This window comes from Breoghania corrubedonensis, assembly GCF_003053845.1.
GTDB classification, from domain to species: domain Bacteria; phylum Pseudomonadota; class Alphaproteobacteria; order Rhizobiales; family Stappiaceae; genus Breoghania; species Breoghania corrubedonensis.
The window spans coordinates 173,015-228,603 of sequence record NZ_QAYG01000008.1; the positions used below are offsets into that span (position 1 = coordinate 173,015).

Annotated in this window: 54 protein-coding genes (2 of these 54 running past the window's edge); 31 read left to right on the top strand and 23 right to left on the bottom strand. The window is 63.6% G+C overall.

Annotated elements, in window-relative coordinates:
* The 6 genes from rpoD to C8N35_RS18335 form a co-directional block, all read left to right on the top strand.
* A protein-coding gene (rpoD, locus tag C8N35_RS18310) for an RNA polymerase sigma factor RpoD (RefSeq protein WP_107991165.1) crosses the window boundary here: on the top strand, positions 1-1,172 show its 3' portion. The gene continues 877 nt to the left of window position 1, outside the view; 1,172 of the gene's 2,049 nt are visible here — the last part of the coding sequence; its start codon lies beyond the left edge, outside the window; the stop codon is at positions 1,170-1,172.
* A gap of 146 nt (positions 1,173-1,318) precedes the next feature.
* The gene (locus tag C8N35_RS18315; RefSeq protein ID WP_146177428.1) at positions 1,319-1,891 is read left to right on the top strand and encodes a hypothetical protein; all 573 of its coding nucleotides are present in this window, start codon (positions 1,319-1,321) and stop codon (positions 1,889-1,891) included.
* 200 nt (positions 1,892-2,091) lie between these two features.
* Positions 2,092-3,483, top strand: coding sequence for a DUF6311 domain-containing protein (locus C8N35_RS18320; RefSeq protein WP_107991167.1), 1,392 nt, complete (start codon positions 2,092-2,094; stop codon positions 3,481-3,483).
* A 64-nt stretch (positions 3,484-3,547) separates the two neighbouring features.
* Positions 3,548-4,072 carry a DUF1499 domain-containing protein gene (locus C8N35_RS18325; protein WP_170122159.1) on the top strand — a complete coding sequence of 175 codons (525 nt, stop codon included), beginning with the start codon at positions 3,548-3,550 and terminating at the stop codon, positions 4,070-4,072.
* Between the two features lie 168 nt (positions 4,073-4,240).
* Positions 4,241-4,768, top strand: a complete 528-nt coding sequence (locus C8N35_RS18330) for a hypothetical protein (RefSeq protein ID WP_107991169.1) — start codon at positions 4,241-4,243, stop codon at positions 4,766-4,768.
* 173 nt (positions 4,769-4,941) lie between these two features.
* Positions 4,942-5,352, top strand: a complete 411-nt coding sequence (locus C8N35_RS18335) for a DUF3775 domain-containing protein (protein ID WP_107991170.1) — start codon at positions 4,942-4,944, stop codon at positions 5,350-5,352.
* A gap of 109 nt (positions 5,353-5,461) precedes the next feature.
* On the opposite strand, the gene C8N35_RS18340 is transcribed toward C8N35_RS18335, so the two are convergent.
* Positions 5,462-5,815 (bottom strand): DMT family protein, encoded by a 354-nt coding sequence (locus C8N35_RS18340; protein WP_107991171.1) that lies wholly within the window; start codon positions 5,813-5,815, stop codon positions 5,462-5,464.
* A 169-nt stretch (positions 5,816-5,984) separates the two neighbouring features.
* Between C8N35_RS18340 and C8N35_RS18345 the strand changes: the two genes are divergently transcribed.
* The gene (locus tag C8N35_RS18345; RefSeq protein ID WP_107991172.1) at positions 5,985-6,887 is read left to right on the top strand and encodes a DMT family transporter; all 903 of its coding nucleotides are present in this window, start codon (positions 5,985-5,987) and stop codon (positions 6,885-6,887) included.
* A 55-nt stretch (positions 6,888-6,942) separates the two neighbouring features.
* Here the strand turns inward: C8N35_RS18345 and C8N35_RS18350 are convergent, their stop codons facing one another.
* Together C8N35_RS18350 and C8N35_RS18355 are read right to left on the bottom strand one after the other, a co-directional pair.
* Positions 6,943-8,553: a bifunctional metallophosphatase/5'-nucleotidase gene (locus C8N35_RS18350; RefSeq protein ID WP_107991173.1), complete on the bottom strand. Its 1,611-nt coding sequence runs from the start codon at positions 8,551-8,553 to the stop codon at positions 6,943-6,945.
* Between the two features lie 95 nt (positions 8,554-8,648).
* The gene (locus tag C8N35_RS18355) at positions 8,649-9,038 is read right to left on the bottom strand and encodes a DUF423 domain-containing protein (RefSeq protein ID WP_107991174.1); all 390 of its coding nucleotides are present in this window, start codon (positions 9,036-9,038) and stop codon (positions 8,649-8,651) included.
* Positions 9,039-9,184: 146 nt separating this feature from the next.
* Here C8N35_RS18355 and C8N35_RS18360 point away from each other — a divergent pair, with 146 nt between their 5' ends.
* Positions 9,185-9,709: a GNAT family N-acetyltransferase gene (locus tag C8N35_RS18360; RefSeq protein ID WP_107991175.1), complete on the top strand. Its 525-nt coding sequence runs from the start codon at positions 9,185-9,187 to the stop codon at positions 9,707-9,709.
* A 344-nt stretch (positions 9,710-10,053) separates the two neighbouring features.
* Positions 10,054-10,590, top strand: coding sequence for an inorganic diphosphatase (gene ppa, locus C8N35_RS18365; RefSeq protein ID WP_107991176.1), 537 nt, complete (start codon positions 10,054-10,056; stop codon positions 10,588-10,590).
* Positions 10,591-10,714: 124 nt separating this feature from the next.
* Here ppa and C8N35_RS23720 read toward each other — a convergent pair whose 3' ends face one another.
* The 3 genes from C8N35_RS23720 to C8N35_RS18380 form a co-directional block, all read right to left on the bottom strand.
* Positions 10,715-11,062, bottom strand: a complete 348-nt coding sequence (locus tag C8N35_RS23720; protein ID WP_146177429.1) for a hypothetical protein — start codon at positions 11,060-11,062, stop codon at positions 10,715-10,717.
* A 230-nt stretch (positions 11,063-11,292) separates the two neighbouring features.
* Positions 11,293-11,601 (bottom strand): putative quinol monooxygenase, encoded by a 309-nt coding sequence (locus C8N35_RS18375; protein ID WP_107991178.1) that lies wholly within the window; start codon positions 11,599-11,601, stop codon positions 11,293-11,295.
* Positions 11,602-11,680: 79 nt separating this feature from the next.
* Positions 11,681-11,989 carry a putative quinol monooxygenase gene (locus C8N35_RS18380; RefSeq protein ID WP_170122160.1) on the bottom strand — a complete coding sequence of 103 codons (309 nt, stop codon included), beginning with the start codon at positions 11,987-11,989 and terminating at the stop codon, positions 11,681-11,683.
* A 351-nt stretch (positions 11,990-12,340) separates the two neighbouring features.
* Here C8N35_RS18380 and C8N35_RS18385 point away from each other — a divergent pair, with 351 nt between their 5' ends.
* From C8N35_RS18385 to C8N35_RS24405, 4 genes are all read left to right on the top strand, one after another.
* A complete protein-coding gene (locus C8N35_RS18385) occupies positions 12,341-13,543 on the top strand; it encodes a pyridoxal phosphate-dependent aminotransferase (protein ID WP_107991180.1) in 1,203 nt (400 codons plus the stop codon).
* A gap of 173 nt (positions 13,544-13,716) precedes the next feature.
* The gene (locus tag C8N35_RS18390; RefSeq protein ID WP_107991181.1) at positions 13,717-14,202 is read left to right on the top strand and encodes a DUF992 domain-containing protein; all 486 of its coding nucleotides are present in this window, start codon (positions 13,717-13,719) and stop codon (positions 14,200-14,202) included.
* Between the two features lie 256 nt (positions 14,203-14,458).
* Entirely contained in the window at positions 14,459-15,034 is a 576-nt protein-coding gene (locus C8N35_RS18395) for a DUF992 domain-containing protein (protein WP_170122161.1), read from the top strand.
* A 705-nt stretch (positions 15,035-15,739) separates the two neighbouring features.
* Positions 15,740-15,874 (top strand): hypothetical protein, encoded by a 135-nt coding sequence (locus C8N35_RS24405; protein WP_281261781.1) that lies wholly within the window; start codon positions 15,740-15,742, stop codon positions 15,872-15,874.
* Positions 15,875-16,134: 260 nt separating this feature from the next.
* On the opposite strand, the gene C8N35_RS18400 is transcribed toward C8N35_RS24405, so the two are convergent.
* Positions 16,135-16,506: a rhodanese-like domain-containing protein gene (locus C8N35_RS18400; RefSeq protein WP_107991183.1), complete on the bottom strand. Its 372-nt coding sequence runs from the start codon at positions 16,504-16,506 to the stop codon at positions 16,135-16,137.
* A 370-nt stretch (positions 16,507-16,876) separates the two neighbouring features.
* On the opposite strand from C8N35_RS18400, the gene C8N35_RS18405 reads away from it, so the two are divergent.
* Both C8N35_RS18405 and msrP read left to right on the top strand, forming a co-directional pair.
* Positions 16,877-18,928 carry an elongation factor G gene (locus tag C8N35_RS18405; RefSeq protein WP_107991184.1) on the top strand — a complete coding sequence of 684 codons (2,052 nt, stop codon included), beginning with the start codon at positions 16,877-16,879 and terminating at the stop codon, positions 18,926-18,928.
* Positions 18,929-19,092: 164 nt separating this feature from the next.
* Positions 19,093-20,052, top strand: coding sequence for a protein-methionine-sulfoxide reductase catalytic subunit MsrP (gene msrP, locus C8N35_RS18410; protein WP_107991185.1), 960 nt, complete (start codon positions 19,093-19,095; stop codon positions 20,050-20,052).
* A gap of 678 nt (positions 20,053-20,730) precedes the next feature.
* Here msrP and C8N35_RS18415 read toward each other — a convergent pair.
* From C8N35_RS18415 to C8N35_RS18425, 3 genes are all read right to left on the bottom strand, one after another.
* Positions 20,731-21,621 (bottom strand): LysR family transcriptional regulator, encoded by an 891-nt coding sequence (locus C8N35_RS18415; protein ID WP_107991186.1) that lies wholly within the window; start codon positions 21,619-21,621, stop codon positions 20,731-20,733.
* Between the two features lie 150 nt (positions 21,622-21,771).
* Positions 21,772-22,737 (bottom strand): thioredoxin-disulfide reductase, encoded by a 966-nt coding sequence (gene trxB, locus C8N35_RS18420; RefSeq protein WP_107991236.1) that lies wholly within the window; start codon positions 22,735-22,737, stop codon positions 21,772-21,774.
* A gap of 25 nt (positions 22,738-22,762) precedes the next feature.
* Positions 22,763-23,761, bottom strand: a complete 999-nt coding sequence (locus C8N35_RS18425; RefSeq protein ID WP_245926855.1) for a mitochondrial fission ELM1 family protein — start codon at positions 23,759-23,761, stop codon at positions 22,763-22,765.
* A gap of 171 nt (positions 23,762-23,932) precedes the next feature.
* On the opposite strand from C8N35_RS18425, the gene C8N35_RS18430 reads away from it, so the two are divergent.
* A complete protein-coding gene (locus C8N35_RS18430) occupies positions 23,933-24,400 on the top strand; it encodes an Lrp/AsnC family transcriptional regulator (RefSeq protein ID WP_107991188.1) in 468 nt (155 codons plus the stop codon).
* A 106-nt stretch (positions 24,401-24,506) separates the two neighbouring features.
* On the opposite strand, the gene C8N35_RS18435 is transcribed toward C8N35_RS18430, so the two are convergent.
* Together C8N35_RS18435 and C8N35_RS18440 are read right to left on the bottom strand one after the other, a co-directional pair.
* Positions 24,507-24,716, bottom strand: coding sequence for a cold-shock protein (locus tag C8N35_RS18435; protein ID WP_107991189.1), 210 nt, complete (start codon positions 24,714-24,716; stop codon positions 24,507-24,509).
* Between the two features lie 333 nt (positions 24,717-25,049).
* Entirely contained in the window at positions 25,050-26,735 is a 1,686-nt protein-coding gene (locus C8N35_RS18440) for an acyl-CoA dehydrogenase family protein (RefSeq protein WP_107991190.1), read from the bottom strand.
* A 564-nt stretch (positions 26,736-27,299) separates the two neighbouring features.
* Here C8N35_RS18440 and C8N35_RS18445 point away from each other — a divergent pair.
* Positions 27,300-29,306, top strand: a complete 2,007-nt coding sequence (locus C8N35_RS18445) for a methyl-accepting chemotaxis protein (protein WP_146177430.1) — start codon at positions 27,300-27,302, stop codon at positions 29,304-29,306.
* Between the two features lie 37 nt (positions 29,307-29,343).
* Here the strand turns inward: C8N35_RS18445 and C8N35_RS18450 are convergent, their stop codons facing one another.
* Positions 29,344-30,237: a DMT family transporter gene (locus tag C8N35_RS18450; protein ID WP_107991192.1), complete on the bottom strand. Its 894-nt coding sequence runs from the start codon at positions 30,235-30,237 to the stop codon at positions 29,344-29,346.
* Positions 30,238-30,618: 381 nt separating this feature from the next.
* On the opposite strand from C8N35_RS18450, the gene C8N35_RS18455 reads away from it, so the two are divergent.
* Positions 30,619-32,562: a methyl-accepting chemotaxis protein gene (locus C8N35_RS18455; RefSeq protein WP_170122162.1), complete on the top strand. Its 1,944-nt coding sequence runs from the start codon at positions 30,619-30,621 to the stop codon at positions 32,560-32,562.
* 137 nt (positions 32,563-32,699) lie between these two features.
* Positions 32,700-33,884, top strand: coding sequence for an NAD(P)/FAD-dependent oxidoreductase (locus C8N35_RS18460; protein WP_107991194.1), 1,185 nt, complete (start codon positions 32,700-32,702; stop codon positions 33,882-33,884).
* Positions 33,885-33,906: 22 nt separating this feature from the next.
* Here C8N35_RS18460 and C8N35_RS18465 read toward each other — a convergent pair whose 3' ends face one another.
* Complete coding sequence (locus C8N35_RS18465) at positions 33,907-34,704, bottom strand: alpha/beta fold hydrolase (RefSeq protein WP_107991195.1); 798 nt, start codon at positions 34,702-34,704, stop codon at positions 33,907-33,909.
* Between the two features lie 381 nt (positions 34,705-35,085).
* On the opposite strand from C8N35_RS18465, the gene C8N35_RS18475 reads away from it, so the two are divergent.
* A complete protein-coding gene (locus C8N35_RS18475; RefSeq protein ID WP_107991197.1) occupies positions 35,086-35,691 on the top strand; it encodes a L,D-transpeptidase in 606 nt (201 codons plus the stop codon).
* Between the two features lie 25 nt (positions 35,692-35,716).
* Here C8N35_RS18475 and C8N35_RS18480 read toward each other — a convergent pair whose 3' ends face one another.
* The 3 genes from C8N35_RS18480 to C8N35_RS18490 form a co-directional block, all read right to left on the bottom strand.
* Positions 35,717-36,946 (bottom strand): adenylate/guanylate cyclase domain-containing protein, encoded by a 1,230-nt coding sequence (locus tag C8N35_RS18480; protein WP_107991198.1) that lies wholly within the window; start codon positions 36,944-36,946, stop codon positions 35,717-35,719.
* A 132-nt stretch (positions 36,947-37,078) separates the two neighbouring features.
* Positions 37,079-37,543, bottom strand: a complete 465-nt coding sequence (locus C8N35_RS18485) for a GtrA family protein (protein WP_107991237.1) — start codon at positions 37,541-37,543, stop codon at positions 37,079-37,081.
* Positions 37,536-38,573 (bottom strand): glycosyltransferase family 2 protein, encoded by a 1,038-nt coding sequence (locus C8N35_RS18490; protein WP_107991199.1) that lies wholly within the window; start codon positions 38,571-38,573, stop codon positions 37,536-37,538. The genes C8N35_RS18485 and C8N35_RS18490 overlap by 8 nt, the downstream gene beginning before the upstream one ends.
* Positions 38,574-38,779: 206 nt before the next feature.
* On the opposite strand from C8N35_RS18490, the gene C8N35_RS18495 reads away from it, so the two are divergent.
* Entirely contained in the window at positions 38,780-39,439 is a 660-nt protein-coding gene (locus tag C8N35_RS18495) for a hypothetical protein (protein WP_107991200.1), read from the top strand.
* 13 nt (positions 39,440-39,452) lie between these two features.
* On the opposite strand, the gene C8N35_RS18500 is transcribed toward C8N35_RS18495, so the two are convergent.
* A complete protein-coding gene (locus tag C8N35_RS18500) occupies positions 39,453-40,190 on the bottom strand; it encodes a class I SAM-dependent methyltransferase (protein ID WP_107991201.1) in 738 nt (245 codons plus the stop codon).
* A gap of 545 nt (positions 40,191-40,735) precedes the next feature.
* Entirely contained in the window at positions 40,736-43,531 is a 2,796-nt protein-coding gene (gene secA / locus C8N35_RS18505; RefSeq protein ID WP_107991202.1) for a preprotein translocase subunit SecA, read from the bottom strand.
* A gap of 271 nt (positions 43,532-43,802) precedes the next feature.
* Here secA and C8N35_RS18510 point away from each other — a divergent pair, with 271 nt between their 5' ends.
* The 5 genes from C8N35_RS18510 to C8N35_RS18530 all read left to right on the top strand — a co-directional run bounded on the left by C8N35_RS18510 (position 43,803) and on the right by C8N35_RS18530 (position 47,774).
* The gene (locus C8N35_RS18510; protein WP_107991203.1) at positions 43,803-44,720 is read left to right on the top strand and encodes a peptidylprolyl isomerase; all 918 of its coding nucleotides are present in this window, start codon (positions 43,803-43,805) and stop codon (positions 44,718-44,720) included.
* A 263-nt stretch (positions 44,721-44,983) separates the two neighbouring features.
* Positions 44,984-46,225, top strand: a complete 1,242-nt coding sequence (argJ, locus tag C8N35_RS18515) for a bifunctional glutamate N-acetyltransferase/amino-acid acetyltransferase ArgJ (RefSeq protein ID WP_107991204.1) — start codon at positions 44,984-44,986, stop codon at positions 46,223-46,225.
* Positions 46,206-47,042: a GNAT family N-acetyltransferase gene (locus C8N35_RS18520; protein WP_170122163.1), complete on the top strand. Its 837-nt coding sequence runs from the start codon at positions 46,206-46,208 to the stop codon at positions 47,040-47,042. Before argJ ends, C8N35_RS18520 begins: the two co-directional genes overlap by 20 nt.
* Before the next feature lie 76 nt (positions 47,043-47,118).
* Positions 47,119-47,520 (top strand): 8-oxo-dGTP diphosphatase MutT, encoded by a 402-nt coding sequence (gene mutT, locus C8N35_RS18525; protein ID WP_107991206.1) that lies wholly within the window; start codon positions 47,119-47,121, stop codon positions 47,518-47,520.
* 35 nt (positions 47,521-47,555) lie between these two features.
* On the top strand, positions 47,556-47,774 hold the full coding sequence (locus C8N35_RS18530) for a Flp family type IVb pilin (RefSeq protein ID WP_107991207.1): 219 nt from the start codon (positions 47,556-47,558) through the stop codon (positions 47,772-47,774).
* A 54-nt stretch (positions 47,775-47,828) separates the two neighbouring features.
* On the opposite strand, the gene C8N35_RS18535 is transcribed toward C8N35_RS18530, so the two are convergent.
* Positions 47,829-48,731, bottom strand: a complete 903-nt coding sequence (locus C8N35_RS18535) for a methyltransferase domain-containing protein (RefSeq protein WP_107991208.1) — start codon at positions 48,729-48,731, stop codon at positions 47,829-47,831.
* Positions 48,732-48,801: 70 nt separating this feature from the next.
* Here C8N35_RS18535 and C8N35_RS18540 point away from each other — a divergent pair, with 70 nt between their 5' ends.
* The 4 genes from C8N35_RS18540 to C8N35_RS18555 all read left to right on the top strand — a co-directional run bounded on the left by C8N35_RS18540 (position 48,802) and on the right by C8N35_RS18555 (position 51,605).
* Positions 48,802-49,674 (top strand): ComF family protein, encoded by an 873-nt coding sequence (locus C8N35_RS18540; protein ID WP_245926856.1) that lies wholly within the window; start codon positions 48,802-48,804, stop codon positions 49,672-49,674.
* Between the two features lie 138 nt (positions 49,675-49,812).
* Positions 49,813-50,067, top strand: coding sequence for a glutaredoxin 3 (gene grxC / locus C8N35_RS18545; protein ID WP_107991209.1), 255 nt, complete (start codon positions 49,813-49,815; stop codon positions 50,065-50,067).
* Positions 50,068-50,247: 180 nt separating this feature from the next.
* Positions 50,248-51,105 carry a carbon-nitrogen hydrolase family protein gene (locus tag C8N35_RS18550; RefSeq protein WP_107991210.1) on the top strand — a complete coding sequence of 286 codons (858 nt, stop codon included), beginning with the start codon at positions 50,248-50,250 and terminating at the stop codon, positions 51,103-51,105.
* Complete coding sequence (locus C8N35_RS18555) at positions 51,102-51,605, top strand: DUF1178 family protein (RefSeq protein WP_107991211.1); 504 nt, start codon at positions 51,102-51,104, stop codon at positions 51,603-51,605. The genes C8N35_RS18550 and C8N35_RS18555 overlap by 4 nt, the downstream gene beginning before the upstream one ends.
* 108 nt (positions 51,606-51,713) lie before the next feature.
* Here C8N35_RS18555 and C8N35_RS18560 read toward each other — a convergent pair whose 3' ends face one another.
* Positions 51,714-52,160 carry a phasin family protein gene (locus tag C8N35_RS18560; protein WP_107991212.1) on the bottom strand — a complete coding sequence of 149 codons (447 nt, stop codon included), beginning with the start codon at positions 52,158-52,160 and terminating at the stop codon, positions 51,714-51,716.
* A gap of 265 nt (positions 52,161-52,425) precedes the next feature.
* On the opposite strand from C8N35_RS18560, the gene C8N35_RS18565 reads away from it, so the two are divergent.
* A complete protein-coding gene (locus C8N35_RS18565; protein WP_428977121.1) occupies positions 52,426-54,306 on the top strand; it encodes a PHA/PHB synthase family protein in 1,881 nt (626 codons plus the stop codon).
* A 45-nt stretch (positions 54,307-54,351) separates the two neighbouring features.
* On the opposite strand, the gene C8N35_RS18570 is transcribed toward C8N35_RS18565, so the two are convergent.
* Together C8N35_RS18570 and ubiG are read right to left on the bottom strand one after the other, a co-directional pair.
* Positions 54,352-55,041 (bottom strand): alpha/beta fold hydrolase, encoded by a 690-nt coding sequence (locus tag C8N35_RS18570; RefSeq protein ID WP_107991213.1) that lies wholly within the window; start codon positions 55,039-55,041, stop codon positions 54,352-54,354.
* 107 nt (positions 55,042-55,148) lie between these two features.
* On the bottom strand, positions 55,149-55,589 hold the 3' portion of the coding sequence (gene ubiG / locus C8N35_RS18575) for a bifunctional 2-polyprenyl-6-hydroxyphenol methylase/3-demethylubiquinol 3-O-methyltransferase UbiG (RefSeq protein ID WP_107991214.1). The gene runs 300 nt beyond the window's last position; only the last 441 of its 741 coding nucleotides appear in the window; the start codon falls outside the window, past its right edge; the stop codon is at positions 55,149-55,151.

The following is a 55,589-nucleotide window of genomic DNA, read 5'->3' on the forward strand; positions in this document are numbered from 1 at the left end:
AGGACCAGCATGTCGAGAACCGTCTGCAGAACAAGACGCTGTCGCCCTCCCAGGAGCGGCGTCACAAGAAGCTGCGCGACGACGTCATCGAGGACGTGAAGAGCCTGTCGCTCAACCAGAACCGAATCGATTCGCTGGTCGAGCAGCTCTACGACATCAACAAGCGACTGATGGGCTATGAGGGCCGGCTGCTGCGGCTCGCCGACAGCTACCACGTCAGCCGCGTCGACTTCCTCAAGCAGTACCAGGGTGCCGAGCTAGATCCGAACTGGATCCGTCGGGTCGCCAACCTGTCCTCGCGCGGCTGGAAGGATTTCGTTGCCAAGGAAAAGGACACGATCCGCGAGCTGCGTCAGGAGATCCAGAACCTCGCCACCGAGACGGGGCTGGAGATCACCGAGTACCGCAAGATCGTGAACATGGTGCAGAAGGGCGAGAAGGAAGCCCGGATCGCCAAGAAGGAGATGGTGGAGGCCAACCTGCGCCTCGTGATCTCCATCGCCAAGAAGTACACGAACCGTGGCCTGCAGTTCCTCGATCTCATTCAGGAAGGCAATATCGGCCTGATGAAGGCGGTCGACAAGTTCGAGTATCGCCGCGGCTACAAGTTCTCCACCTATGCGACGTGGTGGATCCGCCAGGCGATAACGCGGTCCATCGCCGACCAGGCCCGCACGATCCGTATTCCGGTGCACATGATCGAGACGATCAACAAGATCGTCAGGACCTCGCGCCAGATGCTGCACGAGATCGGCCGCGAGCCGACGCCGGAAGAGCTGGCCGAAAAGCTGCAGATGCCGCTCGAGAAGGTGCGCAAGGTCCTCAAGATCGCCAAGGAACCGATTTCTCTGGAGACGCCGATCGGCGACGAGGAGGATTCGCACCTGGGCGATTTCATCGAGGACAAGAACGCGGTGCTGCCGATCGATGCGGCGATCCAGTCGAACCTGCGCGAGACGACGACCCGCGTGCTGGCGTCGCTCACCCCGCGCGAGGAACGCGTGCTGCGCATGCGTTTCGGCATCGGCATGAACACCGACCACACGCTGGAAGAGGTCGGCCAGCAGTTCTCGGTCACCCGCGAGCGTATCCGCCAGATCGAGGCCAAGGCGCTCAGGAAGCTGAAGCACCCGAGCCGCAGCCGGAAGCTGAGGAGCTTCCTGGACAGCTGAGTTCAGACAATATCCGAACCGCATGGAAAGCCGGGGCATTCGCTCCGGCTTTTTTGTCGACTGTCGGTTTGTTCGCCGCGTCGAATTCGCGCAGGACCAGTCTGAGTGAACATGATCGCGCCAAATCCGTCTGTCGTGAACTTGTCTTGAATCGCGATAGCGTTTATCCGCCATTCTTCAAATGGTTCGGGCGGGAGAAAACCTCAGGGGCAAGCGTCGGCTTGTTCATCGCAGGACCACCCAAAGCGAGAGAAGAGACGATGTCGACGCGGTTCGTTATGCTTGCAATCCTGATCTCCACGGGCCTCGCGGCTTGCGTAAGCAACGGGGCAGGCGTCAACGGACGGCTCGCCACGCCGCAGCAGAGTTCTTATCCGGAGATCGTCGCCGCATTCGTCGACCAGTGCGTGAAAGCGGACGGGGCGAGCAATGCTTCAGCCGGTAGCACCCTTTACCGGATCAAGACGTTCGATGAATCCTGTGAGATGACGGTCAACACCGACAGCGATGATGATACGGTCATTGCCGATCTCCTGACGAAAGAGCTGAAACGAGCCGATCCGCGGTTCGCGAGGCTTCCCAACGGTATGCTCGGCGCCGCCTGGACAATCGGCAAGGTCGCGAAGTGGTCGTCGAAGACAGGCACGCCCCTTGTTGCGCTGGGGCGCAGCTCAGCCCGGGATCCGCTCCTCATCCGTCGGTTCGGAAAGAGCCTGTAATTGCGAAGGAGTGTTCGTTCCCGGGGGCGCCAAGTTCTTTCAGTCCGGGGCTTTGCCGTGATCACGATGCCCGAAGGCTCAAAGGCCTTGCAAATGCCGTGGCGTTAATCATTCCCTTGTGGAGATTGGCGATAGTTCAGCCGGGCCGAGAGGGCCGGCTTTTCGCATTCGACTTTCCGTTTCCCGAGGCAGGCAGGGCGATGACGATCGCAAGGACGTTTTTTCGCGCTCTGCCGCCGCTGCTTCTCGGTCTCGCCGCCTTTCTCGCCGTTGTCGGGCCTCGTGTCCTCGATCCGACCAATATCGCCTGGCTTGAGAGTGCGGATACTGCCCAGCATTACCTCGGCTGGCTGTTCTTTCGTCAGGGGAGCTGGACGTTGTCGCCGGTGATGATCTGGCGACTGCACCCCGCTATAGGCCACGATACGCTGGCCGGGCATTTCATCATCCTTGCCGCACTTTACCTGGCCTTGCGGCCCGATGGCGATCACCGAAGAATCGCATGGGGCTTGCTGATCGTTGTCGCTTCGCTGGTGCACGCCTACCTGCTCGCGGTCGTGGTGCTCATTTGGCTGTGCGACATCGATCGGCATGCGGACGTTGTGCCATTTGTCGACTTCGCCGCAATCATCCCCGCGATGCTGGCGGCCTGCTGGGCCGCCGGCTATTTCGAGACTTCGGCCATCGCGGCGCCAGGCTATGGTCTCTACCGCTTCGATCTCGCCGGTTTTCTTGACCCCGGCAAGCCGTCCTATGGCCTGTGGTCACGCTTCATGCCGGATCTTGCCGGAGACGCGGGGCAGCACGAGGGGTTCGCGTATCTCGGCATGGGTGTCCTCGCCCTGCTGGCATTTGCTTTGGCGGCGATCGCGCTGGGGCGTGTCTCTGTCATCGGGCCGATCCGCACGTATCGCCCACTCGCCGTTCTCCTCGTTCTGCTCTTTCTGTTTGCGGCGACCAATCAGGTTCGTATGGCGGGCATGGGCTTCGATTATCCGTTGCCGGACTTCATCCTGCGCATCGCACAGATTTTTCGCGCCTCCGCCCGGATGATCTGGCCCGTCTATTACATGGTTGTCCTGTTGGCCGTCTTCGCCGTGGCGCGTGGTTATGGCCCCAGGTCGGCAAGCCTCATTCTGGTGGCCGTGCTCGCGGTGCAGATCGCCGATACAAGCTCCGGCTGGGTGCCGATCCGCGCACACTACATGCAGCCCACTTCCACCCGGTGGCACACGCCGCTTCAAAGTTCGTTCTGGCAGGAGGCGGCGCAGGTCTACGACAAGGTCCGCGCGATTTCGGACGAGCCGGTGAACCGACGCTGGAGAGCACTCTCCTATTATGCCGGAACCCATGGCATGACCACGGATGCGGTCTATCTCGCGCGCCTCGACGCGCAGAAACGGGATGATCTTCGTCGGCGCAACGAAGCGGTGCTTGAAAGCGGCCGCTACGATGCCGACACGCTTTATATCCTTGCCGCGGACAAGGGCGCGGAGGCGCGGGCATCGCTCGATACGGCCCACGATGCGCTGATGTGGGTCGATGGCATTCTTGTTGTGGCTCCGGGCTGGAGGGCTGCGGGCAGACATTGAATCTCCGGGGTCGGGCACCGTCCGGCCCATTGCATTTTTTCCGGTCGCAGCGGATGGTGTGGCCATGAAAACAGCCCTCATCGCAATCGTCGTCATCATCCTGGCCTGCGTCGCCGTCTTCTTCGGCTTCGGCAGGGAGCGGACCTGGGAAATCCTCTTCGGGCCGGCCGATCTCGGGCCGGTCAACGATTTCGCCGACCTGAAACGGCCGAAGACGCCGAACACGTTTCTCGCCTGTCCACGCGAGGTGTGCGTGCGCGAAGAGCCGGATCTGGTGCCGCCGGTTTTCGCCGCGGATCCGCATGAGTTGCGCCAGGCGTTGCGCCAAATCATCGAGGCGGAACCGCGGGTCGAACATGTGGCGGGCGACGCGGACGGACTGGGCGATCGCTACATCCAGCGCACGCGGTTTATGCGCTTTCCCGATACCATCGTCATCCGTTACCTGCCCGTCGATGTGGGGCGCACGACACTGGTGATCTATTCGCGCTCCAAGATCGGCAGCAGCGATTACGGCGTCAACGAGGAGCGCGTTCGGCGCTGGCTCAGGGCGCTGGAACTGGCCGTGCCCCCCATCGCGGCGGCCTGAACGTGGATTTACGCAAGTAAAATACCGCAACGGTATGCCGTTTCTTGTGCCAAATCGTAGTCAAAAACCGCGATTTGGTCGCATTGTCTCGACGTCTCCCAAGTAGCACGATAGAAGCCAGGTGGCTTGCCACCGCCTTCGTGGCAGGCGAGGGAATGGTCGGGTCTAATGAATTCTCTTCTGATATTCGCAGCTCTCATTACCATAGCGATCGCGATGGTGACCTGGTTCGGTGACGGACGCGAAAGACTCTGGGAGGCGGTCTTCGGGCCGCCGGATGAGGGCCCGGTGGATTTCGCCGCTCTGAAACCGCCAGCCACCTCGCATTTCTTTCTGGCCGCGCCCGATGAGGAGTGTCCGCAGACCAAACCGCAGATGCACGCGCCGGTGTTCGCCGTGGATTGCGCCCGCCTGCGCCAGGAAGTGATCCGCATCGTCCGCACCGAGCCGCTGACCGAACGCGTCGGCATGGATCCGGACTGGCTCGGTGACCGGTTCATCCAGCGCACGAGATGGCTCCGGGTGCCGGATCTCATTCAGGTGCGCTACATTCCGCTCGATACCGGCCACGCGACGCTGGCCATCTATTCGCGCTGTCTCATCCCCGAACACGGGGCCGGTCACAACGAGGAGCGCGTCAAGCGCTGGATCGCGGAACTGGAGCATTCGCTGAGCAACGCACCGCACACTGCCTGAGGTGCGCGGTACTCGACGCAGCGTCCAAAACACGTTTCTATATGCAGCGAATAGAATCGTGCCGGTGGCAAGTGCCTCCGGTGCATGCGGTCGCGACCGGTCAAGGATTTGACCGGCGAAAGCTGGCCGCATGGGCGGAAACATGTGGCTCAACAAGGGCGTGAGAACAGGCAATGGCGGTCGAGTTGGCTCTCAATCCGGATACGGTGCGGATGATCGTGGAAAAGGCGCGGGCCGTCAGCGGCACGATGCAGGACACGTTCGAAGGCGGCCATGAAGGCGAGGTGGAGTTCGATGCGGAAAACCTCGCCGAGGCCCACCGCCACGAAGGCCTCGCGGAAGAGGAAAGCGACGATCTGACCGAGGACGAGCTCGTCTCGCTGCTGAACGACCTGAACGTCGACGAGGCGGCGGAACTGGTCGCCATCACATGGATCGGGCGCGGCGATTACGAGCCTGCCGACCTGGAGGGCGCGATCGAGGATGCGCGCAACCGGGCGCTGGGGCCCACCGCCCGCTATCTCGCGCGCATGTCGTTTCTCGCCGATTACCTGGAAGCCGGGCTCGACGCGCTGGATCTGTAGCAATCGCAAACGTCGATCGCGAAGACGGTGTCCGACGCGACGGCGTTTTCGCACGCAAGACCCGAGATCCCTTTTTGATTTGAACGCGGGATGCTTCGGGAGGCCCCTCCTATCCGCGGAAGATGAAGGCCGCGCCGGCCGCGATGAGGGCGAAACCGATCAGGTGGTTCAGCGTGATCGGCTCCTTCAGGTAGACGACCGAAAAACCCGTGAACACCGTCAGTGTCACCACTTCCTGGATCGTTTTGAGCTGGGCGGCGGAATAGACCGTGTGGCCGATGCGATTGGCAGGAACCGCGAGCCAGTACTCGAAGAAGGCGATTCCCCAGCTTGCCAGCACGATCAGCACCAGCGACGCGCTCTTGACCTTCAGGTGGCCGTACCACGCGATCGTCATGAACAGGTTCGACCCGATCAGCATGATGACGGGCAGGATATGGGCGAGCTTTGGTGAAAGCGGCATTTGGAGGCACCAGTGCGACGGGAGCACGTGTTCTATTGCCAGCCCGGCCGGCGGGCAATCGTCTTTGTGAAAACACCGGCGGCGTGTTTCGGTTGCGAAGGCCCATGGATGGGCGCGTGATGAGCTTCCGCCACTTGCAAGAACCCCTTTCCTGGGATACCGGGGCGACATGAGCCGTCTTACAGCAAACCTTATCCTCCTTCTTACCGCCTTCATCTGGGGTTCGGCCTTCGTGGCCCAGTCCACGGCGATGTCGAGCGTCGGGCCGCTTTCCTTCACCGGGATGCGGTTTCTGATCGCCGCCGCCTGTCTCGCGCCTTTTGCTTTGCGCGAGGCGCGAAGGTATCGCCACGCGCCGGTGTCACGGGCGCACGTGCAGATGTTCATCGTCGTGGGGCTGGTTTTCTTTTTCGCCATCTCCTTGCAGCAATCGGCACTGGTGCTCACCAGCGTGACGAATGCCGGCTTCCTGACCGGGCTTTATGTCGTGATGGTGCCGATGCTGGGGGCGATCGCTTTTCACGACATGCCGCATCCGATCGTCTGGCCGGCGTCCGTCGCCTCTCTGGTCGGGATCTTCCTGCTTGGCGGAGGGGGACTTTCCGGGCTCAACTGGGGCGATGGCCTGGTGATCGTCTGCGCCGTCTTCTGGGCGGTGCATGTGCTGCTGGTGGGGCGCGTGGGCATGGCCAGCGGCCGGCCGCTGGCGCTCTCCTTTGTCCAGTTCGCCGTCGTTGGGGTCTGCGCCTTCGTGCCGGGGGTCCTGCTTGAGGACCTGACCTGGACCGGGGTGAAGGATGTCTCGTTCGAGCTCCTCTACACGGCCGTTCTGTCGGGCGGGCTGGCCTTTACGCTTCAGGTTATCGGCCAGCGCTGGACCAAGGCCGCGGACGCGGCGATCATCCTGTCGTCGGAGGCGCTGTTCGCCGCCATTTGCGGCGCCCTGTTCCTTGGCGAAAGGCTGACGCCGATGGGGCTTGCGGGCTGCGCGCTGATCTTCGCGTCTATCGTGGCGGTACAGGTGCTACCGCTTTTCGGCCGCCGTCGGCTGGTCCCGCCGCCCGGGTTGTGACTGGCCCAGGCGGCGATGTGCGGGATGTCTCGTGCCTTCGTGTAGGCGTGCGGCGTCAGTTCATCCGCCTGATCCTGCCATCTGTCGCCGGCTCGTAGCCGTTCGCCTTGTCGATATGGTCGGCGACCACGTCCTCCAGATTGGGGCCGTAGTCGTAGGCGTCGCGCCCCGCCTTGGCGAAGACCGAATAGCCGTCGCCACCCTGGCGCATGTAGTTGTTCGAGACCACGCCATAGAGCTTTTCGCGATCAAGCGCGACATAGCCGTCGCCGGAGATGACCTCGACCGAAACCACGCGGCTGCCCGCCGGCCTTGCCGCGTCCCACACGACCTTCATGCCGGCCACCTGCGGGAACCGGCCGGCGACATCCTCGACCTGGGAGAAGCCGTTTTCCAGTGCGACAAGCACGTCGGATCCCTTGAGGCGGAAGGTCGCCAGCGTGTTCTGGAAGGGCAGCACAGACAGCACTTCGCCCATAGTGACGTCGCCGGCATCGATGGAGGCGCGCAGGCCGCCGCCATTCTGGATGGCGATATCGATGCCCTGGTCCCTGACGCGGGCAAGCATGGCATCGGCGACGAGATCGCCCATTTCGCATTCCTGCTTGCGGCAGACGTCGCGCGAACCATCGATGGGCGCGCTGGTCCGGCCGACGATCTGGTTGCGGAGCTCGTCAAGGGGGGCGGCCAGTTCCGCGACGCGTTTGCTCGTGCCCTCGTCTTGCGCGATGCCGGCATCCATCAGGACCGGTGCGCCAGCGGCTGAAACCAGCTCGCCTGCATCATTCCACACGACATTCACCTCGCCCAGGAACTTGCCGTAGGCATAGGCCTGGACGATGGCCGTCTTGCCGCCTTCGGGGGTGTCGATGAAGGTCGGGTAGGGTCCCTCGGCCTTGTCGTCGGAATTGGCGAGATAGGTGTGGCTGTGGCCGCCGACGATGACGTCGATGCCCGGAACCAGGGCGGCCAGCTGCTTGTCGCGCTGGTAGCCGGAATGGGACAGCACGACGATCCGGTCGATGCCTGCGGCCTCGAAGGCCTGAACGGCGCCTTTCAGGGTCGCCACCGCGTCAAGGAAACGGACATCTTTGCCGGGCGAGGATAGCTCGCCGGTATCCTCCGCGGTCACGCCGATCAGGCCGATCTTCTCGCCGCCGACGTCAATGACGACGGCTCCCTTGAGTTTGTCCTTCAGGGCCGCCTCTCCTGAAAAATCGGCATTGGCGAGGAGTATCGGGAAGTGGATCGCGTTGATGAAGTCGGAGAGGACCTTCGGGCCGTCATCGAATTCGTGGTTGCCGACGACCATGGCGTCGTAGCCGATGCGGTTCATCAGTTCGGCCGCGACCTTGCCCTTGTATCGGGTGTAGAAAAGCGAGCCCTGGAACTGGTCGCCGCCGTCGAGCAGGATCACGTTGCCGCCGGAGGTGCGGATCGCGTCGCGGCGCTGGGTGATCGCGGTCATGAAGCGGGCGGACCCGCCGAAGCACTTGCCGGCCTGGTCGTCCTTGGCGCTGCAGGTGGAATCGTACTTGTTGATCGGCTCGATGCGCGAATGGAAATCGTTCGTATGCAGGATGGTCAATGCATAGTCGGCACGTGCCGCGCCGCCAACGACAAGGCCCGCGACGATCGCCGCGGAAAAAACAAGTGCAGTCTTCATGTCAGACCTCGTTCCGACCCAGGGTAAGGGGAGGGATACGGTGCCTTGAACCACTGCCGGTCGCAACACAAACCTGTCGCTGCGCAGTGCGACCCTTAGCTGACTTTCCTGCGGGCGAACAAGGCCGGCAGGGCAAGGGCGGCGGTCGTCAGCCAGCCCAGGATGAGCAGGCTTCCGCCGGTGGGGGCGGCATAGTGGAAGAGCGAGAAATCGAAGAAGGCGCGGGCGACCATGTCGCCGCAAAACAGCACGAGCCCGATCGTGACCATCAGCGCGGGCAGCACCGGCCGGCGGATGACCCGCCGTATGCCGGGAACGGCGAGGAGGATCAGAAGCGGCGCGTGACCAAGCGCCATGGCGGCGGCGGAGCGGACGAAATCGGAGGCATCGACATGGGCCGCGGCAGCGGAAAGTGCGACGCCGGCGGCGCCGGCGAGGCCGCCGCCGATGGCGGGCCAGACGAGGGGAGGCGTGTTGTCTGTCATGTGTCCCTTCCGGAGCGCTTTGAACGGGGCCTTTGCGATAGCATTTATCGCGCTCCCGGGGGAGAGACGGGGGAGATGTTTCTCCAAGTGAACGTGGTGGCGCGAAGGGGCTTCCAAGCCTTTCGGCAAACGCCTAGAGTAAAGTCATGAAGATCGAGGCCGTCACCATTCGTCCGGCTCGAGCAGAGGATGCCGACACGCTCGCCGACATCCACGATGCGGCGTGGCAGGGGACCTATCGGGGCATTCTCCCGGGTATAGAGCTGGAACGGCTTCTGTCCCGGCGCGGTGTCTCGTGGTGGCATGCCGCGATCCGTTACAAGACGCGCATTCTGGTTCTGGAAGTCTGCGGCACGCCCGCCGGCTACGCCACGTTCGGCCATAGCCGGCTCAAGCACCTGCCGTTTCCCGGCGAGATCTACGAGTTGTATCTCCAGCCCGATCATCAAGGTCTTGGTTTCGGCAGGCAGCTGTTCCTGGCGACGCGCGGTGCCTTGCGTTCGGCCGGAATGGCCGGCTTTGCGGTGCGGGTGCTCAAGGACAACCTGCCGGCTCGGTCGTTCTACGAGGCGATGGGCGGCGTGCTTTGCGACGAGAATATCGAGCGTATCGGCAGATCAGACCTTTCGGTAAGGATCTACGGCTGGGCGGAGCGCTCCAAACCCGGCTGACGGTGGGGGCGTACCGCCGGACTGGTTGCCGGCGTCCATGAAATCACTGGCGAAATTCGCTGCGGCGTGTTCCGCATCGACCGGTCGGGTCCGGTGCGGGGGTCGCGTGCGACGGACATCCCGCGCGACCTGACGTTGCTGCAACGCACACAAGGGGCTTGCACTTTGTCGCAGTCCCCGGCACAAAGCCGGCGAACAGCGGCGGATGGGACGTGCTTTCTCCCGCTGCCCATGACCTGCATCCCGTGGATGCCGGGTCCAGATCATTTTCACGATCTATCGCAAGCTTGGCCGGTCCGCAGGGCCGTTCAGCCTGCTCAAAATAAAGCGAAGGAACTCGCATAATGCGTATCGATGCCGTGCCGATCGGAAAGAACCCGCCCGAGGATATCAACGTGATCATCGAGGTTCCGGTTGGCGGCGAGCCGGTCAAATACGAGATGGACAAGGCGGCCGGCGCCATGTTCGTGGATCGTTTCCTCTACACCCCGATGCGCTATCCGGGCAATTACGGCTTCGTGCCGCACACCCTGTCCGACGATGGCGATCCGATCGACGTGATCGTGTGCAACCAGCGCCCCGTCGTTCCCGGCGCCATCCTCAACTGCCGTCCGATCGGCGTCCTGATGATGGAAGACGAGTCCGGCATGGACGAGAAGGTGCTTGCGGTTCCCTCCCCCAAGCTCACCCGGCGCTATGACCGCATTCACAGCTACACGGACCTGCCCGATATCACCATCAAGCAGTTCGAGCACTTCTTCGAGCACTACAAGGATCTCGAAGACGGCAAGTGGGTGAAGGTGAAGGGCTGGGAAGGCGTCGATATCGCCAAGCAGCTGATCATGGAATCGATCGAGCGGGCGAAGAACGAAAAGGCCTGACGAATATCGCAACAGGCCCGCTTCCCTGTCTGCCGGTGGACGGCAAGGGGGCGGACCCGTTCGCGTATTTTCAAGCGGGGGCAATGCCTCCGCTTTTTTTGCTTATCGGCCACACCCCAGGTGTTTAGCCCCAGTCTTCCCAGCGCGGGTGAAGATTGGCCAGCATGCGGCGGGCGAAATGGCGCCACATGGCCACGACCACCACGACCATTGCGACAAAGACGAGCCACGCCACACCGAAAGCGAAGCTGGTTTTTGTCGACTGCGTGGCGGCAGAGGCCAACACTGGCGTGAGGGCAACCATGGTGCCGATGCCCGCGGCGGCGGGCCAGTGACGCGTCGCGCCTGCAAGCCTGCCTCGAGAGGTGGGTCGAGCCTGCGATGCGTTCTGTGTTTCGCGCCGGGCCCCCACCCGATGCGTCGTCAAGTCGATGTCGTCTGCCCCGAAGGGCCTTCCACGATGGTACTGCATGGGGACCGTCCCCTTTGGTCCGTTACACTGACACGATCAATTATCGTGGTGAATGGGCCTCGACCGTGCCGGGATTCCGGCTGTCGCGGTGTGTTTTGGGGACGAAATTGTGGCGCCGGTGAACAGTGTGGCGCAAACGGGGCAAGGTTAACAACGGAACGCCAGCGTTCCTGCGGTTTCCGTCCGGCTCGCGCTCATGCCGCCCAGGGCAATCGTTAACCGGCGCCCCGTCAAAGAGAGGCGGTCTCGTTGATCGGAGCAAGGATCGTGCGGCGCGCAGGCTCAAGCAGATCGGGCTCGAAGCGCTCGAACAGGCTGCTGACATAGGCACGCCGGTTATGGGCCTCGTAGGCTTCCATCGTCTCCCAGTCCTGGACCACGAGGATGTCGGTTTCGGAACTGTCGGTGACATAGGAATCATAGCCGAGACACAGATCTTCCTCCCGGCTAAGCCGGGCCACGTCGACAAGAGCGCTCATGAGGTCGTCGCGCCGGTCCCGGCGCACGCGCACGTGAAACAGGATTGTCACGCTCGACATGCGAACCTCCGCGGTTGGACCGCCGCAGGCGGGCTGGCTGGCTTGGTCATGATTTCTGCCTCGCTTTCGGCGTCGCGGTTCACAGCAGGGTCTGTTCCTTTTCGATCGAGTACGTCCGCATGATGCTCGGGCGGGCGACAAAGGGTGCCGTTTCTTTCAAAAAGGTCTTCAGGCTTTGTGAATCGCAATGAGCTTTGAGCGCATGTGCATCCCGCCAAGCGATGGTGATGATGCAATGGCCGGGGTCTGTCGGCGATACATGTATCGCCTGAGCAATAAGCCCCGGATCGGCGCGGTGGGCGTCGATCATGGCGCGAGCCGCCTCGAGATAGACCTCGCGATACTGTGGCTTCAGATCGACTTCGACGATGGAGAACAGCTCTTTCACGACGCCTTCCGTCTGCATTCCTGCGGATGTTTGCCCTGGAGCGCGATTCTGGCGCGGTCCCATACCATCGCTGCGACTGACCGGTACGCCGTTTCATGGATCAACTTTCAGGTTGATATACGTCCGGGCGGGGTCGCATGCACATTTCTACGTATCCTAACGTATCAGTGTATCCTTGCCGGTGAAAATGCGCAGGTGAGGTTAATGCCAGGGCGAACGCGATACCGAGGCGGGCTTTGCATCAAAGGTGAGCCCACAGCCGTTCAGGCGGTTGCGCAAGGGCGCTAGGCGGCATAGGGTCCGTGCGCCGTTTTTCCATCAATGGCGCCACTTCTCACGGAGAACAGAATTATGGCCTTCCTTGCCGACTCGCTTGCCCGGGTGAAACCGTCCGCGACCATCGCGGTCACCAACAAGGCCCGGGAACTGAAAGCGGCCGGACGCGATGTCATCGGCCTGGGGGCCGGTGAACCGGATTTCGACACCCCGGACAACATCAAGCAGGCGGCGATCAAGGCCATCACGGACGGCAAGACGAAATACACGGCCGTCGACGGTCTGCCGGAACTCAAGCAGGCGATCGCCGACAAGTTCTCCCGCGAGAACGGGCTGACCTACAAGACCTCCGAGATCACCGTCGGTACCGGCGGCAAGCAGGTTCTCTACAACGCCTTGATGGCGACCCTGAACCCCGGCGACGAAGTACTGGTGCCCGCACCCTACTGGGTGAGCTACCCGGACATGGTGCTGCTGGGCGGCGGGACACCGGTTCCCGTCGACACGACCATCGAGAGCGGCTTCAAGGTCACCCCGCAGGCGCTGGAAGCCGCGATCACGCCCAAGACGAAATGGCTGATCTTCAACTCGCCCTCCAACCCTTCGGGCGCGGCCTACACGCGCGCGGAGCTGGAGGCGATCGCCAAGGTGCTGATGAAGCACCCCCACGTCTGGGTGATGACCGACGACATGTATGAGCACCTCGTCTATGACGACTTCGCATTCACCACGATCGCTCAGGTCGAACCCGGTCTGAAGGACCGCACGCTGACGGTCAACGGTGTTTCCAAGGCCTATGCGATGACCGGTTGGCGTATCGGCTATGCCGGCGGGCCGACCGATCTGATCAAGGCGATGGCCAAGATCCAGTCGCAGTCGACCTCCAACCCCTGCTCGATCTCGCAGTGGGCGGCAGTCGAGGCGCTGACGGGCCCGCAGGACTTCATCCCGAAGAATGCGGAGATCTTCAAGGGTCGGCGCGATCTGGTCGTCTCCATGCTGAATCAGGCGCAGGGCCTTTCCTGTCCGATGCCGGAGGGCGCCTTCTACGTCTATCCCTCCTGCGCCGGCCTGATTGGCAAGACCGCCGCCTCGGGCAAGAAGCTGGAGACGGACGAGGACTTCGTCACCGCGTTGCTTGAGGATGAGGGCGTCGCCGTGGTGCAGGGGTCAGCCTTTGGTCTTGGCCCCAACTTCCGCATCTCCTACGCGACCTCCACCGAAGCTCTGGAAGAGGCGTGCACGCGCATCCAGCGTTTCTGCGGAAATGTGCGCTGACGCGAACGACGTAAGCGCAATTTACGGAACCCTCTACCGGACCTTGCGTTGATGTGTCGAAACGGACGCAGTTGCGCTGCAGGCTCAAAAGCCTGTGACGCGACTGCGGAAAGTCAGGCTTCGGCCGGGTCCCGACGCAATCGGCGGGACCTCGACACTCAAGAGGGATTTCGATGACCAGATACATCACCACGCTTTTCGCCACGGCCGCCGTCGCCGGTACGCTTGCTGCCATGCCGGCCATGGCCGCGGATGATCCCGGCATCAAGGTCGGCGTGCTGAACTGCACCGTCGCGGGCGGGTCGGGTTTCATCTTCGGTTCTTCCAAGGAAATGACCTGCGTCTACAACCCGGTCAAGGGCACGAAGGAAACCTATGTCGGCCGTATCACCAAATACGGCATTGATGTCGGAGAGACCGGCGTCAGCAAGATTGCCTGGGGCGTGCTCGCACCATCGGCGGACATGAAATCCGGCGCGCTTGAAGGCGATTATGTCGGTCTTTCTGCGGAAGCGACCGTAGGGGGCGGTGTCGGCGCCAACGCGCTGGTCGGCGGCCTCGACAAGTCCATCACGCTCAACCCGGTTTCCGTTCAGGTACAGAACGGCCTCAACGTTGCGGCAGGCATCGCCCAGCTGAAGCTGACCGCAACGAACTGAGCGCATCGACCCGAGCTTCGGCCCGAAACCCGAAGGTCAGTCGTGACCTTTGGCGTGTCCTTCAGGGTATGCGCCGCGTCTGCGTGATGTAAGGTAACCCGCTTCCAGGCCCGCTTTGCGTGGAAGCGGGTGTTCCATGTCCGGCTTTTATCACAAGGGCACGGCCGGAAATGGCGGGACACGGGACGGGAGCGGAGTGCGGTCGGATCGGGTCGAGCTGGTCGATACGCGCTGCGGATATGCAAGAGGTGTCGTGATGTCATCGAAGAGGGCTGCCATCCTGTTTCTCGCGGGCCTGCTGGTCTTTCCCGCCGGAGCGGTCATGGCCGATGAGGACGGAGCCCAGGCGGGAGCCAAGGCCGGAAACGGGGCAGAGAACGGAAAGGTCAAGATCGGGCTGCTCGACTGTGCCATCAAGAGTGGCGATGACGGTGTCCTGCAATCGGCGAAGGACCTTTCCTGCACCTTTCAGCGCGACGGGGACCAGCCGCCGGATGTCTATTTCGGACAGATTCGCCGGGTTGGCCTCGATCTCGGCAAGACGGAGGGCGGCGTGATACGCTGGCTCGTGTTCGCCAAGACCGAGGGACAGTCCGCGACCGGGAGCGGGGCCAGGACGAGCCCGGAACCGGGAGATGCAGAATCAGGTGTGCTTGCGGGCGATTATGTGGGTATCTCTGCCGAGGCGACGCTCGGCGTCGGCATTGGGGCCAATGCGCTCATCGGCGGAGGCGATCACTCCATCGTGCTGCAACCGATGAGCCTGAAGAGCCAGATTGGCCTCAATCTCGCTGCCGGGATCACCGAACTGGAGCTGCGCTCGCTGAATTAAGGGGGGGCATAAAGCGTCTCCCCGCAGGCCTCAATGAGTCCCGTGGCTTGTTTGCAATTTCGCCACGCATTCGTACTTTGCGGTGTTTGAAGTCACATCATCATTTGAATCGACTGTCTCGCGTGACATGGGATCGGGCACATGAAGTGAGAGGCTCGATTTATGTCTGCGTGTCGACGTTTTCTTTTCGCCACAGCCCTTTGTGGTGTCGCAACGTCCGCTTTTGCCGGTTCCGCTGGCGCCGCTGATTTGGGGGCGCCTGGACTTTCCCTGTCCGGGGCGCCTGCCGTCTCCGGCGTGAACGGCAAGATCGCCACCAGCTTCGGCGCCGTCAACGATACCGGGACCGCGACGATCTCCGGTTCCTTCGTGATGCTGCTCGGCCATTCCTTCGGCCTTCAAGCTCGATGGTTCGGTCGGGTCCACCGATGGCGATGCCAGCTACGGCGTCGGCGCCCATGCGTTCTGGCGTGATCCGTCCGCCGGTCTTCTGGGTGTCTATGCTTCCTATTCGGGCTTCGACGGCGATCGCGATGTCAACCTGGGCATCGTGGCGGGCGCCTGTCTCTGGAGGGGCTTGCGGGCGTCGACTACGGCTATGGCGATACCGACCTCTTCGGCGCCGTCACGGCGGCCTTCTATCCGATCGATGATCTGCGCCTTTATGCCGGCTACCTCAATGTCACCGGCGACAATTTCGCCTCAATGGGTGCGGAATGGCAGCCCGACCTTGCCTTCGCGCCGAATTCCAGCCTGTTTGCCGACGGTCTGGTCGGCGAGAACGATGCATGGAGCGTGATGGGCGGCGTACGGTTCTATCTTGGCGGCGAGACCGAATAGCTGATCCGTCGTCACCGCGAGGATGATCCGGGCGATCTGGGGCTGCGGGCCCTCGGCCAGGCGCTCGACCGTCTGCAGGAAAAGAACGAGCCTGAACCGGCTGGGTTTGTCTGCCCTCCCGGCTCGGTTCCGGTTCCTGGAGGGTGCGTCTATTAGGGGGCGGTTCCATCGCGGGACACAATACGATACCGCAACGAGGCCGGGCGGTCATCGCCCTGCCTTTTTTGTCGTCTGGGAGAATGAGCGGCTGCCGGCAGCGCCTATCTCGAAACCACGGCACCGGTGGCCGGGTCGATGGCGGAATAGGGTAGCTTGTCGGCCTTCCAGGCGTTGAAACCGCCTCCCATATGGGCCAGCGGCGCGATTCCGGCCTGCGCGCAACGGTCGGCGATGGCCTTGGAGCGGATGCCGGAGCCGCAGTGGAAGACGATCGGCTTGCCGGTCTGCACCGGCAGCTTGCCCGGATCGAACGACGACATTGGGAACAGCATCGCACCGGCAATGTGCTCGAAGGAGTATTCGGCCGGCGTGCGCACGTCGATCAGAACGATTTCGTCGCGATCGAGGCGCTCCTTCACCTCTTCGGGGGTGAGGACCTGCAGTTCGACGCCGCTGACAGTTTCCGTCTTCATCACGAAATGCTCCGTTGCTTGGTGAAAACCCGAAAGCCGGGCCGAGTGCCGCTGGAACCTGGGGGATGTTTCCTCCCTCGGCCACATTCGGGGTCTGGAATATTTCGATCCAGCGTTAGCACTTTCCCGTAAACGGGAAAAGCCGCGGTTTGGAAAACCCTTGCGCGTATTGCGCCGCGACATCGGATTCCCTTGCGCATCGAATGCGTGCCTGAGACGATGGTTTCGGGCCGGAGCCGAAGGCAGCCGGTTAGCCCTATCGCGGAGGACGGACGCTAACGAACAAATAGGGAGCGATCAATTCGGGACATGAGCTCTCCGCAGCGTCCGTCGCACGTCTCGCACCCGAGAACGAGAAGGAGAGACCACCATGGGAGATGCCAACGGCAGAGTAGCCGGGCCCCGGTGCATTGCGCTGGTCGGTCCGTTCGCAAGCGGCAAGACCTCGCTTCTGGAAGCAATCCTGGCGCGCACGGGGGCCATCCATCGACAGGGAACCGTCTCTCAGGGGAATACGGTCGGTGATGCCTCGCCGGAGGCACGCGCCCACGCGATGAGCGTGGAGGCGAATATCGCCGAGACGAGCTTCATGGGCGACGACTACACATTCATCGACTGCCCCGGATCGGTCGAGTTTCTGTTCGAGACGCAGGGCGTGCTTGCCGGCGTCGATGCCGCCATCGTGGTAGCGGAAGCCGACGAGAAGAAGGTGCCCGCACTCCAGCTCATCCTGAAGCAGCTGGAGGAACGCGGCGTGCCACATCTCGTGTTCCTCAACAAGATCGACAAGGTCGACGGCCGCGTCCACGATATCCTGACGATGCTGCAGCCGGCCTCCGCCGTACCGCTGGTGCTGCGCCAGATCCCGATCCGCAAGGACGGGCGGATTGCCGGGTTCATCGATCTCGCGCTCGAGCGCGCCCACATCTACCAGGAACAGGCGCCTAGCGAGGTGATCGATTTCCCCTCTGCAGAGCGCGAGCGTGAGCTGGAGGCGCGCTTCGAAATGCTGGAGGCCGTCGCCGACTACGACGATGCGCTGATGGAGCAGCTGCTGGAGGATATCCAGCCCGACGCCGACCATGTCTTCACCGACCTCGTCAAGGAAACGCGCGAGGGCCAGATCTGCCCCGTGTTCCTGGGATCGGCCGAGCATGGCAACGGCATCGCGCGGCTGATGAAGGCGCTTCGCCACGAGGCGCCCGCGGTCGGGCGGACCTGCGAACGTCTTGGGCTGGACGAAGGCACAGGCTCGGTGGTGCAGGTTCTCAAGACCTTCCACACGCCGCATGCGGGCAAGCTGTCGGTTGTGCGGGTGCTGGAGGGAACGGTCGCAGACGCATCGGTGCTGATGCGCGCGGACGGTTCGGAAAGCCGGGTGTCGGGCGTGTTGAAGGTCATCGGCACCCAGACGAGCAAGCGCGGGCCGGCCGGGCGCGGAGAGACGGTGGTTCTCGGCAAGCTGGAAACGGCGCAGACCGGTGACACGCTGAGGGTGGATGCGCCGCCTGCAAGCAATCTGGTGACGCTTGAGCCGCCGGAACCGGTGATGGCCTATGCGGTCCGGGCCGGTGACCGCAAGGACGAGGTCAAGCTTTCGGCGGCGCTGACGCGCATCCTGGAGGAGGATCCCTCGCTGATCTTCGAACAGGTGCAGGATACGGCCGAGACGCTGCTTCGCGGGCAGGGCGAGATGCACCTGCGCGTCGCGCTGGAGCGGCTGACGGGCAAATACGGCATCCCGGTTGAGACCGGACATCCGCACGTGCCCTACAAGGAGACGATCCGCACGACCACCAGCGTGCGCGGCCGGCACAAGAAGCAGTCGGGCGGGCATGGCCAGTTCGGCGACGTGGTGCTCACCATAGCGCCTGTGCCACGCGGCGAGGGGATCGTCTTTACCTCAACCATCACCGGCGGCGTGGTGCCCAAGCAGTATATCCCCTCGGTGGAGGCCGGCGTGAAGGACTATCTGCGCGAGGGACCGCTGGGTTTCCCCATCGTCGATATCGCGGTGACACTGACCGACGGCTCCTACCACAGCGTGGACAGCTCCGATCAGGCCTTCAAGGCGGCGGCGCAGGTGGGCATGCGCGAGGGCATGGAGGCCTGCAAGCCGGTGCTGCTGGAGCCGATCATGGATGTGACGCTCTTCTGTCCGAGCGAGGCGACGGCGAAGATCAACGCCATCGTATCCAGTCGGCGCGGGCAGATTCTGGGCTTCGATGCGCGCCCCGACTGGCTCGGCTGGGATCAGGTCAAGGCGACGATGCCAGCCGCCGAGATCCAGGATCTGATCATCGAGATGCGCTCGGCCACGGCCGGCGTTGGCACCTTCATCTCCCGGTTCGACCATCTGTCGGAGCTGACGGGCAAGCTCGCGGATCAGGTTCTCCAGCATCACGGCCGGCAGGCGGCCTGACGGCCTCCAGCGGGCGCGCTCGTCGCCCGCACTCCGGAAATCGCGAAACGGACGGTCCGCCCGCCCGTTTCCGCCATCCTCGCATTTCTTTGAACGGCTGGTGATTTGAACGGCCGGGGCCGCAGGTCTACGGCTTTGGAAGCGAATGCGAGGAGTATCGGGCCATGAACATCATCAAGCGCCGGCGCTGGGAGATTCCCCACGATCAGGCAACGCCGGAGGCCGTCTTTCTCGACCGTCGTCGTTTTCTCGCCGGGGCCGGGCTGATCGCCGGCGCGGCGGTCGGTTTTCTGCCGCACGGCGCGCGCGCGGAAACCGATCCGAGCGCGTCGCTCTATCCGGCAAGGCGCAACGAGGCCTTCAAGCCGGGGCGAGAGATCACGCCCGAGGAGATCAACTCCACCTACAACAATTTCTACGAGTTCGGCTCGCACAAGCGCATCTTTCAGGCGGCGCAGGCGCTGAAGATCAGGCCATGGGAAATCCGCATCGACGGACTCGTCGACAAGGAGATGACGCTCGGCATCGACGATCTTTTCGCAAAGGTTGCGCTGGAGGAGCGGCTTTATCGGCACCGGTGCGTGGAGGCGTGGTCGATGGCCATTCCCTGGACCGGTTTTCCGCTCGCCGATCTCGTTCGCATCGCGCAGCCGAAGGCGGAGGCGACCTATCTGCGAATGGAGACGTTCCTCGATCCCGACGTCGCTTCGGGCCAGCGGCAGACCTGGTATCCCTGGCCCTACACGGAAGGGGTGACGATCGCGGAGGCGACGAACGATTTGGCCTTTCTCGTCACCGGCGCCTATGGCAAGCCGCTGGCGAAGCAGTTCGGCGCGCCGCTCAGGCTGGCGCTTCCGTGGAAATACGGTTTCAAGTCGATCAAGTCGATCCGGCGCTTCACGTTCACGGCCGAACGGCCGACCAGCTTCTGGCAGTCCGTGGGGCCGGATGAATACGGTTTCTGGGCGAATGTGAATCCGCAGGTGCCGCATCCGCGCTGGAGCCAGGCGAGCGAACGGATCCTGGGCACCGACGAGCGCGTCCCGACACAGCTCTTCAACGGGTACGCGCAGGAGGTGGCGGGGCTCTACAAGGGGATGGAGAACGAGCCGCTCTACCGGTAAGAGGCGGCCAAGTCATACGTCCGGTGCATGGCTGGATCCGTCGCATCTGCCTAATTTCTGTACCAAGATCAAATAGTGGCCGTAATGGCGCCAATGCCGCGTTTGCCGACGGTTCGGAGCGCGAAGGGCTTCGGTGCGCCCTCGCCGGGGCGGCAGTCGTTGCGCGCGAGGGGATCTCCCCGAAGGTGCGGCGTGCCTTTGGAAAGGCTTGCTTTTGCCCGGGCCCCGCAATGCGCCTGTGCGGGAAAACCGCCTTGCGGCAATACTTGCAGGCATTTTCCAGGATATGGAAAAAATCCATAATCCGGGCAACGGGTTGTCGGAGCCGCCAACGGCTCCCGTGTTCAGGTTGTCGTGTGTGCTGGAGGGAAGGCGGCCGGACAGGAAATGGCGCCAACGCGGTCTGGAAAGGGGCTTTAAAAAAAAGAAGCCGGGCTCGCGAAGAGCCCGGCAGTTCTGACCACGAGAAACTCGTGGACATTCACCTTCCAGAGGGAACAGATGGCTGAAATCGGCGCGTCGCAGGGAGGAGGTTGCGACGGCCCAGAACCATCAGACACTGCCTATATGCGCGGCACAGGCTGCACAAACAACTATCAACGGTGCAATTCTGATATGCGCAGGCTGCATGGCAATGTCATCACCGTGCCACGTTGGTTGCAGAGCGGCGGGCGCCCCTCAGTAAGTCCAGTGTTCGGCGTTGGAAAGAAGGAAGTCGCGGAACGCGGTAATGCGCGCGGTGTTCTTCAATTCGGATGGATAGACGAAATAGGTGTCGAAGCTCGGCACGTCCGCGCCCGCTATGAGCTGCACCAGACCCGAATCGGTATCGATCAGATAGTCCGGCAGAAGGGCGATGCCGATGCCGCGCTGAACGGCGCGCTTGATCGCCACGACGTTGTTTACCCTGAGTGCCGCGCGCCGCCTCTGGCCTTCGGGCATGCCGGCGGTTTCCAGCCAGTTCATGTCGCGCAGATAAAGCGGCGCCTTCTCCCCGAAACTGATCAGACGGTGGTTTTCCAGGTCGCGCTCGGTGACCGGGCTGCCGAAGCGTTTGAGATAGGTGGGCGAGGCGTAGAGATGGAAATGGACCGTGAAGAGCTTGCGCTGGATCAGGTCCGGCTGTACCGGCTGGCGCAGGCGGATGGCGACGTCGGCCTCGCGCATGGAGAGATCGAGTTCGTCGTCGGTGAGCAGAAGCTCGAGATGCACGTCGGGATAAAGATCGACGAAATCGTTGAGCCGGGAGGTGAGCCAGGTGGAGCCGAGGCCCACCGTCGTCGTGATGCGCAGCAGGCCCGACGGTTTGCCCTTGGTGTCGGTCAGGCGCGACTGGACGGCTTCCAGCTTGCGCAGCACGTCCTGGGCGGTGCGGTAGAGCATCTCGCCCTGTTCGGTCAGCAGCAGGCCGCGGGCGTGGCGGTGGAACAGCGAGACGTGCAGTTCCTGTTCAAGGGCTGAAACCTGGCGGGAGACCGCCGACTGGCTCATGTGCAGCATGTCGCCCGCATGGGTGAAGCTGCCTGCTTGCGCCGCGGCGTGAAAGATCCGCAGTTTGTCCCAGTCCATTTTCAGTTCCTCTTCAGGCGCATTCCGTCCCCCTGCATCGGCAGGGGAGAGCAACGCCCGCCAACGCAGCCTGCCCCGGGGTGTGTGATCCTCGAGGCAGATTGGATCTTCGCAAGGGGGCGCTCGCTCGCTGTGCGCTGCGACGTCCGACTATTCGGCCGCTTCTTCCGCGGTCACTTCCAATTCTGCCAGATATTTTTCCGCTTCGAGTGCGGCCATGCAGCCCATGCCGGCGGCCGTGACCGCCTGGCGGTAGATTTCGTCGGTGACGTCGCCGGCGGCGAAGACGCCGGGAAGGGAGGTCTTGGTGCTGTCGCCTTCCGTCCAGATATAGCCCGTCGGCTTCAGTTTGATCTGGTCCTTGAAGAGGTCGATTGCCGGGGCGTGGCCGATGGCGATGAAGACGCCGTCGGCGGAAAGCTCCATGGTCTCACCGGTCCTGGTGCTCTTCAAGCGCGCGCCCGTGACGGCGGGCGGCGTTCCGCCGCCGATGATCTCGTCGAGCGCGTGATTCCATACGACCGTGATCTTCGGGTGGGCGAAGAGGCGCTGCTGCAGGATCTTTTCCGCGCGGAATTCGTCGCGGCGGTGCACCACGGTCACTTCCTCGGCGATGTTGGCGAGGTAGAGCGCTTCCTCGACGGCCGAATTGCCGCCACCGACCACGATCACCTTGCGGCCGCGGTAGAAGAAGCCGTCGCAGGTGGCGCAGGCCGAGACGCCGGCGCCCATGTAGGTCTGTTCGGAGGGCAGTCCCAGCCATTTCGCCTGGGCGCCGGTGGCGATGATGACCGCGTCAGCCGTGTAGACCGTACCGCTGTCGGCGACGAGACGCTTCGGCGTGGCGGTGAGGTCGGCTTCGACGATCAGATCCCAGACGATCTTGGTGCCGACGTTTTCCGCCTGCTTCTGCATCTGCTCCATCAGCCAGGGGCCCTGGATGGGATCGGCGAAGCCCGGGTAGTTCTCCACTTCGGTGGTGATGGTAAGCTGGCCGCCGGGCTGAAGGCCCGCGATCAGCGTCGGTTCCACCATGGCGCGCGCGGCGTAGATCGCGGCCGTGTAGCCGGCGGGACCGGAACCGATGATGAGAAGCTTGGAGTGTTGAGCGGTCATGGGCATCGTCCGGTCTGTAAGGGTCTCAGCTTTTGCCGGACTTTCCGGCATGTCGGGCCTGCCACAGGGCGCGGATCGCCTCTGCAATGACAGGTGTGGAATCTAGTGGCTCGTACCTATAGGTTTCAAGCCGACCGGCAAAGGGGCGGGTAACCCCTAATGCCGACATATTATCAAGAAACTTGCGGATTTTCTCGTGACCGCCGCTTGGCTCGTAAACAAGGACGGGGCGACCGGTCGCAGCCGCTTCCCCAACCATGTTGGTTGAATCGGCCGTCACCACCACCGCATCGGCGCATGCCAGATAGGCGGCCAGCGGATTTTCGCCCGTTCCGTCCCAAAGAAGGTGAGGCCCGCCGATCTTCACAACACCGGCGATCCTGTCTGCAAGAAGTTCCGGCGTTCGGCGCGACAGGGTAACCATCAGGTGGGATGTCTCCGCCAGATGCTCCAGTCTGTGGCCGAGCGCCTCGACGTCATAGGCGGTGAAGCGGTGATGACGGCTGTCTCCGCCGATCAGAACGGCAACGCGCGGCGAGGCCAGATGCGCGACATCAGCCGGTGGCATGACGCGCAGGCGGCTAAGCTGAACCTTGGAAAACCGGTGCGGCGGGGTGGGGGTGGCAAGAACGTTGTCGCCGCGCAACCTGTCGTGCGCGGGGACCCAGATGAAATCCGCTGTCGTTGCGCCCGTCAGCGGGTCCTTCAGGAAGGCCGTCATGGTCGCGCCGCCGGAGGCGCGCGAGACGTATCTGAGATAGGGGACGGTGCGCCGTCCGGAGGCGATGACGAGATCGGGATAGGGCGGGCGGATCGGGCTTTGCGGGCGTGACGGTCTTTCGCGCGGATCGATAGGTCCCCATGGCATCGCCCAGACGAAGGGCGCGCGGGGGGCGACGTGCCGTTTCTCGAAGGTACAGCCAAGCGCCTCGGCAACCGCGGCGCACTGGTTCTCGTCGCCGGCCTTTCCGTCGCTCAGCACCCAGGCGGACCTGATCTCCAGGTGCGCGCTGCTTTCTGTCACAGGGGCCGGCACGGGGGACAACCTCTCATATTCTTTCCGAATCGTGCGCGATATTGTTATATGGTTACAAATCTGCGCAAAAAAGCATACATCCGTGCACATGCATTGTGACGCATTGGAGTTGGTTCGTCGTGGCACGAGCCGCCCAATGACGCAATCGGGGGTTCAAGCGTGAAAGCTCGACTGGACGCGATCGACTGGAAGATCCTGAAGGAACTTCAGGAGGATGGCCGCATGACCAACGTGGAACTGGCGCGACGCGTCGGCATCTCCGCCCCGCCATGCCTGCGCCGGGTGCGCGCGCTGGAGGAAGCCGGCATTATCCGCGGCTATCGCACGCTCGTCGACGAAAAGCAGCTCGGGCTCGACGTTACCGCCTTCGCGATGGTGGGTTTGCACTCCCAGGCGGAGGGCGATCTCCAGGCCTTCGAGCGTGCCACGCGCAACTGGCCGCTTGTCCGCGAGGCCTACATGCTGTCGGGCGAGGTGGATTTTCTGCTGAAGTGCGTGGCGCCCGACCTCCAGACCTTCCAGAACTTCATCATTTCCGATCTGACGGCGGCGGCGAATGTCGACAGCGTGCGCACCGCGCTGACCATCCGCCGTACCAAGGACGAACCGCTGGTCGCACTGGACTGAGCGGGGGCTGTTTCCAAGGCCCGGTCCCGCACCAGCGTGAGCCGCATACGAAAAAGCCCGCCGGGCGAACCCGGCGGGCTTCGAAACTTGTATGCCGTCGGCTCGATTAGTCGAGCGCGCGCAGTGCGCCGGCCGAGGTGCGGCCGTCACGGCCCGTCTCGAGCTCGAACTCGACCTTCTGGTTTTCGGCAAGGCCATGCAGACCAGCGCGTTCCACCGCGGAAATGTGGACGAAAACGTCCTTGCCGCCAGCGTCCGGCGAAATGAAGCCATAGCCCTTGGTGGTGTTGAAGAATTTCACGGTGCCGGTAGCCATCTACCTGTCTCCATCATCTCATCATCTACCGCAGTGCGATATTGCAGCGGCTTAACGCAGTTATCGATATCGTCCCGAAACTGCGACCTTTGTTCGGACAGGCAGTATCTTAGAAGAGCGAAATAACTGGTCTTGGCGACATAGAACCAGTTTGCGGATAAATCAAGACCCATGCGACGTCGAGTGGCGTTCGTTTTGTAAAAATTCTCGTGAACGGTTTTCCCATTCCGGACGGTCAATCAGAAAAAAATAAGAAATACGATGACCTTGGCGACGGATGGCGCCGTCGCCGGGTCGTTTCGGGGGATGGCGATAAAATTTCCCTAGGGGCAATTATGCCGCGGCCGTCTCCAGCAACCTGCGCGCGATGACCTGCGCCTGAATCTCTGCGGCACCTTCGAAGATGTTGAGAATGCGCGCGTCGCACAGCACGCGGGAGATCGGATATTCCTGCGCAAAGCCGTTACCGCCGTGGATCTGCACCGCGTTGTCGGCCGCCGCCCACGCCACACGGGCCGCCAGCAGCTTGGCCATGCCCGCTTCCAGATCGCAGCGCCGGCCCTGATCCTTCTCGCGCGCTGAGTGGTAGGTGAGCTGGCGCGCCACAAGGATCTCGCTCGCCATCATCGCCAGCTTGTCGGCGACACGCGGAAACTTGATCAGCGGCCGGGCGAACTGGATGCGTTCCTGGGCGTAGCGTAGGCCCAGCTCCAGGGCCGACTGGGCGACACCGATGGCGCGTGCCGCGGTCTGAATGCGGGCGCCCTCGAAGGTCTGCATCAGCTGCTTGAAGCCCTGACCCTCGACCTGACCCAGCAGGTTCTCCGCCTTCACTTCGAAACCGTCGAAGGCGATCTCGTATTCCTTCATGCCGCGATAGCCGATGACCTCGATCTCGCCGCCGGTCATGCCTTCGGCCGGGAACGGATCGGCGTCGTCGCCGCGCGGCTTTTCGGCGAGGAACATGGACAGGCCGCGATAGCCGGGTTCATCCGGATTGGTGCGTGCCAGCAGCGTCATCAGGTCGGCGCGCACCGGATGGGTGATCCAGGTCTTGTTGCCGTGGATCTTCCAGACGTCGCCTTCCTTCACCGCGCGCGTCCTCAGCGAGGCGAGGTCGGAGCCGGTGTTGGGTTCGGTGAAGACGGCGGTCGGCAGAACTTCGCCGGATGCGATCTTCGGCAGCCACCTGGCCTTCTGCTCGTCCGTGCCGCCGCACAGGATCAGTTCGGCCGCGATTTCGGAACGCGTGCCGAGGGAGCCTACGCCGATATAGGCGCGTGACAGCTCCTCGGAGACGACACACATGGATTCCTTGCCGAGGCCCAGTCCGCCGTATTCCTCCGGAATGGTCAGCCCGAAAACGCCGAGTTCTGCCATGTGGGTGATGACGTCGAGCGGGATGTACTCGTTGGCGAGATGCCATTCGTGCGCGTGGGGCACGACTTCGCTCTCGCCGAAGCGGCGCATCTCGTTGCGGATCTGTTCGTAGGTTTCCTCAAGCCCGGCATCGCCCACGGTGGCGGAGCCCTGCTGCTGCACCATCAGTTCGACGAGATGGGCGCGGGTTTCGGCCGTGTTGCCGGTGGCGATCAGGATCTCGACTTCACTCGTTCGTGCCTGTGCGATGGCTTCCGCGCTCACGCCCATGTCGGCAAGGCGAACAATCTCGCCCTGGCTCATCGGGATGCCTCCGAAGACCTGGGCGAGGTATTCGGCGAACGCCATGCGGGCGAGCTGATCCTCGATATGACCATAGCGGCCTTCGGCGCTCATGCGCGCGGCATAGTCGGCCATCTGGCGCAGAGCCTGCGCGTAGGTGGCGAGCCATGCCAGACCGTGGGTGGCGCGCTGTTCCAGATCCATACGCGCGGCGTCGATCCGTCCGTCGACCACGACGCGTTCGCGGATACGAGTGGCGGCTTCCGCCACGAGGCCATCAACGGCTGCGATCGCAGGTCCGGCAAGGGCGGCGAGGTCAGGAGCGGCTGCGGCCGGCGACGGCGCGGCGAGTGTCATGTCGGATCCCCCACGTGTGCTTGTTCGTGTTTTCTGCTTGTTACGCCAGGGTATGTTGCGCTGCAAACTATCCTTTTGTCGAGTCCGTCGCAGGTGGCGCGAGCCCGCGCGGCTGGAGGGAAAACGAGCGACGCGGAGCGGGCCATTTCGCGAACTCGAAAATCGCCGCAGTGGCCCGTGCGGTACAGGGGCTTCTGGCGCGGAAAGGTGCCCGCTCAATAGGCAATTTTGCGGAGGTATGCCCCGCCTTCTGCCCAAGAATGGGGCGCATCGCAAGCGGGATCTGCGACGAAGGGCGTTTATCTTCTTGATCTCAATGCAATATCCAAGATCATATGTGGCTCTGTACCTTTGCTTATGAAATAGATCCTTTGTATCAATGGCTTGATTTGCTCTTTTATCCCTTCGTAAACCACTCGCCCATAACCTGTCCGCGATTTCCGAAATCGGCCGCTGGCCATTTCTTGCAATTGTGGTGTGCCGGAACGCCTGGAGCGCCTTTCGATCAATTCGATCCGAACGGGTGACCTTCCAGCGACGCCGCTTCGGGTTGGGACGTGTGCGATGCGAATTTTCCGTGAGAACAAGTTCGGTTTTCTTTCCGGCCTCTCGCTCAAGGCTCGGGTTTTCAGTCTCGTCGTGATTTCGGTGGTCAGTCTTCTCGGCGTCGCCGGCGTCTACTGGTGGAGCCAGTCGCAGGTGGCGCAAGCGAGTGCGGACCAGGTCGCCTACGCCTCGCTTGCGACGGAAGTTCGGGATATGGCGGCAGCTGCCCAGCGGCTGCACGATGCCGAGCAGGGCTATCTGCGAAAGCCGTCGCAAGAGGCGATGACGGCGATCTTCTCGCTTGAGGACAGTGTCAGGGCGAGCGGAACGACAATCGAGCAAATGGACGTGGCCGGTCCCTATCGCGCGCATCTTGCCGATGTGCTCGACACGCTCGACGGAATTCACGGGACGTTCGAGAGACTGCATGAGGTGCAGACCGGCATCGGTTTTGATCCCGAAACGGGCCTGCTTGGCGAGCTATCGACCCGTTCTGCCAAGGTCGAGCGGCGTCTGGTGAAGGAATCGCGCTTCGGCGGCGGGCCCGACTACGACAAGCTCGCCCGCGCGTTGATCGAAGTGTCGCGTGACGAGAAGGCGTTCCTGCTCAACTCCAGCGATGTCGCGGAAGGCGCATTTGAGGTTTCCTACTCCCGCTTTGGACGGCGGCTGAAGAAGGCGAAGATTCCGCAAGATGTGCATGCGGAGATTTCCGGCGACATGGCGGCCTACCGGAAGGCCTATGATTCCTACAACATGCTTGTGGGCGAACGCACCAAGACCGTCGAACTCATGGAAACGCTCTTCTCGCTGTTGCCGCCGCGCCTCGATGCGCTGAAGGCTGTCGCCGCTCAAGGTCGCTCGCAGGCCGTTGAGCGGTTGAACGAGGTGCGTTCCTCGACGCTGATTCTCGTGACCGTGATGATTGGTGCCGCGATTGTCGTCGCCACACTGCTGGGGCTTGTCATCGCGTCTTCGATCACCGGTCAGCTCGCCGGCTTCAGAAAGGTGATGGAACGGCTGGCGACCGGCGAGAACGACGTGGATATTCCCGATACCGGGGGGCGGGACGAAATGTCGGCGATGGCGCGCACGCTCGTGGTTTTCCGCGATAACGCGCTGGAACGCGAGCGTTTGAGTGCCGAGCAGGCGCAAGACGAGGAGGCGCGCACCATACGCGCAAACCGGATCGCCGGCCTGATCTCGGCCTTCGAAGCCACGGTGGCCGGCGTGCTTGCCGGTCTCAACAGCGCTTCGCAGGACTTGCGCGGCGCCGCCAGGGCGGTGGAGGAGGCATCCGACAATGTTACCGACGAAGCGCGCCGGGCGGGCGAATCGGTCGGTGTCGCCAATGAGAACGTCGGATCGGCGGCGGTTGCGACACGGGAAATGGCGTCCTCCATCGGCGAAATAGCCGAACAGGCCGGCAGATCGCGTGAAATCGCGCGCCGCGCCTTGAGCGGGGCGGAGGAGACGTCCTCCACCATGGCAACGCTTGCCCAGACCGCCGACCGCATCGGCCAGGTGATGCATCTGATCCGGGATATCGCAGACCAGACAAACATGCTGGCGCTCAACGCCACCATCGAGGCGGCGCGCGCGGGGGAGGCGGGCAGAGGTTTCGCGGTGGTCGCGGCGGAGGTGAAGGAACTGGCGACGCAGACGTCGAGGGCGACGGAGGAAATCGCCACTCAGGTCAATTCCATCCAGTCCATTTCCTCCGATGCCACCGGTTCCATCGCCGATATCCGCCAGATCATCGATGACATGTACGCCATCGCGGAGACGGTGGCGGCCTCGGTGGAGGAACAGAGCGCCTCGGTGGACGCCATCTCGCACAATATCGACGGGGCGTCGGCGCGTTCGCAGGAAGGGGCACATGCGATGGGCAGCGTCGGCGAGGCGACGGAGCATGCCCGGCGCACCGGACGCAGTGTCGAGGGACTTTCCGAGCGGCTTGCCGAGCAGGTGGAAACGATCCGCCGCGAAGTGGAAGTGTTCCTCGACGGCGTGCGCGCAGCCTGATCCCGCAGGACATGATCCTGCAGGACCGGGCGTCCGTTCAGGCAGTTTCGGCGCGCGGCCGGGTGGAGGCGCGCGAGACGAGGGCAACGGCGCCGATGGCGATGAGCATGCCGACGATCTGAACGGGGGTCAGCGCTTCATCGAACAGGAAGTAGCCTTCCACCGCGGTGGCGGCCGGCACCAGGTAGAAGAGGCCGGCCACGCCCGAAACCGCCCCCTTGCGGATCAGCAGCATCAGGAGCGAGATCGCGCCGAGCGACAGCACGAAGACGAGCCAGGAGAGCGCGAAGACGAATTCGCCTGTCCATTGCACCTCGCCGTTTTCGGTGAGAAGGGCGGCCACGGCCGTAACGATGAAGGCGCCGGCATATTGGTAGAAGACACCGCCGCGCATTTCCATGTGCTGGGCGAAACGCTTCTGATAGATCGTGCCGAAGGAAATGCCGAGCACGGCAAGGAGGCACGTGCCGACGGTCTCGGGGCGGATGCCCGCGTCCGCCATGCCCGCCTTGGGGCCGAGCACGAGCCCCACCCCGACAAGACCGACGGCCATGCCGATCCAGTAGCGCGCATCGATCCGTTCCCCGAGGATCATCCCGGCGAACAGCGCGGTCACGAGCGGCTGCAGACCGACGATGAGCGCCGCGACGCCGGCGGGCATGCCGTTGTCGATCGACCAGAAGACGCCGCCCAGATAGATGCCGTGAATGAGCACGCCAACCACGACGGCATGACCGCGTTCGCGCATCGTCATTCCCCTGCGGGGGCGCACGATGATCATCGACACGGCGAGGATCGCGAGCACCGCCACGTAGCGCAGGACCAGGAATGTCATCGGCTCGGCGTAAGGCGCGCCCATCCGCGATCCGATAAAGCCGGTCGACCAGAGCAGCACGAAGACCACGGGCACGGCGCGAAGAAGCAGGGACATGAAAGGATCCGAAGAAACCGCGCACGCACGAAAGCGTCCGCAAACGCATGGTTGGGGACAGGAGATGCAAGGAGCCCGCTCGCCGCCGCGCCCGGGGCGCGCGGTCACCTTAACGGAATGCGTGTTTGTCGCAACCGCGACGATTGCCGTCTCGTCAATGCGTCGCGCAGCCGCTGGCCCCTTTGCAGGGATGCGGACCACGGATCCGCGCCTTGCGAAACGAAATTGCAACGTTAATGCGGGACAAACGGAGCTTGTGTCCATCACAGGTCTGTCCGGTCATGGTGTGTGCCGGTCGCCTGCCTCACGCTACGGGAACACATGACCGGAAGGTCCGCTCGATCGACGAACGGCAAGACAAACGGCAGGCAGGCAAGCGGCATGTCCGTTTTTCGCCTCGTCTTGCTTTGTCTCGGGGGCGCCCTGGCCGCGGCCGCATTGTGGATGGCACATGCCGACGAGGCGCGAAGGGCCACGCGTGCCGGCGCGCGCGACGCGCTGCGCATGGACCTCGCCGACACACTGATTTCCCTGCGCGACTTCCGCGACGCCGCGAGCCGCTATCTGAACAATCCATCGCGCGAACGGATCGGTCCGGTGAGCGAGGCGGAGTGGCGGTTGCGCGACCGGCTCAACGCCCTGGGAACGCTCCCGGCACCGGCGGACGGTTCGGGTGAGGGACATGTAAAGGCGTCGGATCTCATTGCCGAGCTCGACGGGTTGCACAATCTTTTGGAAAATGTCCGGTCCAGCCAGAAGGCGATCGGCAGCGACAGGACAAGCGGTCTGCTCGGCCGGCTGAAGGAGGCCGGTGATGCGGCTGCGGCAGCGTTCGGGAAAGAACTTTCGCGTCGTCATGCGCCGGCCGGGCTGAAAGACGTTGCCTCCGCTTTTGACAAGGCCCGCCGGATCGAGACCGTCTTTCTGGTAACGCAGGGCTCCGTCGATCCTTCCGGTTATCGTGGAGAACTGGACGGCCTTGTCGGCAAGCTTCGTGCCGCACGAATTCCAGCCAAGCTGGAGGCACGGCTCGCGGGACAGCTTTCCGGCTACCGCGATGCCTTTGTGGCCTATGTCGAGGCCGTGCTTCGGCGCAGCGCGGCGACGCGTGGTGTGGAAAGCGGGCTCGACCGGCTGGTCGGGGATCTCTCCGCGAAGCTTGAGGCACTGCGCGGGACATCGGCAAACGTGGGGCCGGGGGGCAACAGGCTCCTGCTTCTCGCCCGGCCGGGTGCGCTGCTGACGGCAGGGCTCGGGCTTTGCGTGCTCGCGGCCTTCGGGCTGGGGCGCTCGCTTGCTGAACGCCGCAATACGGCCTTGCCAGTTGACGACGAGACGAGGCGGGGGCTTGGCCTCGCTCACGAACCCGTCGGCACTGTCTGTGTCGCCGAAACAGTGTCCGATGCGGCCGACGCCAAGGCGGAGCGCGCCGAAGCGCTTGCAGAAGTGCAGAAGGCCGGCGCGGCGTGGACGGCGCGCAACGAGCGTATCGAGGACATGGCGCAGCATCTGGAGGAGACGGTGTTCGTGGCGATCGCCAGCCTGAAAACGGCGGCCGGCGCGATGAACGAGGCGGTGGAGGCCGTCGCGGTGACGTCGAAGAACGTGCTGGGGGCGGCCGACATGAGCGGCACCAATCATCAGGCGGTGCTGGAGGCGCTGGAGGCAGTGCGCGCCCAGCGCGACGAACTCGCCGGTTCGCTTGCCTCCTTCGGGACACTTGCGGAGCGGACGGACGCGGTGACGACGGCGGCAAGGGGACGTTCGGGCGGTGGCGACGCGGTCATGACCCGGCTTTCCGGTTCGGCCGAGCGGATCGGAAACATGCTGGAAGCGATCCGCGCCGTGGCGGACCGCACGAACATGCTGGCACTCAACGCGACCATCGAGGCGGCGCGGGCGGGGGCGGCCGGCAAGGGCTTTGCCGTCGTTGCCCAGGAGGTCAAGCAGCTTGCCGGCCAGACGGCGCAGGCGACGCAGGACATTGAGGCCGAGATCGGCGCCATCCGCGCCGCCACCGACGATGCGGTCGCCGCGTTCAGCGAGGTTGCCGGGGTGATCGATACGGTCGACGGGGTCGCCTCGAGCGTGCGCGAGACGCAGGCCTGGCAGGAAGACCGCATCGCGGAACTGACCATGCGGCTCGACGAGGCGTCGGGCCTTGGGGGCGATGGCGAGAAGACGGCGGCTGTCATCCGCAAGGCGCGCGGACAGGCCCAGCAGACCGGGGCGGCCGTCGACAGGCTCGCCGTGATCATGCTGGAGGAAGCCTCGCGCGTGGAAGGCGAGGTGAAGGACTTCATCGCCGGACTGCGGGCTCTTTGACGGTCTGACGCGTCTCCGCAGGACACATTCCGACCTTCGTGGCTCTTCACATGTCGTCGTGTCGCGGTTCGGCGGCTTGTGGTAAAACCGCGCGAAGACACCGATATGGCGGGATCATCGAGGCGGGACGGAGAACGATGAGCAAGACGTGCGTGATCGTTGGGGCGGGGCAGGCGGGTGCGCAAGGCGCGCACAGTCTGCGTCAGGGGGGCTATGAGGGCGATATCGTCATGCTCGGCGCGGAGGCTCATCCGCCCTACCAGCGCCCGCCGCTTTCCAAGAAATATCTCTCCGGCGAGTTCGAGGCCGAACGGCTATGGCTGCGGCCGGTGGAGTTCTACGAGACAAACCGCATCGATCTGAAGGTCGGTTGCGCGGTCTCCTCGATCGATCGCGAAGGCGCGCGCGTCGTGTGCGCCAATGGCAGCGAGATCGGCTACGACACGTTGCTGCTCGCGACCGGCACCCGGCCGCGCGCGCTGTCCCTGCCGGGGTTCGATCTTCCTGGCGTCCTGCCGCTCAGAACGCTTGCCGATGTGGACGCATTGCGTGCCCTGATGGAGGTGCCGCGCCGGATTGTCATCGTCGGCGGCGGCTATATCGGGCTTGAGGTCGCGGCCGTGGCGCGCGGGCTCGGTCACGAGGTGATGGTGCTGGAAAGCCAGGCCCGGGTGCTGAACCGGGTCGTGGCGCCGGAGCTGTCCGACTTTTTCTCAACGCTGCATACCTCACGCGGCGTCGTCCTGCGCTTCGGCGTTTCCGCCGCCGCCGTTGAAGGTGATGGCGAGGCGGAAGCGGTGCGGCTGACCTCGGGCGAGCGGATCGAGTGCGATCTCGTCCTGGTTGCCGTTGGCGCGGTGCCCAATACCGAGCTGGCCCAGGCAGCCGGGCTTGCCGTCGAGGACGGCATTTCCGTGGACGCGTCCTGCCGGACATCCGATCCGGCGATCTACGCGGCGGGCGACTGCACCCGCTTTCCCTCCGCGCGCTACGGCCGTAGCATCCGGCTGGAAAGCGTGCAGAACGCCATCGATCAGGCGAAGGCCGCGGCCAGCGCCATTCTCGGGCAGGAGCCGACCTACGATCCGGTACCGTGGTTCTGGTCGGATCAGTACGAGATCAAGCTGCAGATCGCCGGCCTGTCGCAGATGTACGATGAGACGAAGCGCATTGGCGATCCGGCCGATGGATCGTTCTACATCGCCTATCTGCGCGACGACCGGCTGCTGGCGGTGGATTCCGTTAGCCACCCGCGTTCGCACATGATGGCGCGGCGCTCGCTTGGCGAAGCGTGGCGCGAGGACCTGCTGCCGGCGGGTTGAGACGCGGTCGCCGGAGATATTGTCAGCTTGTTCCGGCGCGCACGTTTTCCAGCACAAGACGCGCGACCTCGCGCGGGATCTCGACCTGCAGCATGTGGCCGACGCGTTCGAAGACGTGGGCGGCGACGGAGCCGGGAAGGCGGTGGGCCTGACGGGTCGGCAGAACGCGGTCCTGCGTGCCCCAGATGACCTTCACCGGGCAAGGGAGCTCGCCCAGCTTGTCGCGCGGCAGGGTCTTCTGGCGTTCGCCGTCGATGATCGCCTCCACGATCGTCTCCAGCGCCTCGATGGCGCCCGGCCTCGACCGTACCTGGGCGATGTGGGCGGCAAGCTTGCGCGGCACGAGGCTTTCCCAGCCGAAGAACTGTTCCAGCAGCATCTGGATCTGTTCCTCGTCGCGCGCGGATGCGTAGCGGCGCAGCAGGCGGTGGTTGATTTCCTCGCCGAAGCCGCCGGGGGCAAGCAGCGTCAGGCTGGCGATGCGTTCGGGCGCGCGCAGGGCGATCAGCGTGGCGATGGCGCCGCCCATCGAATGGCCGACCAGATGGACCTTGTCGAGGGACAGACCGTCGAGGGTTGTGCTCACCGCCTTGGCTGTCATGCCCGCATGACCGATTTCGGGCCAGTCTACCGCCGCTCCGTGGCCGGGGAGGTCGAAGGCCAGCGAGCGCACATGCCGCGACAGCGCGGTCTGGATGTTCGCCCAGCTCACCGCATCGCCGCCGAACCCATGCAGCAGGACAACGGGAGCGCCTGTGTCTCTGGAGCCGGATTCCGGGCCGTATTCCTGAACGGGCAGCAGGCGGACTTGGTCTGTCATTTATGTCTCCGGTTGTCTCTCGCGCGGGATTGTTCGTGGACGAAATGGCGGGTCTGCCGCGCATCAAAGCCTGAAACGCGGCGAGCGGCAACGGCGGCGCGCATCCCTGCGCGAAGCCTTGCCGGATGTGGCCAAAATAGCGGGAAACTGTGTGTTCGCGATCACATACAATCGCAGCATTGCCAATTATGGTTTTGACCCAAGACGATTCGGGCAAGACCGGGAATGGCGGCGTGTCCGCGCCCCATTCGGCACGTGCCGGTTCGCTTCGCGGCGGATCGATGGCATCGGTCTGTCTTTGCCAAAACGCCTTCCGTCCGGGCTGATTTCCGCGGGCGGAAAGAACATCTTCTAGACCTGCGACCGATCGGAGTTGCCTGAATGCGCCGTTTAACGTTTCTGTTCGCCGCCGTCGCGGCGCTCTCCCTTTCCTTCCTGATACCGGTTCAGGCGCAGGAACGGGTCTTCGATCCGGTTTCCCGGACCTGGATAAAGGTCCAGCTTACGCGCGACATGGCGGCCGTGATCGCCAAGCGCAAGTACAAGCGCCGCGAGATTCGCTACTCGGGGCAAGAAGAACCGGGCACGATCATCATCGATACCGAAGAGCGCACGCTGACCTATGTGCTGCCCAAGGACCGTGCGATGCTCTACGGCATCGGTGTCGGGCGTGAGGGGTTCACCTGGCAGGGCCGCGAGAAGATCACCCGCAAGGCCAAGTGGCCGGGCTGGACGCCGCCGGCGGAAATGCGCGTGCGCGAAGCGAAGGCCGGCCGCAAGATCCCTGCCTACATGCCGGGCGGCGAGAAAAATCCGCTGGGCGCCCGCGCGCTCTATCTCGGCCATACGCTCTATCGCATCCACGGCACCAACGAGGACTGGAGCATCGGCTACCAGGTGTCGTCGGGCTGTATCCGCATGTTCAACGAGGACGTGATCGACCTCTACGATCGCGTTGCGATCGGATCTCCGGTCGTCGTCCGCTGATCCTGCCGAAGGTCTCGCGCGGTGGTCAGGCGACCGCCGCGCTGGCCACCGCGTCTTCGTTCCAGCGATAGAGTTCCACCGGGTGCTCCATGCCCTTCAGCCGGTGGGGGCCAATGCTCTGCCAGCTTTGCGGGCAGAATTTCGCCACGGTATCGGTCGCAAGGGCCATGGCGTGCAGGTCCTTGGTCAGCGCCTCGATGCGCGCGGCGGCATTGACCGCCGGACCGACGACCGAGAACGACAGGCGTGACGGCACGCCGATATTTCCGAACATCACCTCGCCGAGCGAAGCGGAAAGCCCAAAGTGGATTTCGTGCAGGCCGTGCTTGCGGCGTTTCGCGTTCACCACGACCCGGCGCTCGATCGCCCCGTTGACCGCATCGCTGGCTGCCCGGATGGCGCGCGCGTTGTCCTCCGCCTCGGCCAGCGGAAAGATCGCGAGCACCGCATCCCCGATGAAATCCAGAACCTCCCCGCCCGCCTCGATGGCACTGCCGGCCGTGCAGTCGAAATAGTCGTTGAGCAGCGCAAGATACTCGTCGCCGGCGAGTGTTTCGGCGAGGGTGGAGGAATCGCGCAGGTCCGAATAGAGGATCACCGCGCGCGTGGTCGCCCCGTCGCCCCGGCGGATATTGCCGGCCAGTACCTCGCGGCCCGCATGCTTGCCGAGATAGGTCTCGGTGATGTTGGTGGTGATGTTCGCCTGTATGGCGGTCCGGCAGGCAACCGCGAAGCCGCGCTGAATGCGCCTCAAGGCGAGGATATCGGAATCGGTGAAACCGCCGGCGCGATCGGACGCCCAGCTGATGATGATGCCGGCCTTCTTCCCCACCGAGGATGAGGCGGCGGAATCGAAGCGGGTGATCATGGCCAGATAATCGGTGTAGCCTTGGCCGGCCATGTCCTGCAGAAGCGGAAAATCGACAACGGCGGTCGGACCGGCGAGCCGGCGGCGCAACACGTCGGACCCGGACTCGACCAGATGTTTGAACGGACTAAGGTTCCATTCTTCGGCTTTGCGCTCGCGGTGCGCGAATTGTTCCAGGACGACGTTCTGTCCCTTTTTCCAGATCGCGGCCTCCACTTCGATCAGCGGGTGGAGCGTCGGCCAGGAGAGCATGGAACGCGCCACGGGCACGCCGATGGAGAACAGCGCTTCGCAGACCTCGCGGTACATCTGCACGATGCTGGGCGTACCGAGGGCCTCATCGACCAGCCAGTCTTCAAGCGATGTGATCAGGGCGTCGTGGGACATGGGAAGGTTCCGGTCGGTGGCTTTGCCCGATGGGGAGGCCGGTGGCGGGTATATAGGGCACGCAAGGGGTCGGCTATGCCTGGCTTCCAGCTTCCATTAGATCGGCACACGGGCCGGACGTGACAAGAGTAGTTACACGCAGTCGTGATCGTTTGCGCCGGCCGGCGCGATCCGCGTATCGGCGAAGGCCCAGAGCCGCGAGCCGAGGAAGGTGACCGCGGGAACGAGCACGATGGCAAGGAGAATACCCACCGATTGCGGCCAGTTGGTGAAGGCGAGCCAGCTCGCGAGCGCGCCGGAATTCGCGGCAAAGCCCATGAGCGCGATGAGGAAGAAGCGCGGCAGGCGGGCCTTCCAGCGCCTTTTCGCCTGCGGGGCTTGTGGAAAGCTCCAAAAATGATGGCCGGCGAAGGATACCGCAAAGGCGGTGAGAAAGGCGATGGTGTTGGCGACGAGTGGCGGCAGGATGCCGGGCATGGCCAGGCCAAGGGCAACTCCGGCATGAACGGCCGTGGCCGCGAGCCCGACGATGCCGAAGCGCGAAGCGGCCAGGATCTCGCCAACCGCCCGGCCGAACCAGGGGGGGCGTTCAGTCATCGTTTTCGCGCCGCCCTTGTGTTCCCGCATCGGTTTCCTTGCCTGAGTGCGATCCGGCGATCACATCGCGCACCAGGTAGATGGGCCGTTGCTTGGTCTCGTTGAACAGCCGGGCGACATATTCCCCGACGACGCCGATGGACAGGAGCTGGATGCCGGAGAAGAACAGGATCGCCGTCATGATGGAGGCGTAGCCCGGCATGTCGATACCGAAGACGAGCGTGCGCAGCACAAGAATGAGCGCGTAGGCGAAGGCGAGAGCGGCGACGCCCGCCCCGCAATAGGTCCACATGCGCAAGGGAACGGTGGAGAAGCCCGTCAGCCCGTCGAGCGCGAAGTTCCAAAGTTTCCAGTAGTTCCATTTGGTCGTGCCGGCGGCGCGTGCGGGGCGCTCGTAGGGAAGGGCCATTGAGGAAAAGCCAACCCAGGCGAACAACCCCTTCATGAAGCGGTTGCGCTCCGGCAGTTCCTTCAATGCCTCGATCACGGTGCGATCGATGAGCCGGAAATCGCCGGCATTGTGCGGCAGGTCGATGTTCGAGAGCTTGTTGAAAAGCTTGTAGAAGGCGGAGGCCGAGCCGCGCTTTACGGCGGTGTCGCTGGTTCTGTCAACGCGCAGGCCATAGACCACATCGTAGCCTGCCCGCCAGCCGTCGACCATTTGCGGCACGAGTTCCGGCGGATCCTGCAGGTCGGCGTCGAGGACGACCGCGACGTCGCCTTTGGCGTGGTCGAGCCCGGCGGTCAACGCCGCTTCCTTGCCGAAATTGCGCGACAGGCCAACGAGCCGTCCCGGCAGCCCGGCGGCGAAACGCTCGCTCAGGATCGCGGCAGTGGTATCGCGGCTGCCGTCGTCGACGAAGACGAATTCGTGCGCAAGGCCAGCCCCGGTCATGACCTCGCTGACGACCTTCAGGAACTGGTTTATCACCTCTTCCTCGTTGAAGACGGGCACGATCAGGCTGACCAGCGGACTTGCCGGACGGGCGGCCTTGCGGCGCGCGATATAGGGCTGGATGGTATCCGACATGATTTCTCTCGGCTTCGCCTTGCGCTCACGATAAGGCCAGGCGGCGGGCCACCTGCATCGGGATCGTTGCTTAGACCGGTTTGCCGCGCTTGTCACATGGCAAGCCCGCCCTATGGTTCACGGACAACAGGGGGAGCGACTGGCTGGGGGCGCGGCCGATCTTACGACCGGTGCTGCGGCAACGGGCGAACCGGACCGAGAGAGCCATGATCCATCTTGATGACACGACGATCATTCCGATCGGGTGCAGCTGTATCAACCAGTTCCAGATCGATTTCTTCTTCGGAAAGGAACGGAGCCGGGGATCCTTGTTCCAGTGGTCCATCACGACGCCGCGCGCCACCGTGGAAGTTCTGGAGCAGGCCAGGGCGGGAACGCTCGCGCCGCTGTTCGCCGCTCGTGAGCGGTTCGAGATGGAGGGCGCGCATCTGCACAACCGCTGCTTCGATGGTTTCTATCACTGGCATGAGGACGGCGAGGCGATCCTCGGCCACGATGCGGAGCGTTTCGCACGCTTTGCGGAGAAAAGCCTGCACCTGATGAGCAACACGTTCGCCGCTACGGGCCCCGTGTGGCTGCTCTGGTCGAACATCCAGCCGAACCTGCGCCAGGAGATCGAGGACAACACCCGGCTCGCTTGGGCCGATTTCCGGCTGACGCGGGCCCGCCGGGACGCCATTCGTACGGCCGCACACAATGTGTTCGCCGATCCGCGCTTTGTCTTCGTCGGCCGCAAGGAGGATGTGGATGCGGAGCTTTGGGGCGATGAGGAGGTCGTGCTGATGGACCTGCCGCGCTCGGACAAGTTCCGCGGCGCGAAGGGGCTTTACGCCGAGGTCTTCGCGCGGATCGAGGCGGCCGCCTGAAGCGGCCTTCTGCTCACGCGTTTGCCGTATCCAGTGCCATTCGCTCAAGCGGCGTCTTTGCGATGAAGAAGAGCCAGGTGTCGAGATCCACGTTTCCCTTCCTGGTCTTGAGAACCTCGATGGAAATCGAATGGCCGAACCACTCGCACATGACGTAGGGAAAGACCGTCGGCCGCACACCGAAGGGATCCATCTGCGATGCTTCGGAGGGGCCATGGGAATTCGTGTGCTCGATAACCATAAGGCCGTCATCCTTCAGTTGCTCAAGCCAAGTCGCGAACGCCTGGCGGGGATTCCAGCTTTGATCGTGCGAATTCGTGTAGACGAAATCGAACGCGCCAACCCACTCCTCGTTGCGGTCGTGGAAGTCCCATTGCACGCTGTGGGGAAACTGGGTCGCGGTATCGGAAATGTCGGTTCCGATAACATCGAACCCGAAAGCTTCGATGAAGCACGCCTGCTCGAAGCCGTTGCGGCTTCCGTGGCACAGTCCCTTCAGTTTCTCTCCCGGCTTGCGGGCGGAGAGTTTCTCCCCGATCAGGCGCAATGTCTTCTCGTCGGCCCACACGTTCTTGATCTTCTGCTTGTTGTAGAAGGTCTGAACGTCCCGGTACTGCTCGTAACTCTCGTATTCGTGGAGGTAGAAATCGACAAGCCGGGTGGAGGGCACCACCTTCAGGTCGTGACGCTCCAGGATCGGGGCGACCGCCTTCTTGAGACGCCGAATGAGAAAGGGCTTCTTTCGGGACATAACTGGCACAACTCCGGGACCAATGGTATTGATGACGTCCAGAGCAAATTCCGATCGGATTGAACCAATCTGATCGACAAGAAATCGCTCGAGCCGATTCCGGCGCTCGGCGGCTTCCCGGGATCGGAGGCGTTTGCACGCGATCCCTCACGCAGGAACCGCAATCCAACCAGAGACCGATCGGTTACACGATCAAGGGAGGTGCCTGGCCGCACTCATCCAATCGCCGGACGAGCAGGCCGGAGCTTGAGATACATTGAGAAATGAAGGCGATACGAAGCCATGTCAAGTCGGCTTCTGGCGTATCGTGGAATGTTGCGGGGGAAGGCCGCGCGCAACTCCTGAAAGCGGGAAGTTTCTGGTTGCAAACTAAATTCGCGCGGCCCGCTTTCCGGGGCCGCGCGCCGGGGTCGCGCGAACGAGGCTCAGTCACATTGAGACAAGAGTCTCGATCTGCCAGCTCAATTGCCCCTAATGACCGGCTTCGATCCGGAGCGTTCTTCCCTCGCGCGGCGTATTGTCCGCCGGTCAGCGACCGGACGCGTTCAGAGCGCGCCGTGGCAGTGCTTGTATTTCTTGCCCGAGCCGCAGGGACACAGTTCGTTGCGGCCAACCTTGCCCCAGGTGGAGGGATCATTCTGGTCGCGCTCGGTAGCCGTTGCGCGGTTCGATCGGGAGGCCAGAGCGACGTTGCCTTCATCGGCATAGCCGTCAATGGGCTCGCCGCCGTGGGTGGCCTGCATCGGGGGCAGGTCATCGTCGCCCGGCAACTCGGGGGCCTCCTGCTGCATCAGTTCGACCCGCATGAGCTGCGCCGTCACGATCTGGCGCAGGCTGGCAAGCATCGCCTCGAACAGCGTGAAGGCCTCGGTCTTGTATTCCTGCAAGGGATCGCGCTGGGCGTAGCCGCGGAAGCCGATGACCGAGCGCAGGTGATCCAGTGTCGCCAGATGCTCGCGCCAGAGCTGGTCGAGCGCCTGTAGCAGCAAAGCCTTTTCGACCTGGCGCATGATGTCGGGGCCGTATTGCCCGACCTTGCGGGCCATGAGTTCCGCTGCCGCACGCCTCAGGCGGTCGCGCACCTCTTCGTCGGCGATGCCTTCCTCTTCCGCCCAGTCCTTGACCGGCAGATCCATGTTGAGGACGCCGCGCACCTCCTCAAGCAGGCCGTCCGTATCCCACTGTTCGGGATAGGCCTTTTCGGGAATGTGGCGGGTGACGATGTCCTCGATGACTTCCTCGCGCATGTCCGCGATCGTGTCGGCAAGGTCCTCGCCGTCCATCAGCTCCAGACGCTGATCGAAGACGACCTTGCGCTGGTCGTTCATCACGTCGTCGTACTTGAGGATGTTCTTGCGGGCGTCGAAGTTGCGCGCCTCGACCTTCTGCTGCGCCTTTTCCAGAGCCTTGTTGATCCAGGGATGAACGATCGCCTCGCCCTCCTTGAGACCCAGGCGCTGCAGCATGGAATCCATCTTCTCGGAGCCGAAGATGCGCATCAGGTCATCTTCGAGCGACAGGAAGAAACGGGTGTGGCCGGGATCGCCCTGACGGCCGGAACGGCCGCGCAGCTGGTTGTCGATGCGCCGGCTTTCGTGACGTTCGGTGGCGACCACATAGAGGCCGCCTGCCTCCAGCGCGATCTGCTTCAGCCGCTCGATATCTGCGTGGATCGCGGCTTCCTTCGCCTCGCGCTCGGGGCCTTCCTCCATGTCGCCCAGCTCGATCTGGATACGCATGTCGGCATTGCCGCCGAGCTGGATGTCGGTGCCGCGGCCCGCCATGTTGGTGGCGATGGTGATGGCACCCGGCACGCCGGCCTGCGAGATGATCGCGGCTTCCTGCTCGTGATAGCGGGCGTTCAGGACGGCGAAAACGCGTTCTTCCTGTGTCTTCTGATCGCCGTCATAGAGCACGCGGAAGGCGAGCGGATCGCTGACGTCCGCCTGGCGGTAGCCGTTCTTCTTCAGGATCTCGGCGATGAGTTCCGACTTCTCGATCGAGGTGGTGCCAACGAGCACGGGCTGCCCGCGATCCTTGCATTCCCCGATCAGCTCGACGATCGCCTTGTACTTCTCGCCCGCCGAACGATAGACCTCGTCGTCGTCGTCGATACGACGGACCGGCAGGTTGGTCGGGATCTCGACCACTTCCAGCTTGTAGATGTCGGCGAACTCGTCCGCTTCCGTCGCAGCCGTACCGGTCATGCCGGCGAGCTTGTCGTACATGCGGAAGTAGTTCTGGAACGTGATGGAGGCGAGCGTCTGGTTTTCCGGCTGGATGGCGACGTGTTCCTTCGCCTCCAGCGCCTGGTGCAGGCCTTCCGAATAGCGCCGTCCCGGCATCATGCGGCCGGTGAACTCATCGATGATGACGACCTCGCCGTTCCTGACGATGTAGTCCTTGTCGCGCTGGAACAGCTTGTGTGCCTTGAGCGCCTGCTGCAGGTGGTGGACGACCGACACGTTTTCCGTGTCATAGAGGCCTTCGCCCTTCAGCAGACCGGCTTCCGACAGCAGCTTCTCGAGCTTCTCGTTGCCCTCTTCGGTGAAGTTCGCCGTGCGCTGCTTCTCATCGATCTCGAAATCCGCGTCGTCGAGATGCGGAACGAAGGTGTCGATCGTGTTGTAGAAGTCGGAGCGGTCCTCGAGCGGGCCGGAGATGATCAGCGGCGTGCGCGCCTCGTCGATGAGGATGCTGTCCACTTCGTCGACGATGGCGAAGTGGTGGCCGCGCTGGCACATCGATCCGCGCTCGTACTTCATGTTGTCGCGCAGATAGTCGAAGCCGAACTCGTTGTTGGTGCCGTAGGTAATGTCGCAGGCGTAAGCCGCGTGGCGCTGGGTGTCATCGAGCCCGTGGACGATCACGCCGACGGTGAGGCCGAGAAAGCGGTAGACGCGTCCCATCCAGCCGGCGTCGCGGCTGGCCAGGTAGTCGTTCACCGTGATGACGTGGACACCCTTGCCCTCGAGCGCGTTGAGATAGGTGGCGAGCGTCGCCACCAGCGTCTTGCCTTCACCGGTCTTCATCTCGGCGATGCCACTGTCGTGGAGCACCATGCCGCCGATGAGCTGGACGTCGAAGTGGCGCTGACCGAGCACGCGCTTGGCGGCTTCGCGAACCGTCGCGAAGGCCGCGGGCAGAAGGTCGTCGAGCTTGGCCCCTTCGGCAAGCTGCTTCTTGAACTCGGCCGTGCGCGCCCTCAATTCCTCATCGGACAGGGCAGCGACTTCAGGCTCGAGCGCATTGATCGCCTCAACCCTGCCGCGATACGTTTTTACCTTTCGGTCGTTCGCGGATCCGAAGAATTTGCGGGCGATAGCACCGAGGCCGACCATGATGGTCCTTCCTTTGGCAAAGCCGTGCCATGTCGCAAGCGTGCGGCTTCAGCTTGACGTCTATGCGGTTTCGATCGAGCGGCGGTCCGCCTCCTGGCGGGGGGCCGGTGTCGTCCGGACGGAAATGCCCGGTGCAGACCGGGCCGACCGACAGATAAGAGGGGCCTGAAAGCTTGTCAACGTCGCCCCAGTCGGCATAACTCCCGCTCAAGTCCTGCGGGCAGCCCGACGGCAAGGGTCCGCAATCAACACCACGCAACAGGATGCTTATATGTTCCATACACTCAGGGCCGGTAAACTCGGTGCCGTCAAACCCGGCACGGCGGTGATGCGCCCGCTCATTGCCGGCTGCATGATCGCTCTTTTCGCCGCTGCGCCGCTCCGTGCGGCTGAAGACGGCGACAAGGTCGTGGCCACGGTCAATGGCGAGACGATCACCGAGGCGGACGTCGCGATCGCCGCGCAGGACTATGCGCAGGATCTTGCCCAGGTGCCGGAGGCGGTACGCCGCAACCTGCTCGTGGGCGTGCTCGTCGACATGCACGTTCTGGCCGATGCCTCGCTCAAGGAAGGCCGGGACGCGGAGCCGGGCGTCAAGCGGGCACTCGAATATGCGCGACTGCGCACGCTCAGGGATTCCTATTTCAACGACAAGAACACCCTGGAGCCGGATGAGGCTGCCCTGAAGAAGCTCTACGATGAGCAGTACGGCGACTTCAAAGGCCCTGAAGAGGTCCATGCCCGTCACATTCTGGTGAAAACGGAAGACGAGGCCAAGGCGATCATCAAGGAACTGGACACCGGCAAGGATTTCGCCGAACTCGCCAAGGAGAAGTCGACCGGCCCCTCCGGCCCCAACGGCGGCGACCTCGGCTACTTCACCAAGGATCGCATGGTCGCGGAATTCGCCGATGCTGCCTTCGACATGAAGCCGGGCACCTATTCCAAGGAGCCGGTGAAGACCCAGTTCGGCTGGCACGTGATCAAGGTCGAGGACAAGCGCCAGCAGCCCGCACCGACATTCGACGCGGTCAAGAACCAGCTGCGCGCCGATGCGATCCGCGCCAAGTACAATGAAGTGATGGAAGACCTCAAGGCCAAGGCCGACATCAAGGTGATGGACGAAGCCGCCAAGGCACCGGCCGATGGCGACGCTGACGCCGACGGCGAAAAGCCGGCTGAAAAGTAAGCCGGTCCATTGCGACGCGGTCGGGAAAATGTCCCGGCATGCGCGTAGCGGGAAACGAGAAAGGGGCGTGCGTCTGGCCAGGACGCGCGCCCCTTGTCCATTTTGACCGCCCCGGTGTGCCCGGGACTTTTCCCGACAGGCCCTCGCTATCCTAGCTTTTTGAAAACGAGCAACTTTCCTGTGCTCAGGCAATTCCACTTGAACGCAGGTTGCTCTAAAACTCGTGTCGAGGGGCTCTGGGCCCTGATCCCAACGAGGTTTCCATGTCGACCGCCGTCTCTCCGCTTGCGCCGAAAACCTATCCCGAGATGCCCGAGATCGAGGGCGTGCGATTTGCCACCGTCGAGGCGGGCATCAAGTACAGGGGGCGTGCCGATGTCCTCCTGATGCAGTTCGATGAGGCGACGGAGGCCGCTGGCATCTTCACCCGCTCGCGCTGCCCGTCCGCGCCGGTCGACTGGTGCCGGGCGAACCTTGCTCATGGCAAGGCGCGCGCGCTCATGGTGAATTCGGGCAATGCCAACGCGTTCACGGGAAAGAAGGGACGTGCGGCGGTGGAGCTTTCTGCCGAGACGGTTGCGAAGGCGCTCGGCTGCGTGCCCGCGGAAATCTACCTGGCGTCGACGGGTGTCATCGGCGAGCCGTTGCCGGCGGAAAAATTCGCACCTGTCATCGACGATCTCGTGGCGAGGGGCGCACCGGGGCCCTGGATCGACGCGGCGAAGGCGATCATGACCACGGATACCTATCCCAAGGTCGCCACCCGCACTGTCGATCTCGGCGGCACGTCCGTTACCATCAACGGCATTGCCAAGGGCGCGGGCATGATCGCGCCCGACATGGCGACCATGCTCTCCTTCATCGTCACTGATGCGCCGGTTGGCGCCCATGTTCTGCAGGCACTGCTCGGCGAGAGTGTCGGCGCGTCGTTCAATTCGATTACCGTCGACAGCGACACCTCGACGTCTGACACCGTGCTGGCCTTCGCCACGAGGACGGCCGCAAGCCATGGCGCGCCGGAAATCGTGGCGATCGAAGATCCGCGCCTTGACGCGTTCCGCGCGGCGTTCGCCGAAATCATGCTCGATCTTTCGCATCAGGTCGTGCGCGACGGCGAGGGCGCGCGCAAGTTCGTGGAAGTGAATGTCACCGGGGCGGAGAGCGCGGCGTCGGCCAAGCGCATCGCGCTTTCCATCGCCAATTCGCCTTTGGTGAAGACGGCGGTCGCGGGCGAGGACGCGAACTGGGGCCGGGTGGTGATGGCCGTCGGCAAGGCCGGCGAGCCGGCGGATCGCGACCGGCTCGCGATCTGGTTCGGCGACGTGCGTGTCGCGGTCGCCGGAGAGCGCGATCCCGATTACGACGAGGAGACGGCCTCGCGCATCATGAAGGAAGACAAGATCGTCATTCACGCCGATATCGGGCTTGGCAAGGGCGAGGCGACGGTGTGGACCTGCGACCTGACCAAGGCCTATGTCGAGATCAATGGCGATTACCGAAGCTGACGATATCGGCCGAGCACGGCCGGCGGACCTGAGCGCGGTCTTTGCGCTGGAACAGGCTAATCTCACCGCCTTTCCCAGTCTGATGCTGCATTTCGACGGCGCGTGGCTGACGCGGCTTTCGCCCGGCAATCCCGCGCGCAGGGTCAACTCGCTCAATATCTACGATCCGGCCGACGACGCTGATATCGAGGCGCGGCTCGCACGCGCTGGCGCGCGCTTCGCCGATACGGGCATCGCGATGCACCTGCGCTGGACGCCGCTTGTTCCGCCCGCGCTCGATGATTTCATCGATGCGCGCGGCTGGGAACGCTATGCACAGACGGAAGTGTGGGCGGCTGCGCTCTCCGAGAGCGGCCTGATGCATGGCATGGCCCGACCGCTCGCAGACGACTACCGGATGCATCGGCTGCCTCTTGCCGACTGGCTCCGGGATTTCGCTTTCGTTGGGGGTACGGGGGTGGAAAAGGTCACGCCGCAAGCGCTGTCTGCGCTGCGAGCGTCGCTTGAAAAGGTGCCGGCGGAATTGCTCGCGCTGTCGCTGCGCGACGGCAACGGCGAGCCGCAGGCGGTGCTGCTGGGCGTGTGCGACGGAACATTGATCGGCATTTTCGATGTCGCCACAAGACAGGACCGCCGGCGGCGCGGGCTCGCCGCGATGCTCGTGACCTATGCGCTGGCCTACGGGCGGGAGACGGGGGCGAAAAAGGCGTGGCTTCAGGTTGTTGCCGACAACGCACCGGCCCGCGACCTCTACCGGCGATTCGGCTTCGAGCCTGTCTACGACTACCATTACTGCCGCATGCCGCAGGCGGTGTAGGCGATATTGGCCGGTGTCGGACGATTATCGTTAATCGCCCGTTCCGATTGCGTCTCACCATGGAACAAGGTCCCTCATGCCGAAACTTCTGCTCGTCGTCGCCTGCGCGCTCATCGATACGGACGGACGTATCCTCATTGCTCAGCGGCCGGAGGGGAAGGCGCTTGCCGGATTGTGGGAATTCCCGGGCGGAAAGGTGGAGCCGGGGGAGCGGCCGGAGGATTCTCTGACCCGCGAACTGGCCGAGGAACTTGCCATCACGGTTAAGAAAGAGTGCCTCGCACCGCTCACCTTCGCCAGTTACGCTTATGACGATTTTCACCTCCTGATGCCACTTTACGTCTGCAGAAGGTGGCAGGGCATCGTTCAGGGCCGGGAAGGTCAGGCACTCAAGTGGGTGCGGCCGAAGGCGTTGAGAGAGTATCCGATGCCACCAGCGGACGAACCGCTCATTCCGCATCTGATCGACCTGCTCTAGGTCGGCGGCGGCTGGGCTGGAAGAAAGTGCATCCCATGTCGCGTGATCCCGACACCATCCGCAAACGCCGGCTCGGCGAAACGTTCAAGGCCTTTTGGGCGGACGAACGGGGATCGACAGCGATCGAGTACAGCCTGATCGCCGGCATCATCGTTCTGGCGATTGTCGGCTCGGTGACGGCGATCGGCGAGCTGCTGACGTCGAAGCTCTATGAGCCGGTCGCGGCCGGCTTTACCGGCGCCACCGGTTCCTGACGGGAAGACCGTGGGTCCGAACTGCGTCCAGATTCTCTCGAAAATTCATAGATTTCAGTCCTGCGCGGGCTTTTCGCCGGCGGAGACTTCGTGCGTTCCAAGCGCCTCGGCGAGGCTCATTCTGGCCGATCCGGGCTTGAGCGGTTGCTGCTGGCTCTCGTGCGGCGCCCATCCCGATACGGACAAGATTTGGAAGGTCGCGCGGATGCGGCCATCGGGATCGGCATGGCGTTCGCTGTAGATCTCGGCCATTCTCATGAACAGACTGCGGCTTGCCGCCTGACCGCGTTCGGCGAGGATGCTTGTCGCCCCCATTGCCCTGAGATCTCGCATCAGGTGGAAGGCGCTGTCATAGCGCACCGTCAGCCGGTCCTGGTCGGCGACGGGAAGGGCGAAGCCGGCGCGCTGCATCAGGCCGCCCATTTCGCGGGTATCGGCGAAGGGCGAAACGCGCGGGCTGGCGCCGCCGGTCAACTCCACTTCCGCGCTCAGCAGCGCGTCGCGCAGTTCCCACAAGGTGTCGCCGCCGGCGAGCGCGCCGAGAAAGAGCCCGTCCGGCTTCAATGCCCGGCGGATCTGGATCAGCGCGCCGGGCAGATCGTTCACCCAATGCAGCGACAGGGCGGAGACCGCGAGATCGAGCGAGGCATCGGCAAGGGGCAGGATCTCGTCGTCGACGACGAGGTCGGGTGTGCCCGTCGCGGTGTCTGCCGCGAAGAGGTCGGCTCGTAACACCGTGCCGACGCGGCTTGAGCGCGACAACGCGTCATGCACCACACCGGTGTGGCCGCCCAGATCGAGCGCCAGGTCGAATGTGCGGGTGGTGACGGCCAGACGATCCTCAATATCCTGCGCGACCAGGCGCATCAGAAAATCGGCGCCCTCGGTTCGTTTCTTGAGCGCGCGTGCCCGGTGGAGGGCGAGGAGACGGCGGTCGAAGGGAGCATTCATCGGCATTGCCCGCGGAACATGGTAGGCTGCTTATCGCGCGGAAAGAGCGGGGCGTCAAAAACTCCGGCCGCTGCTCTTGACCGCTGCCGAAATGGCGGGACTTGCGATGCCGGTCGCGAACGGTGAAACGACGTGGGCGAACGGGATCCGGGAGGATCCGCGACTTGGCGCGGCCGGCGGCTTATACAAGGTCACGCGGCTCCGCTTTCCCCGGTTTCGACCACTCAAGGTTCTGCTCGATCTGGCTCTGCCACCTGTCTGCTTCGTATGCGACCTGCCGCTTGGCGGTGCGGCGGGGCTTTGCATGAGGTGCTGGGCGAAGCTCTCCTGGATCGAGAAACCCTATTGTGCCCGACTGGGGACGCCGCTCGCCTACGATCTCGGCGAAGACGGGTTGTCGGCGCAAGCAATCGCGGATCCGCCACCCTTCGACCGTGCCCGCGCGGCCTGCCTGCATGACGATATTTCGCGCGAACTGGTGCACGGGCTCAAGTATCGCGACCGGCTGGAACTGGGCCCGGCCATGGCCGGCTGGATGGCGCGTGCCGGCGCCGATCTCGTCTCGCAGGCCGACCTCATCGTGCCGGTGCCGTTGCATCGCGCCCGGTTGTGGTCGCGCCGCTTCAATCAGGCGGCGGTGCTGGCAGGGGCGATTGCCGCGCGCGCGGACAAGCAGGCCGCCCTTGCCGCGCTCGTTCGCATCCGCGCGACGCCGCGCCAGGTGGGGCTTGCGCGTGACGACCGGCAGAAAAATGTGCGCGGGGCTTTCGCAGTGGCCGGCGAGGCGCGGTCGGCGATAGAGGGACGGCGCATATTGCTGGTCGATGACGTCTACACGACCGGAGCGACGGTGAAGGCGTGTACGCGAGCATTGCTGCGAGCGCGCGCGGCCAGCGTCGATGTTCTCACTTTTGCCCGGGTTGCCTCTTCGTCGGGCCTCCCAATATAAACCGCATCAGCATTCCGGCTCCGGTACTGGCACGGCCCGTGCTTGCTCGCTTGCATGGGCCAGGTCAGCGTTTTTGCGTCTTTCGCTCCTCGTCAACCCGTGCCGCCGGATCGACCTCTTGTTCTGGATAGATAATCAATGCCCAAGATCGTGATCTATACGCGTCAGTTCTGCGGCTACTGCACCGCCGCCAAGAGCCTTCTCGATGAAAAGGGGGTCGCGTACGAAGAGATCGACGCGACCTATGCCCCTGAAAAGCGGCAGGAAATGATGTCGCGTTCGGGGCGCATGACGTTCCCGCAGATCTTTATCGGCGACACCCATGTCGGTGGTTGCGATGAGCTGCATGCGCTGGAACGCCAGGGCAAGCTCGACGCGTTGATCGCCGCCTGATAGACCGGCGCTCACGAAACGCCTTCTCCCGAAGGGACGTCGCGGACCGGTTTTCCGATAGCGCCGGTTGCGCTCGGCCCCCGGCGGGGGCATACCCGGTCGCGAAAGGCTTAAGACTTGTGCGCCACAATGATGCCGGGCACGTGGGTCTCGAAAGCGGTGAGCGCGGAGAGAAGAGCGATGAGTGCATTCAAGGCTGCCTGCATCCAGACGCGATCCGGCCGCGACGTGGCGGCCAATATCGCCCAGGTCGAGGACCTGATCCGCGCGGCGGCGGCGGAGGGTGCCTCCTATGTCCTGACGCCTGAGATGACGAATCTTCTGGAGCGCGATCGCGCCGCTCTTATGGAAAAGATCTCGAGCGAGGACGAAGATCCCTGCCTCGCCCGGTTGCGTTCTCTTGCCCGCGAACTCGGCCTCTGGGTGCATATCGGATCTCTCGCCATCCGACTTGGCGCGGAAACGGTTGCCAATCGTGGCTTTCTGATCTCGCCGCAGGGCGAGATCCTTGCGCGCTATGACAAGATCCACATGTTCGATGTCGATCTCGACAATGGCGAGAGCTGGCGGGAATCGCGCACCTACAAGCCGGGCGAGGAGAGTATCGTCGCTGAACTGCCGTGGCTGAAGCTCGGCATGGCTGTGTGTTACGATGTGCGCTTCCCGCATCTCTTTCGCGCCCAGGCCAAGGCCGGCGCGCAGGCGCTCACCATTCCCGCCGCCTTCACCCGCCAGACCGGGCAGGCCCACTGGCACATCCTGTTGAGGGCACGGGCGATCGAGAACGGTGCCTTCGTCTTCGCCGCGGCGCAGGGCGGGCGGCACGAGGACGGCCGCGAGACTTTCGGGCATTCGCTGATCATCGCGCCATGGGGCGAGATCCTGGCGGAGGCCGATCACGACGAGCCCGGTTTCGTCCTCGCCGAGATTGACGTAGATGAGGTCGCCAAGGCGCGCGGCCGCGTTCCCGCGCTTGCAAACGAGCGCCCCTTCACGATCGAAACGGTCGCGCTGTCGCAAACGGAGCCGGTTTCATGATTCACTATTCCCTGATCTGTTCGGAGGGACATGAGTTCGAAGGTTGGTTCCGCAATGCCGGCGAATTCGACTGTCAGGCCGGCGACGGGCATCTGACATGTCCCGTTTGCGGCGATGACCGGATCTCCAAGGCGTTGATGGCGCCGGCCGTTTCCGGCACGCGTGATGTCGAGGGATCGGGAGCGGAAGTTTCGCGAGCCGAAGCCGCCCCGCATCCGGTCGCAACCACGCCCGAACACGCCAGCGCGATGCCGATGATGGCGATGCCCAATCCGCAGCAGGCGCAAATCGTCGACATGATGCGCAAGCTCCGCAATCTGATCACCGAGAGTGCCGACAATGTGGGCGCTCGGTTTGCCAGCGAGGCACGGCGCATGCACTACGGCGACGCGGAGCAGCGCGGCATCTATGGCGAGGCGACGCCGGAAGACGCGCGCGACCTCATCGAGGAAGGCATCGAAATCCTTCCCTTGCCGGTCTTGCCGGAAGACAAGAACTAGAACGCGATACTCTGGCCGTACCGGTCAGCGCCTCGCACCGGCTGGCAGCGAGGCGCTTCCGTTCGTTCATGGTCCGGTTCCGCCGGGGGCCAGGCTCGCGCAGCGAGATCAGGCGGCGGTGGACTTCGTCGCCTTGCTGATGGCCTCTTCGACCGAACTGGCCGCTTCGCCGGAGACTTCGGCGATCTCCATGCTGGTCTCGCAGGCCTTGGCGGCGAATTCGCGCATCTTCTCGCCGCTGCTTTCAGCGCAGGCGGAATAGTCGCTCATCATCTTTTCCCAGAATTCCGACATGATGCGGGTCACTTCCATCGGGTCGCGGGCCTTCGACAGCGCCTTGGCGTACTCGAAGTCGGCATGAACCCTGCCGCGCACGAAACTCATGTGATCCTCAATCAGCGTCTCGGTCTTGTCGAGCGTTTCGATGTTGACCTTGGCGAACTGGTCGAAGAAGCGGCTGCCGAACATGTCGGCCTTCTCCATCCAGGAAGGGTCGAGCCAGGGCAGAGGCACGACGCTGGGATCCTTGGTGGGGGTCTTGGTCTGACGCGGCATGGCATAACTCCCTTGTGTGCTTGCTGGGTTCGCAAGAGTACGGCCGATTACCGACCTTTGGCTAAAATGCAGGGAAATAACGTAACGGAACTATGGCAAGGCAGAGGCGAGAGTGCGCTGCGGCAGCGTTTTGTTGTGCGGCGCAATGACGCAGCCGCACATTGCCTCGCTTTCCGATCAAAAAAGATGCCGCAGCGGCATAATCTCGCAAAGAATGGCGACTACTCTTTTCAATGAACAATTGCTTTTGGGAGCAGGTGAACAAGTGAAGCAAAGCGAGAAATCCCCGAACGAGGGCAGCGTTACGCCCCTGCGTGCGGTGGGGGCCGCCAGCAAGACCGTCGGCAAACCGTCCCGTGATCCAGTCAGTCAGGTGCGCCGTGAACCGGCGGCCGTGCCGGAGGGGGATAGGGACAGCTATGCGGCGCGTGCGTTCTCCGAACTCGTCGACCGGGCGACACGCTCGGGACTGGCGCGTTTGACGGGCGGCATCTCGCCGAGTTCGCTAGCGCTTGCCTATGCCGACTGGCTGGCGCATCTGGCCATCTCTCCCGGCCATCAGATGCGTCTTGCCGGCAAGGCCTGGCGAAAGGGCGCACGGCTTGCGCGCTATGCGGGCCATTGCGCCTCCGGGGAGGCGGCGCAGCGTTGCATCGAACCGCTGCCGCAGGATCACCGGTTCGACCACCCGGGATGGAACACCTTTCCATTCAACCTGATGTATCAGGGTTTCCTGCTCAATCAGCAGTTCTGGTACAACGTGACCACGGGCGTGCGCGGCGTTTCCGATCATCACGAACGCGTGGTGGAGTTCATGACGCGGCAGATGCTGGACGTGTTTTCGCCCTCCAACAATCCTTTTACCAATCCGGAAGTGCTGGAGCGTACGCGTCTGGAAGTCGGCATGAACCTGGCGCGCGGGTTTGCGAATTTCGTGGAGGATCTGGAACGGACACTCGGCGACAAGCCGCCGGCCGGCACGGAGGACTTCGTCGTCGGTGGCAACCTGGCGGCGACGCCGGGCAAGGTCGTTTACCGAAACAGGCTGATCGAGCTCATCCAGTACGCGCCGACCACGGACAAGGTGCAACGCGAACCTGTGTTGATCGTGCCGGCCTGGATCATGAAGTACTACATTCTCGATCTCTCCGAGCACAACTCGCTGGTGCGCTATCTGGTCTCCCAAGGGCACACGGTGTTCATGGTTTCCTGGCGCAATCCGGGCCCGGAGGATCGAAGCCTGTCGCTGGACGACTACCGCCGGATGGGCGTGATGGACGCGCTCGACGCGGTCGGCGCGATTGTTCCAGGCGAAAAGATCCACGCGGTGGGCTATTGCCTTGGCGGCACGCTGCTGTCGATCGCGGCCGCGGCGATGGGACGGTTCGGCGATGACCGGCTTGCCTCCGTCAGCCTGTTCGCGGCGCAGATCGATTTCACCGAAGCAGGCGAACTGACGCTCTTCATCGATGAAAGCCAGGTGTCCTATCTGGAAGACATGATGTGGGAGCAAGGCCTTCTCGATACCAAGCAGATGGCCGGCGCCTTCCAGCTCCTGCGCTCAAACGACCTGATCTGGTCGCGCAACGTGCGCGACTACCTGCTGGGCGAGCGCACACCGATGTTCGATCTGATGGCGTGGAACGCGGACGCCACCCGCATGCCCTATCAGATGCACTCGGAATATCTGCGTCAGCTGTTCCTCAACAACGATTTTGCCGAAGCGCGCTATCACGTGGAGGGACAGCCGGTCGCGCCGGAGGAAATCCGCGTGCCGATCTTCGCCGTCGGCACCGAAAGCGACCATGTCGCGCCGTGGCGTTCGGTTCACAAGATCACGCATCTTGCCGACAGCGCCGTGACATTCGTGCTGGCCAACGGCGGGCACAATGCGGGCATCGTCTCCGAGCCCGGCCACCAGCACCGCCATTACCGGATCTACGGGCAGGACGGTCACAACGGTTTCCACGATCCCGACGGCTGGCTCGAAATCGCCGAGAAGCGGGAAGGGTCGTGGTGGATCGCCTGGTCCGACTGGCTCAAGTCCCATTCGAGCGGAGAGGCGGAGCCGCCGGCCATGGGGGCGAAGGAAGCGGGATACGCGCCCTTGATGGATGCACCGGGAAGCTACGTCTTGATGAAGTGAGGAGGCATGCCGAGCGCGCGCCGCCTGCTTCCGGCGCGCTTGCCTCTATCCGTCCATCCAGGTCTTGAGGAGGGCGGTCACCGCATCGGGGCGTTCCAGTGTCGACAGGTGGCCGCACGCCGGCACGATCTCGAAGCGGCTTGCCGGTATCCCTTCGTGGATCTCGCGAACGACGTCGACCGGCATCAGCGGGTCGTCGGCGCCGGCCAACACCAGTGTTGGGCAGGCGATCGCGCCAAGGTTCGGACGCTGGTCGATGCGGGCGATGATCGCCTCTTCCTGGCGGACGAAGGCATCGGGGCCCGTGTCGCGCGCCATCTCGAAAATCGCGTTGCGCAGTTCCTGGTCGTTCTGGCGTGCCGGCGGTACGAGGCTGGTAAAGAGTGCGGGAGCGATACTGTCAAACTTACTGTCTGCGGCCAACCGCATGAGCCGCCGGCGGTTCTCCGTCTGCTCGGGGGCATCCGGTCGGGCGACGGTGTTGAGCAAGGCGAGCCGGCTCACCCGCTCCTGAGCCATGCGGATGACCTCCATGGCGACGTAACCGCCCATCGACAGCCCGGCAATCGCGAAGCGTTCGGGCGCCCGCTCGAGGATCTCTGCGGCCATCGCCGCGATCGAATCATGGTTGCGGTTGTCCGCGACCATCACTGGATGGTCGGAAAAGGCACCGATCTGCGGTGCGAACAGGATCTCCGTGCACAACAGTCCGGGGACGAGAACGAGCGGTTCCATTCCTGCTCCTTGTGCCTTGGCCGGCGGTGTCGCCTTCCCAATCCGGGGAAGCGGGCCGGCGATATCCGCGAAGGATCGGCGAATGCCGGGTTTGGCTGCGCCGCGCGCTATTTCGGCCGCGCCGCCAGCAGCATGTAGTTCATGTCCATGTCGCGCGAGCGGTTCCATCTGTCCAGCAGCGGATTATAGGTGACGCCGCAGCGCTCCACGATCGTCATGCCGGCTTCGCCCAGCGGGCCCTCGATCTCCGCCGGCTTTACCAGCTTCTCGTAGGAGTGAGTGCCGGGCGGCAGCCAGCGCAGCACGCGCTCGGCCGCGACGATCGCCAGCGCATAGGCCTTGAGGGTGCGATTGATGGTCGCGACGAACATCAGCCCGCCCGGCTTCACCAGCTGCGCACAGGCGGCCAGATAGACCGGAACATCGGCCACGTGTTCCACCACTTCCATGTTGAGCACCACGTCGAACCGCTCGCCCGCGGCCGCTAGGTCTTCCGCCGTTGTCGCGCGGTAGTCGATCTGGAGCCCCGAACGTTCCGCGTGAAGCCG

What these genes read in the sequence shown, in the direction of transcription:
- C8N35_RS18335 (WP_107991170.1), top strand. Translation starts at nt 4,942, where the DNA reads ATGGCGGTCGAGTTGGCTCTCAATCCGGATACGGTGCGGATGATCGTG.
- C8N35_RS18360 (WP_107991175.1), top strand. Translation starts at nt 9,185, where the DNA reads ATGAAGATCGAGGCCGTCACCATTCGTCCGGCTCGAGCAGAGGATGCC.
- mutT (WP_107991206.1), top strand. Translation starts at nt 47,119, where the DNA reads ATGCCGAAACTTCTGCTCGTCGTCGCCTGCGCGCTCATCGATACGGAC.
- secA (WP_107991202.1), bottom strand. Translation starts at nt 43,531, where the DNA reads ATGGTCGGCCTCGGTGCTATCGCCCGCAAATTCTTCGGATCCGCGAAC.
- C8N35_RS18530 (WP_107991207.1), top strand. Translation starts at nt 47,556, where the DNA reads ATGTCGCGTGATCCCGACACCATCCGCAAACGCCGGCTCGGCGAAACG.
- C8N35_RS18490 (WP_107991199.1), bottom strand. Translation starts at nt 38,573, where the DNA reads ATGTCGGATACCATCCAGCCCTATATCGCGCGCCGCAAGGCCGCCCGT.
- msrP (WP_107991185.1), top strand. Translation starts at nt 19,093, where the DNA reads ATGAACATCATCAAGCGCCGGCGCTGGGAGATTCCCCACGATCAGGCA.
- C8N35_RS18560 (WP_107991212.1), bottom strand. Translation starts at nt 52,160, where the DNA reads ATGCCGCGTCAGACCAAGACCCCCACCAAGGATCCCAGCGTCGTGCCT.
- C8N35_RS18485 (WP_107991237.1), bottom strand. Translation starts at nt 37,543, where the DNA reads ATGACTGAACGCCCCCCCTGGTTCGGCCGGGCGGTTGGCGAGATCCTG.
- C8N35_RS18435 (WP_107991189.1), bottom strand. Translation starts at nt 24,716, where the DNA reads ATGGCTACCGGCACCGTGAAATTCTTCAACACCACCAAGGGCTATGGC.
- C8N35_RS18355 (WP_107991174.1), bottom strand. Translation starts at nt 9,038, where the DNA reads ATGACAGACAACACGCCTCCCCTCGTCTGGCCCGCCATCGGCGGCGGC.
- C8N35_RS18325 (WP_170122159.1), top strand. Translation starts at nt 3,548, where the DNA reads ATGAAAACAGCCCTCATCGCAATCGTCGTCATCATCCTGGCCTGCGTC.
- C8N35_RS18375 (WP_107991178.1), bottom strand. Translation starts at nt 11,601, where the DNA reads ATGTCGAGCGTGACAATCCTGTTTCACGTGCGCGTGCGCCGGGACCGG.
- C8N35_RS18475 (WP_107991197.1), top strand. Translation starts at nt 35,086, where the DNA reads ATGCGCCGTTTAACGTTTCTGTTCGCCGCCGTCGCGGCGCTCTCCCTT.
- C8N35_RS24405 (WP_281261781.1), top strand. Translation starts at nt 15,740, where the DNA reads ATGGGTGCGGAATGGCAGCCCGACCTTGCCTTCGCGCCGAATTCCAGC.
- C8N35_RS18395 (WP_170122161.1), top strand. Translation starts at nt 14,459, where the DNA reads ATGTCATCGAAGAGGGCTGCCATCCTGTTTCTCGCGGGCCTGCTGGTC.
- argJ (WP_107991204.1), top strand. Translation starts at nt 44,984, where the DNA reads ATGTCGACCGCCGTCTCTCCGCTTGCGCCGAAAACCTATCCCGAGATG.
- C8N35_RS18445 (WP_146177430.1), top strand. Translation starts at nt 27,300, where the DNA reads ATGCGAATTTTCCGTGAGAACAAGTTCGGTTTTCTTTCCGGCCTCTCG.
- grxC (WP_107991209.1), top strand. Translation starts at nt 49,813, where the DNA reads ATGCCCAAGATCGTGATCTATACGCGTCAGTTCTGCGGCTACTGCACC.
- C8N35_RS18550 (WP_107991210.1), top strand. Translation starts at nt 50,248, where the DNA reads ATGAGTGCATTCAAGGCTGCCTGCATCCAGACGCGATCCGGCCGCGAC.
- C8N35_RS18440 (WP_107991190.1), bottom strand. Translation starts at nt 26,735, where the DNA reads ATGACACTCGCCGCGCCGTCGCCGGCCGCAGCCGCTCCTGACCTCGCC.
- C8N35_RS18400 (WP_107991183.1), bottom strand. Translation starts at nt 16,506, where the DNA reads ATGAAGACGGAAACTGTCAGCGGCGTCGAACTGCAGGTCCTCACCCCC.
- C8N35_RS18350 (WP_107991173.1), bottom strand. Translation starts at nt 8,553, where the DNA reads ATGAAGACTGCACTTGTTTTTTCCGCGGCGATCGTCGCGGGCCTTGTC.
- C8N35_RS18500 (WP_107991201.1), bottom strand. Translation starts at nt 40,190, where the DNA reads ATGTCCCGAAAGAAGCCCTTTCTCATTCGGCGTCTCAAGAAGGCGGTC.
- trxB (WP_107991236.1), bottom strand. Translation starts at nt 22,737, where the DNA reads ATGACCGCTCAACACTCCAAGCTTCTCATCATCGGTTCCGGTCCCGCC.
- C8N35_RS18520 (WP_170122163.1), top strand. Translation starts at nt 46,206, where the DNA reads ATGGCGATTACCGAAGCTGACGATATCGGCCGAGCACGGCCGGCGGAC.
- C8N35_RS18465 (WP_107991195.1), bottom strand. Translation starts at nt 34,704, where the DNA reads ATGACAGACCAAGTCCGCCTGCTGCCCGTTCAGGAATACGGCCCGGAA.
- C8N35_RS18345 (WP_107991172.1), top strand. Translation starts at nt 5,985, where the DNA reads ATGAGCCGTCTTACAGCAAACCTTATCCTCCTTCTTACCGCCTTCATC.
- C8N35_RS18460 (WP_107991194.1), top strand. Translation starts at nt 32,700, where the DNA reads ATGAGCAAGACGTGCGTGATCGTTGGGGCGGGGCAGGCGGGTGCGCAA.
- C8N35_RS18480 (WP_107991198.1), bottom strand. Translation starts at nt 36,946, where the DNA reads ATGTCCCACGACGCCCTGATCACATCGCTTGAAGACTGGCTGGTCGAT.
- C8N35_RS18455 (WP_170122162.1), top strand. Translation starts at nt 30,619, where the DNA reads ATGTCCGTTTTTCGCCTCGTCTTGCTTTGTCTCGGGGGCGCCCTGGCC.
- C8N35_RS18340 (WP_107991171.1), bottom strand. Translation starts at nt 5,815, where the DNA reads ATGCCGCTTTCACCAAAGCTCGCCCATATCCTGCCCGTCATCATGCTG.
- C8N35_RS18535 (WP_107991208.1), bottom strand. Translation starts at nt 48,731, where the DNA reads ATGCCGATGAATGCTCCCTTCGACCGCCGTCTCCTCGCCCTCCACCGG.
- C8N35_RS18555 (WP_107991211.1), top strand. Translation starts at nt 51,102, where the DNA reads ATGATTCACTATTCCCTGATCTGTTCGGAGGGACATGAGTTCGAAGGT.
- ppa (WP_107991176.1), top strand. Translation starts at nt 10,054, where the DNA reads ATGCGTATCGATGCCGTGCCGATCGGAAAGAACCCGCCCGAGGATATC.
- C8N35_RS18450 (WP_107991192.1), bottom strand. Translation starts at nt 30,237, where the DNA reads ATGTCCCTGCTTCTTCGCGCCGTGCCCGTGGTCTTCGTGCTGCTCTGG.
- C8N35_RS18415 (WP_107991186.1), bottom strand. Translation starts at nt 21,621, where the DNA reads ATGGACTGGGACAAACTGCGGATCTTTCACGCCGCGGCGCAAGCAGGC.
- C8N35_RS18495 (WP_107991200.1), top strand. Translation starts at nt 38,780, where the DNA reads ATGATCCATCTTGATGACACGACGATCATTCCGATCGGGTGCAGCTGT.
- C8N35_RS18330 (WP_107991169.1), top strand. Translation starts at nt 4,241, where the DNA reads ATGAATTCTCTTCTGATATTCGCAGCTCTCATTACCATAGCGATCGCG.
- C8N35_RS18570 (WP_107991213.1), bottom strand. Translation starts at nt 55,041, where the DNA reads ATGGAACCGCTCGTTCTCGTCCCCGGACTGTTGTGCACGGAGATCCTG.
- C8N35_RS18405 (WP_107991184.1), top strand. Translation starts at nt 16,877, where the DNA reads ATGGGAGATGCCAACGGCAGAGTAGCCGGGCCCCGGTGCATTGCGCTG.
- C8N35_RS18510 (WP_107991203.1), top strand. Translation starts at nt 43,803, where the DNA reads ATGTTCCATACACTCAGGGCCGGTAAACTCGGTGCCGTCAAACCCGGC.
- C8N35_RS18390 (WP_107991181.1), top strand. Translation starts at nt 13,717, where the DNA reads ATGACCAGATACATCACCACGCTTTTCGCCACGGCCGCCGTCGCCGGT.
- C8N35_RS18320 (WP_107991167.1), top strand. Translation starts at nt 2,092, where the DNA reads ATGACGATCGCAAGGACGTTTTTTCGCGCTCTGCCGCCGCTGCTTCTC.
- C8N35_RS18385 (WP_107991180.1), top strand. Translation starts at nt 12,341, where the DNA reads ATGGCCTTCCTTGCCGACTCGCTTGCCCGGGTGAAACCGTCCGCGACC.
- C8N35_RS23720 (WP_146177429.1), bottom strand. Translation starts at nt 11,062, where the DNA reads ATGCAGTACCATCGTGGAAGGCCCTTCGGGGCAGACGACATCGACTTG.